Annotated in this window: 44 protein-coding genes (1 of these 44 running past the window's edge); 35 read left to right on the forward strand and 9 right to left on the reverse strand. The window is 55.2% G+C overall.

Going from position 1 to position 57,671, the window contains the following annotated elements; all coding sequences use genetic code 11:
- The first annotated feature begins 766 nt into the window (after nucleotides 1–766).
- The 9 genes from AC3Y2E_RS23010 (at nucleotide 767) to AC3Y2E_RS23050 (ending at nucleotide 12,052) form a co-directional block, all read left to right on the forward strand.
- A complete protein-coding gene (locus AC3Y2E_RS23010; RefSeq protein ID WP_379214527.1) occupies nucleotides 767–1,906 on the forward strand; it encodes an ROK family protein in 1,140 nt (379 codons plus the stop codon).
- 271 nt (nucleotides 1,907–2,177) lie between these two features.
- Nucleotides 2,178–3,173 (forward strand): aldose epimerase family protein, encoded by a 996-nt coding sequence (locus AC3Y2E_RS23015; protein WP_190925559.1) that lies wholly within the window; start codon nucleotides 2,178–2,180, stop codon nucleotides 3,171–3,173.
- Between the two features lie 50 nt (nucleotides 3,174–3,223).
- Nucleotides 3,224–5,308, forward strand: a complete 2,085-nt coding sequence (locus AC3Y2E_RS23020; protein WP_379214530.1) for a GSU2086 family protein — start codon at nucleotides 3,224–3,226, stop codon at nucleotides 5,306–5,308.
- Between the two features lie 36 nt (nucleotides 5,309–5,344).
- The gene (locus tag AC3Y2E_RS23025) at nucleotides 5,345–6,163 is read left to right on the forward strand and encodes an HAD family hydrolase (RefSeq protein WP_379214532.1); all 819 of its coding nucleotides are present in this window, start codon (nucleotides 5,345–5,347) and stop codon (nucleotides 6,161–6,163) included.
- 23 nt (nucleotides 6,164–6,186) lie between these two features.
- Nucleotides 6,187–8,595, forward strand: coding sequence for an alpha-glucuronidase family glycosyl hydrolase (locus AC3Y2E_RS23030; RefSeq protein WP_379214534.1), 2,409 nt, complete (start codon nucleotides 6,187–6,189; stop codon nucleotides 8,593–8,595).
- An 18-nt stretch (nucleotides 8,596–8,613) separates the two neighbouring features.
- Nucleotides 8,614–9,642 (forward strand): sialidase family protein, encoded by a 1,029-nt coding sequence (locus AC3Y2E_RS23035; protein WP_379214536.1) that lies wholly within the window; start codon nucleotides 8,614–8,616, stop codon nucleotides 9,640–9,642.
- 45 nt (nucleotides 9,643–9,687) lie between these two features.
- Nucleotides 9,688–10,440, forward strand: a complete 753-nt coding sequence (locus tag AC3Y2E_RS23040) for a ThuA domain-containing protein (RefSeq protein ID WP_190925549.1) — start codon at nucleotides 9,688–9,690, stop codon at nucleotides 10,438–10,440.
- Between the two features lie 20 nt (nucleotides 10,441–10,460).
- Nucleotides 10,461–11,522, forward strand: a complete 1,062-nt coding sequence (locus tag AC3Y2E_RS23045; RefSeq protein WP_379214539.1) for a Gfo/Idh/MocA family protein — start codon at nucleotides 10,461–10,463, stop codon at nucleotides 11,520–11,522.
- A 44-nt stretch (nucleotides 11,523–11,566) separates the two neighbouring features.
- Nucleotides 11,567–12,052 (forward strand): NanQ anomerase/TabA/YiaL family protein, encoded by a 486-nt coding sequence (locus AC3Y2E_RS23050; protein WP_379214541.1) that lies wholly within the window; start codon nucleotides 11,567–11,569, stop codon nucleotides 12,050–12,052.
- Nucleotides 12,053–12,172: 120 nt separating this feature from the next.
- On the opposite strand, the gene AC3Y2E_RS23055 is transcribed toward AC3Y2E_RS23050, so the two are convergent.
- Together AC3Y2E_RS23055 and AC3Y2E_RS23060 are read right to left on the reverse strand one after the other, a co-directional pair.
- Nucleotides 12,173–12,901 carry an SGNH/GDSL hydrolase family protein gene (locus AC3Y2E_RS23055; RefSeq protein ID WP_379214543.1) on the reverse strand — a complete coding sequence of 243 codons (729 nt, stop codon included), beginning with the start codon at nucleotides 12,899–12,901 and terminating at the stop codon, nucleotides 12,173–12,175.
- A 182-nt stretch (nucleotides 12,902–13,083) separates the two neighbouring features.
- A complete protein-coding gene (locus tag AC3Y2E_RS23060) occupies nucleotides 13,084–13,965 on the reverse strand; it encodes an AraC family transcriptional regulator (protein WP_379214545.1) in 882 nt (293 codons plus the stop codon).
- A gap of 215 nt (nucleotides 13,966–14,180) precedes the next feature.
- Between AC3Y2E_RS23060 and AC3Y2E_RS23065 the strand changes: the two genes are divergently transcribed.
- Nucleotides 14,181–15,428 carry a DegT/DnrJ/EryC1/StrS family aminotransferase gene (locus AC3Y2E_RS23065; protein WP_379214547.1) on the forward strand — a complete coding sequence of 416 codons (1,248 nt, stop codon included), beginning with the start codon at nucleotides 14,181–14,183 and terminating at the stop codon, nucleotides 15,426–15,428.
- A 620-nt stretch (nucleotides 15,429–16,048) separates the two neighbouring features.
- Here AC3Y2E_RS23065 and AC3Y2E_RS23070 read toward each other — a convergent pair.
- The gene (locus AC3Y2E_RS23070) at nucleotides 16,049–17,425 is read right to left on the reverse strand and encodes an extracellular solute-binding protein (protein ID WP_379214549.1); all 1,377 of its coding nucleotides are present in this window, start codon (nucleotides 17,423–17,425) and stop codon (nucleotides 16,049–16,051) included.
- 170 nt (nucleotides 17,426–17,595) lie between these two features.
- Here AC3Y2E_RS23070 and AC3Y2E_RS23075 point away from each other — a divergent pair, with 170 nt between their 5' ends.
- Nucleotides 17,596–18,627: a zinc-dependent alcohol dehydrogenase gene (locus AC3Y2E_RS23075; protein ID WP_379214552.1), complete on the forward strand. Its 1,032-nt coding sequence runs from the start codon at nucleotides 17,596–17,598 to the stop codon at nucleotides 18,625–18,627.
- Between the two features lie 223 nt (nucleotides 18,628–18,850).
- Here the strand turns inward: AC3Y2E_RS23075 and gerQ are convergent, their stop codons facing one another.
- Nucleotides 18,851–19,306, reverse strand: a complete 456-nt coding sequence (gene gerQ, locus AC3Y2E_RS23080) for a spore coat protein GerQ (RefSeq protein ID WP_379214672.1) — start codon at nucleotides 19,304–19,306, stop codon at nucleotides 18,851–18,853.
- Nucleotides 19,307–19,564: 258 nt separating this feature from the next.
- On the opposite strand from gerQ, the gene cyoE reads away from it, so the two are divergent.
- The 3 genes from cyoE to AC3Y2E_RS23095 all read left to right on the forward strand — a co-directional run bounded on the left by cyoE (nucleotide 19,565) and on the right by AC3Y2E_RS23095 (nucleotide 22,222).
- Nucleotides 19,565–20,512, forward strand: coding sequence for a heme o synthase (gene cyoE, locus AC3Y2E_RS23085; RefSeq protein WP_379214554.1), 948 nt, complete (start codon nucleotides 19,565–19,567; stop codon nucleotides 20,510–20,512).
- 158 nt (nucleotides 20,513–20,670) lie between these two features.
- Nucleotides 20,671–21,276 (forward strand): SCO family protein, encoded by a 606-nt coding sequence (locus AC3Y2E_RS23090; protein WP_190925533.1) that lies wholly within the window; start codon nucleotides 20,671–20,673, stop codon nucleotides 21,274–21,276.
- A gap of 22 nt (nucleotides 21,277–21,298) precedes the next feature.
- Nucleotides 21,299–22,222 carry an AEC family transporter gene (locus tag AC3Y2E_RS23095; protein WP_190925531.1) on the forward strand — a complete coding sequence of 308 codons (924 nt, stop codon included), beginning with the start codon at nucleotides 21,299–21,301 and terminating at the stop codon, nucleotides 22,220–22,222.
- A 171-nt stretch (nucleotides 22,223–22,393) separates the two neighbouring features.
- On the opposite strand, the gene AC3Y2E_RS23100 is transcribed toward AC3Y2E_RS23095, so the two are convergent.
- From AC3Y2E_RS23100 to AC3Y2E_RS23110, 3 genes are all read right to left on the reverse strand, one after another.
- Nucleotides 22,394–22,744 carry a ribonuclease M5 gene (locus AC3Y2E_RS23100; RefSeq protein ID WP_379214557.1) on the reverse strand — a complete coding sequence of 117 codons (351 nt, stop codon included), beginning with the start codon at nucleotides 22,742–22,744 and terminating at the stop codon, nucleotides 22,394–22,396.
- Between the two features lie 230 nt (nucleotides 22,745–22,974).
- Nucleotides 22,975–23,079 carry a YjcZ family sporulation protein gene (locus AC3Y2E_RS23105; protein WP_332071997.1) on the reverse strand — a complete coding sequence of 35 codons (105 nt, stop codon included), beginning with the start codon at nucleotides 23,077–23,079 and terminating at the stop codon, nucleotides 22,975–22,977.
- Between the two features lie 141 nt (nucleotides 23,080–23,220).
- On the reverse strand, nucleotides 23,221–24,411 hold the full coding sequence (locus AC3Y2E_RS23110; protein WP_379214559.1) for an MFS transporter: 1,191 nt from the start codon (nucleotides 24,409–24,411) through the stop codon (nucleotides 23,221–23,223).
- Nucleotides 24,412–24,619: 208 nt separating this feature from the next.
- Here AC3Y2E_RS23110 and AC3Y2E_RS23115 point away from each other — a divergent pair, with 208 nt between their 5' ends.
- The 15 genes from AC3Y2E_RS23115 to AC3Y2E_RS23185 all read left to right on the forward strand — a co-directional run bounded on the left by AC3Y2E_RS23115 (nucleotide 24,620) and on the right by AC3Y2E_RS23185 (nucleotide 45,314).
- Nucleotides 24,620–25,051: a hypothetical protein gene (locus AC3Y2E_RS23115; RefSeq protein WP_379214562.1), complete on the forward strand. Its 432-nt coding sequence runs from the start codon at nucleotides 24,620–24,622 to the stop codon at nucleotides 25,049–25,051.
- 44 nt (nucleotides 25,052–25,095) lie between these two features.
- Nucleotides 25,096–26,250 (forward strand): transglutaminase domain-containing protein, encoded by a 1,155-nt coding sequence (locus tag AC3Y2E_RS23120; protein ID WP_379214564.1) that lies wholly within the window; start codon nucleotides 25,096–25,098, stop codon nucleotides 26,248–26,250.
- Nucleotides 26,251–26,432: 182 nt separating this feature from the next.
- Nucleotides 26,433–27,146 carry an HAD-IA family hydrolase gene (locus AC3Y2E_RS23125; protein WP_332072001.1) on the forward strand — a complete coding sequence of 238 codons (714 nt, stop codon included), beginning with the start codon at nucleotides 26,433–26,435 and terminating at the stop codon, nucleotides 27,144–27,146.
- Nucleotides 27,147–27,162: 16 nt separating this feature from the next.
- Complete coding sequence (locus tag AC3Y2E_RS23130; protein WP_379214567.1) at nucleotides 27,163–29,178, forward strand: peptidoglycan D,D-transpeptidase FtsI family protein; 2,016 nt, start codon at nucleotides 27,163–27,165, stop codon at nucleotides 29,176–29,178.
- 200 nt (nucleotides 29,179–29,378) lie between these two features.
- Complete coding sequence (locus AC3Y2E_RS23135) at nucleotides 29,379–31,373, forward strand: peptidoglycan D,D-transpeptidase FtsI family protein (RefSeq protein ID WP_379214674.1); 1,995 nt, start codon at nucleotides 29,379–29,381, stop codon at nucleotides 31,371–31,373.
- A gap of 844 nt (nucleotides 31,374–32,217) precedes the next feature.
- Entirely contained in the window at nucleotides 32,218–36,765 is a 4,548-nt protein-coding gene (locus AC3Y2E_RS23140) for an S-layer homology domain-containing protein (protein ID WP_379214569.1), read from the forward strand.
- A gap of 128 nt (nucleotides 36,766–36,893) precedes the next feature.
- Nucleotides 36,894–37,115, forward strand: a complete 222-nt coding sequence (locus AC3Y2E_RS23145; RefSeq protein ID WP_379214571.1) for a hypothetical protein — start codon at nucleotides 36,894–36,896, stop codon at nucleotides 37,113–37,115.
- A 193-nt stretch (nucleotides 37,116–37,308) separates the two neighbouring features.
- On the forward strand, nucleotides 37,309–37,902 hold the full coding sequence (locus AC3Y2E_RS23150) for a class I SAM-dependent methyltransferase (RefSeq protein ID WP_379214573.1): 594 nt from the start codon (nucleotides 37,309–37,311) through the stop codon (nucleotides 37,900–37,902).
- 189 nt (nucleotides 37,903–38,091) lie between these two features.
- Nucleotides 38,092–39,153 carry a Gfo/Idh/MocA family protein gene (locus AC3Y2E_RS23155; RefSeq protein WP_379214575.1) on the forward strand — a complete coding sequence of 354 codons (1,062 nt, stop codon included), beginning with the start codon at nucleotides 38,092–38,094 and terminating at the stop codon, nucleotides 39,151–39,153.
- 209 nt (nucleotides 39,154–39,362) lie between these two features.
- A complete protein-coding gene (gene asnB, locus AC3Y2E_RS23160) occupies nucleotides 39,363–41,249 on the forward strand; it encodes an asparagine synthase (glutamine-hydrolyzing) (RefSeq protein ID WP_379214577.1) in 1,887 nt (628 codons plus the stop codon).
- A 46-nt stretch (nucleotides 41,250–41,295) separates the two neighbouring features.
- Nucleotides 41,296–42,042 carry a Cof-type HAD-IIB family hydrolase gene (locus AC3Y2E_RS23165; RefSeq protein ID WP_379214579.1) on the forward strand — a complete coding sequence of 249 codons (747 nt, stop codon included), beginning with the start codon at nucleotides 41,296–41,298 and terminating at the stop codon, nucleotides 42,040–42,042.
- A 36-nt stretch (nucleotides 42,043–42,078) separates the two neighbouring features.
- A complete protein-coding gene (locus AC3Y2E_RS23170) occupies nucleotides 42,079–42,564 on the forward strand; it encodes a DUF456 domain-containing protein (protein WP_190925497.1) in 486 nt (161 codons plus the stop codon).
- 25 nt (nucleotides 42,565–42,589) lie between these two features.
- Nucleotides 42,590–43,315: a ThuA domain-containing protein gene (locus AC3Y2E_RS23175; protein WP_379214582.1), complete on the forward strand. Its 726-nt coding sequence runs from the start codon at nucleotides 42,590–42,592 to the stop codon at nucleotides 43,313–43,315.
- Between the two features lie 87 nt (nucleotides 43,316–43,402).
- Nucleotides 43,403–44,239 (forward strand): sugar phosphate isomerase/epimerase family protein, encoded by an 837-nt coding sequence (locus AC3Y2E_RS23180; RefSeq protein WP_379214584.1) that lies wholly within the window; start codon nucleotides 43,403–43,405, stop codon nucleotides 44,237–44,239.
- Between the two features lies 1 nt (nucleotide 44,240).
- Entirely contained in the window at nucleotides 44,241–45,314 is a 1,074-nt protein-coding gene (locus tag AC3Y2E_RS23185) for a sialate O-acetylesterase (RefSeq protein WP_379214586.1), read from the forward strand.
- 166 nt (nucleotides 45,315–45,480) lie between these two features.
- On the opposite strand, the gene AC3Y2E_RS23190 is transcribed toward AC3Y2E_RS23185, so the two are convergent.
- Nucleotides 45,481–46,932 (reverse strand): RNA polymerase sigma factor, encoded by a 1,452-nt coding sequence (locus AC3Y2E_RS23190; RefSeq protein ID WP_379214588.1) that lies wholly within the window; start codon nucleotides 46,930–46,932, stop codon nucleotides 45,481–45,483.
- Between the two features lie 142 nt (nucleotides 46,933–47,074).
- On the opposite strand from AC3Y2E_RS23190, the gene AC3Y2E_RS23195 reads away from it, so the two are divergent.
- Nucleotides 47,075–48,526, forward strand: a complete 1,452-nt coding sequence (locus tag AC3Y2E_RS23195) for a N,N-dimethylformamidase beta subunit family domain-containing protein (RefSeq protein ID WP_379214590.1) — start codon at nucleotides 47,075–47,077, stop codon at nucleotides 48,524–48,526.
- Nucleotides 48,527–48,691: 165 nt separating this feature from the next.
- Here the strand turns inward: AC3Y2E_RS23195 and AC3Y2E_RS23200 are convergent, their stop codons facing one another.
- Entirely contained in the window at nucleotides 48,692–49,939 is a 1,248-nt protein-coding gene (locus tag AC3Y2E_RS23200) for a DUF6183 family protein (RefSeq protein ID WP_379214592.1), read from the reverse strand.
- A gap of 198 nt (nucleotides 49,940–50,137) precedes the next feature.
- Between AC3Y2E_RS23200 and AC3Y2E_RS23205 the strand changes: the two genes are divergently transcribed.
- From AC3Y2E_RS23205 to AC3Y2E_RS23225, 5 genes are all read left to right on the forward strand, one after another.
- Nucleotides 50,138–50,686 carry a class I SAM-dependent methyltransferase gene (locus tag AC3Y2E_RS23205; protein WP_379214594.1) on the forward strand — a complete coding sequence of 183 codons (549 nt, stop codon included), beginning with the start codon at nucleotides 50,138–50,140 and terminating at the stop codon, nucleotides 50,684–50,686.
- Between the two features lie 334 nt (nucleotides 50,687–51,020).
- Nucleotides 51,021–51,863: an AraC family transcriptional regulator gene (locus tag AC3Y2E_RS23210; RefSeq protein ID WP_379214596.1), complete on the forward strand. Its 843-nt coding sequence runs from the start codon at nucleotides 51,021–51,023 to the stop codon at nucleotides 51,861–51,863.
- Between the two features lie 154 nt (nucleotides 51,864–52,017).
- Nucleotides 52,018–54,156, forward strand: coding sequence for a right-handed parallel beta-helix repeat-containing protein (locus tag AC3Y2E_RS23215; protein ID WP_379214598.1), 2,139 nt, complete (start codon nucleotides 52,018–52,020; stop codon nucleotides 54,154–54,156).
- A 32-nt stretch (nucleotides 54,157–54,188) separates the two neighbouring features.
- Nucleotides 54,189–55,502: an ABC transporter substrate-binding protein gene (locus AC3Y2E_RS23220; protein ID WP_379214600.1), complete on the forward strand. Its 1,314-nt coding sequence runs from the start codon at nucleotides 54,189–54,191 to the stop codon at nucleotides 55,500–55,502.
- Between the two features lie 664 nt (nucleotides 55,503–56,166).
- On the forward strand, nucleotides 56,167–57,671 hold the beginning of the coding sequence (locus tag AC3Y2E_RS23225; protein WP_379214603.1) for a heparinase II/III domain-containing protein. 2,431 nt of this gene lie beyond the right edge of the window; 1,505 of the gene's 3,936 nt are visible here — the first part of the coding sequence; its start codon is at nucleotides 56,167–56,169; its stop codon lies off the right edge, out of view.

Consider the following 57,671-nt stretch of genomic DNA (forward strand, 5'->3'; position numbering starts at 1 on the left):
CAAAGCCAAAGCCAAAGCCAAAGCCAAAGCCAAAGCCAAAGCCAAAGCCAAAGCCAAAGCCAAAGCCAAAGCCAAAGCCAAAGCCAAAGCCAAAGCCAAAGCCAAAGCCAAAGCCAAAGCCAAAGCCAAAGCCAATGCCAATGCCAAAGCAATCCGCAGGATATCGCGTACCCGAATACCGACGTGAAGCTGTTCGAAGCTTCGGGGCCGTGCAATTGGAAGCGAACAATCGTAGGGCCCAGGTAAAGCTCGCAGTTGAACCTTAATATTACCTAGCCAAATGAGCCACCGCGCCGATCGGACCGCCACATGAGCTTGCGAGCGACGAAGACCACTAATTACCGCCCACCGCCAAAACCACGGCTTGTTGTTGGGAGGTTACGGGTGCGTGAGTCGTATGGGTAGGCGCATGGGTAGATACGCGGTGCGTAGGCTGCGTGGGCTCCGGTAGCCACTCCCATCCCCACTTCCGCACCCCGGCTCCCGCTCAGCATCCACTCCGATTCTATTCTCGCTCCATTCCCACACTCGCCCGACACTTACCTCAGCACCATTCCCGCATCCAATCGAGCACCCACCCCGGCTCCCGGTCGCTTTCATCCCAGCACTTTCCCGGCACCAAGAAGGTCCTAATCAAAGAATGTCATTTACAACTGCAGATGCCGTTGATTATAATATGAATTAATTAAATAATTAAGAAAATAGGAGGAGACCTGCAATACAGCAAAATAAAATCGCCTATTTGAAACAGGTGAAGCAAAGTAACATGTCCGAAGTTCTCGAGCGGATCTGGCAATTTCAGCAGATTTCGCGGGTGGAACTTGTTGAGCATACGGGGTTGACCTCGGGAACGATTACGAATTTGACGCACGAGCTGATCGGGTTGAAGATCATTCGCGAATTCGAAGCCGTATCGGGGAACGTCGGCCGCAGGAGGGTGATGCTCGGCCTCGACTCTAGCCTGTACCGGATTATCGGGCTGGATATCGGCCGGGCCACGCTGGAGGTTGTAGTCGTCGACCTGAACGGTAAAATCATCAAATCGATCGAACGCGACATGAGCGAGCGGAGAGGTCCCGACGAGTATTTTGACGTAATCGGACCGCTGCTTACCGAAACGAAACGGGAGATCGAGAACGCCGGCTACACGGTACTCGGCCTGGGAACAAGCGTGCCGGGACCGATGGACTACAGCACGGGAGAACTGCTGAATCCGCCGAACTTCCCGGGCTGGAGCGGGTTTCCGCTGCAGCGGACGCTGGAAGAACGGTTCGGCATGGTCACCCTGATCGAGGACGACGCGCGTACGTCCGCGATGGCGGAGCGCTGGTACGGCCTGGGCCGGAACGTGCAGGATCTCGTCTTCATCACGATGGGCATCGGCATCGGCGGCGGCGTCGTATCCGGAGGCAAGATCGTCCGGGGAACGAACGGGCTGTGCGGGCAAGTGGGCCATATGACGATCGTCATCGACGGCAAAATATGCGACTGCGGCAACCGCGGCTGCTGGGAAACGGTAGGCTCGATCCCGGGCATACTGGGGCGGTGGTCCGGCGGCGGCTCAATGGAGCAGCTGCGTGAAGCGATCCGGCAAGGAGACGCGGAGGCGCTGCGCTGCCTGGAAGATACGCTCGGTTATCTCGAAACGGCGCTTATCAATGTGTACAACTTGTACGATCCGGAATTAGTCGTGCTGGGAGGGAGATTATATCCTTATTTGGCGGATTACCTGCTTCCGGTCCGGAACCATCTGCGTTCGAGGCTGTACGCCTTTGCCAAGGACCGGCTGCGGATCGAACCTTCCACCTTCGGTACTTCTCAGAGCGCGGTAGGCGCTGCGGCGCTGTTGTTCGGATTTTTGCTGTCCGAGCCGGTGCGGCTGCTGTCGCTGGCCGAAGGCGGATAAGAGCCCGTGTTGTCCGTCTAGCTCGCCTGAATCGGGCTGCCCCGTGTTTGACTGCAATCACGTTCACATTGCAGAGCTTCAACGGCCTTCACGGCATTCTGCACGAATCGTCCGCCTCCGGGTTAGACGGGATGATCCCGCCGGTCCGGACGGGCGGTTCCTGGCAGAGCAGCAGGCCAGGCACTGCGCATTCGCTCTACATCGCACTACATCTTTTTTTTGTCACATAAACTTAAAGATTAAGTAAATTAAAATCAGGAGGAAGAACCATATGGGAGAAGGAGAATGGTATCGTCCGCATCGCAACGCCGGCTGCAGAATAACCGACGGTCTTACGTTCAAAGGCTACCGGTCGCTGCTGCTCGAAAACGAAAAGGTGCTTATTCATCTGCTGCTCGATAAAGGCGGCGAGCCGATCCGCTGGCTGCACAAGCCGACCGACACCGACTTTATCTGGATAGCCGGCAAAGGGCTGGGTCCGAGCCATCCGTTATATTCCGAATATGAAATCAGCTATATCGGCGGATGGCAGGAGATGTTCCCGGAGGTCAGCTATACGTCGACCTACCGCGGCGCGACGGTGCATCGCGGCGAGTCGGCCGTAACGCCGTGGGATTACCGGATTATCCGTGACGATCCGGACGAAATCCGGGTGCTGCTGATCAACCAGATCCGCTCGCTGCCGCTGCGGACGGAGAAGCAGATCGTTTTGACGGCGGGAAGCGAGACGGTCCGGATCGAGGAGACGATTTTCAATCTGTCTCCGGCGACCCCGCTCGAAGCGAACTGGGGGCATCATCTGGCGTACGGCCGGCCTTTTCTGGGTCCGGACTCGTTTATTACGCTTGGCGAAGGGGCGACCGTTCATCACCCGGTAACCGGGGAAAGCTGGGCATGGCCTCTGATGAGCGGCGGCGGAACTGATACCGATCTGTCGATCATGCCGGCACCGGGGACAAAACGCGATCTGCTCTACATCTCTGCGCCGGACAGCAAGTACCGGCTGCACAGCCCGCGCCGGGGCGTATCGCTCGAGGTGCGTTGGGACGGCAGCGTATGGCCGTATTTGTGGTATTGGCAAAACTTCCAATCCGACTTCGCCGCGCCGTTCTTCGGATGCGACTACAACATCGGTCTGGAAATGTTCAACGTGCCGCCGAAGCTGACGCTGGGCGAAGCGGTCGAGCGCAAGCTGGCGCTGGCCGTGCCGCCGTCGGGGCGCCTGTCGTCATGGCTGGAATTCGAAGCGATTCCCGGAGGGGAATAGCGGCGTAGACTTCATCTAATCCAACGCTTGACAGAGGGAGGAGCTAATCTATGACTGCCGGGAAACGATTGTTTTTGGCAGCGATACGCACCAATTCGGTGTACGACCGGACCAATCTCGTCACGATCCGCAATATGGCCCGCCCTTACGACGATGAGGCGGAGCCTTGGAGGGGAGCGGAGACGCCGGAGTTCAGCCGTCTGCTCGATACGATTATAGCGAGAAGGCTCGAGGGGAAACCGGTCGTCTGGTCGATGGGAGCGCATGTGATCAAAAACGGGCAGTCCCGCTACGTGATCGAGATGGTGCGTAACGGTTTTCTTACGCATGTATCGGGAAACGGCGCGACGAGCATCCACGACTTCGAGCTCGCCTTTCTCGGGGAAACGTCGGAGGATGTGGCCCGTTCGATCGAGGACGGTTCGTTTGGGATGTGGGAGGAAACCGGCCGGTACATGAACGAGGCGGTCCGTGAGGGAGCGGCGCAAGGCTTGGGCTACGGGGCGAGCCTGTATCAGTATTTGTCGGCTCATCCCGAGAAGTTCCCGCATTATGACGACTGCGTCTTCGTTCAGTGCCAGCGTTTCGGCGTTCCGTATACGTGCCATATCTCGATCGGCACCGATATTATTCATCAGCATCCGATTGTCGACTATGAAGCGCTGGGCCGAACGTCCGGGGAAGATTTCCGGCACATGTGCCGATCCGTCGCCGCTATGAAGGACGGGGGAGTCTTTCTCAACTTTGGTTCGGCGATCTCCGGACCGGAAATTTTTCTGCGCGGCTTATCGCTTGCGCGTAACCGGGGGCTGCCGATGCAAGACATCGTCGCCGCGAATTTCGATATCGTTCCCGTAACCGCCGATTCGCGCCCTCCGGAAACGGACCCCGACTACCATTACCGGCCCCGCCGGGTACTGATCGACAGACTCGGCGAGATCGGCGGGGAAGGTTACTTGTTCCACGGGCTGCACCAGCAGACGATTCCCGCGCTGTTCCACGGTCTGATGCGCCGCAAGGAGAAGCTGGACGCCCCATTCGCACCGCCTAAGGATGCGGGCGCCGAAGCGGCGCAAAGCTTGAAGCTGTACCCGGTCGGCGCCAGGCGCAGCAAATTTCGTCTCGACCAGGACACGCCGCCGGGCGTTGACGCTGCGGCTGGTCCGGCAGGCGCGCCGCACCACCGGGTGGAAGCGGCACACGCCGGAGGTCCCGCCGGCGGCGGCGCATCCGAGCCGAGGCCGGGAACGTGGACCGATCCGCAGCTAGGCGATCTGATCGCCCGGCTGCAGGAAGCGAAGGAGCGCAGCTGCCGTGTCCTCGTCTCGCTGGGCAGCAACGTGGCCGGCAGCGGAGTTCAGCCTTACTTGATCGATCTGATCCGCCGCGGCTACGTGACGCATCTGGCGCTGACCGGGGCCGCCTGCTTCCAGGATATCGAGCTGGCCGCTTTCGGCCATACGGAAGCGGTGGAGGAAGGGACGCTGAAGGAAGGGAAGCTGGCGATGTGGAAGGAAACCGGGGATATCGTGCACGGGGCCCTTCTCGAAGGCAGCGCAAACGAAACCGAAACCGAAACCGAAACCGAAACTGGATGCGGTTACGGGGAGAGCATCATCCAATACGCCCGCAAACATCCCGCTCTTTTCCCGCATATTGAGGACAGCCTGCTCGGAGCTTGCTCCCGGTACGGCATCCCCTATACGTGCCATATTACGATCGGCACGGACGATATCCAGCTGCACCCGATGTCCGACTTCGCGGCCCAGGGGAAGGCGAGCGGCATCGATTTTCAAATGTACTGCCATACCGTAGCTCATCTGGAGGGCGGACTGTTCCTTAACTTCGGCTCCACTGTCACCGGTCCCGAAGTGTTCCTGAAGGCGCTGTCGATCGCGCGCAACCTGCACTATCCCGTTCATCATATCACTACCGCGAACTTCGACATCGTCCGGCTGGGCGACTACCACAAGAAGGTCGGCTACGAAGATTGGGACTACTACTACCGGCCGCGCAAAAATATCGTCCACCGCCCGACCAGCCTCGGCGGCAAAGGGTTTCATTTTGAAGGGCTGCATGAGGAAACGATTCCCGCGATCTGGGAAGCTCTGGTCGAAGCGGGGCAAGCAACGTAAAGAACGGATGTACGATATGGGGGAGGCATAAAGCACATGGAATCTAGCAGCGGAACTACACTGAAGAAGCCGGTCAAGGCGGTTTTGTTCGATTTCGACGGCACGCTGTCGACGCTTCGGGCGGGCTGGGAAGAGACGATGGCCCCGATGATGAAAGAAGCGATCGCGGGAAGCCGGCAGCTGACGCAGGAGGAATCCGAGGCGCTGGACCGGGAAATCGCCGATTATATCGATCAGTCGACCGGAATCCAGACGATATTTCAGATGAGATGGCTGGCCGATCAAGTGGCGAAGAAAGGATGGAACGAGCAGGTGCTCGGGGAGTGGGAGTACAAGGCGGAATACAACCGCCGGCTGCTCGAGACGGTGCAAAGACGGATAGCGGACCTGGAGGAAGGGAAGCTCCGGGCGTCGGACTATTTAATGAAAGGGTCCGAGGCGTTTCTCGAGCTGCTGCACGCTAGAGGGATCGAGATGTTCGTCGCGAGCGGCACCGATCATCCGGACGTCGTGAATGAAGCGAAGGTGCTCGGTGTCCATGCGTATTTTAAGGAAATTGCGGGAGCGCCGGTAGGCCGTGCCGATTGCTCGAAGGAAAAGGTAATGCGCGATCTGCTGGAGCAAAAAGGATTTCGCAGCGAGGAACTCGCGATTATCGGCGACGGCAAGGTCGAAATCCGGATCGCCCGCGAGAACGGAGCGCTGGCGCTGGGACTGGCGAGCGACGAGAACGAGCGGGAAGGCATCAATCCGGTCAAGCTGGAACGGCTGAAGACGGCGGGAGCGAACCGGATCGCCGGAGATTTTACGAATACGGCGGAGTGGCTAGAATGGCTCGGGCTGGATTCCAAATAAACGAACGGGAGGCGGGACCAATCATGAAAGGGATCGACTTCACAGGGGCGCTGGTACTAAGCGCGCCTGAGGTTTGCGGACCTGAGGCGAAAGCCGTCGACGTACTCATCGAGGAGATAGCCGATCGGACCGGCGTCGTCCTGGAAAGGACGCAGGTCTATGCCCGGCAGCCGGTACCAATTATCGTTGCCGGAACGGCAGAGTCGCTGCGCCGCATCGCCGGGCTGGAATGGCCGGAGGCGGTGACCGGGGGACTCGCGGAGCTGAAGCCGGAAGGGTATATGCTGCGAACGGAGGAATGTGAAGGCGCAGCGCCGGTCGTATGGATCGTCGGAGCGGACGCGAGAGGCGTCCTGTACGGCGCCGGCAAGCTGCTGCGATTGCTGCGCTGGGGAGCGGGCTCGTGCCGGCTGGAGGAACCGCTTCATACGATAACCGCCCCATATTCGCCGATACGCGGCCATCAGCTCGGCTACCGGCCGAAAAACAATGCGCTGGACGCCTGGAGTCCGGAGCAGTTCGACGGGTACATCCGCGAGCTTGCGCTGTTCGGGGCGAATAGCATCGAGATTTTGCCGCCGCGCACCGATGATCATCCGACCGGCCGGCTGATGAAGGTCGAGCCGCTGGAGATGATGGTGCGGATTGCGGAATCGATCGACAGCTACGGGCTCGATACATGGATCTGGTATCCGAATATGGGCGACGATTATGACGATCCGGTTACGATCGCGGCCGAGCTGGCCGAGCGCGAAGACATTTTCCGCAAGCTCCCGCGCATCCGGGCGTTGTTCGTCCCGGGCAGCGATCCGGGCAAGATGGAGCCCGATCCGCTGTTCGTATGGACGGAGCGGGTAGCCCGGCTGCTCAGGCAATACCACCCGGAGGCGAAAATCTGGCTGTCTCCGCAAATTATGAGGCATGATTCGGCGGCTTGGATGGAAGCGTTTTACCGGCAGGTCGACCGGGAACCGGAATGGCTCGGCGGCATCGTCTTCGGCCCGCATGTCGACGTTCCGCTGCCCGAGCTGAGGCGGCGGATTCCGGCCCGGTACCCGATTCGGCGTTACGAGGATATTACCCACAACTACCATTGTCAATACCCGGTCGCAGACTGGGATATGGCTTATGCGCTTACGCTCGGCCGGGAAAGCTGCAATCCGCGTCCCGTCGCCCAGAAGCATATTCATAACGTGCTTGCGCCTTACGCAGACGGCACGATTGCCTACTCGGAAGGGATCAACGACGATGTGAACAAATTCGTCTGGTCCGATCAGGAGTGGGACCCGGCGACGCCGGTCGTGCAGACGCTGAGAGAGTACGCCGGATTGTTTATCGACGACGAGCGTGCGGAAGCGGTCGCTCAGGGACTGCTCGCTCTGGAGCGCAACTGGGAAGGGCCGCTGGCCGTGAACGACGGAGTCGAAGTGACGCTGCAGCAGTGGAAACGGATGGAGGCGGATGCGCCGCCCCGGATGCGCGGCAGCTACCGGTTCCAGATGCATCTGCTGCGCGCTTATTTCGATGCGTACACGAAGCGGCGGCTCGCTTACGAGACGGAGCTGGAGTATAAGGTCAGAGAAGCGCTGCAAATGGCGCCTGTCAGCGGAAGTCTGGCTGCGCTGGAGCGGGCCGGGCATATTCTCGGGCAGGCGAGGACGGAGCCGGTGGCGGCTCCTTACAAGGAGCGGTGCGAGCAGCTCGCCGACGAGCTGTTCGCGAATATCGGCTACCAACTGACGGTAACGCGCCATTTTGCCAGATCGCAAGGCAGGGGCGCCTTCATGGACGCGATCGACGCTCCGCTGAACGACATCCGCTGGCTGCGCACGCAGTGCGAGCTGATTCGCGAGGCGGAGGACGAAGGCGAGCGGCTTGCGCTGATCGAACGGGTCCTGAACCGGACGAATCCGGGGCCGGGCGGCTTTTACGACAACTTGGGGTCTTGCCGGGGCTTCCGCCGCGTCGATCCGGGGGCAGGCTGGCAGGCGGACCCCGGGTATTTGGCAACGCCGCGAATCGCCTATGCGATGCATCTGCTGTCGATGCCGCCGGACCGCCAAAAGGAGCTCGGGGGCATACCGCTTGCCTGGGTCGCCCATGCGAACGCGATGCTGGATACGCCGATCGTCGTCCGGTACGATTCGCTCGATCCGCAGACGAAGTACAAGGTGAAGGCGGTGTTCGTAGGCGAGACGAGCGGCCGGACGCCAAGGGATTGCTGGGCGAGTCTGACCGCAGGCGACAGCTTCGTGCTGGACGAAGAGGTGCATATCGCGGCAGGAGGCGTGACGATTCGGGAATGCGCGGTTCCGCCGGAAGCGGTGCAGGACGGCCGGCTGAGCCTGACGTTCCGGCGTACGCGCGGTTTCAAGCGGTTGAATGTCGCGGAAGTATGGCTGCTGCCGGAACGGAACCGTTCCGAAATTTGAAGCGGGGGATGATGGGGAATGCGGGTGGAATCCGCCAGTAAAGAGTATATTTTCGAGGACGAGCGGCCTTTTCAGTCCTGTCATGCTTCTACGATCGTAGCGCTGGATCACGGACGGCTGCTGGCCGCCTGGTTCGGCGGGACGAAGGAAGGGGCGCACGATGTCGACATCTGGGGTTCGCTTCGAACGGAGGACGGCTGGAGCGAGCCGGCGCGTTTGGCAGGAGCCGACGTTCCTCTGTGGAATCCGGTGCTCGACCGGGACGAGAGGGGCATCCTCACGTTGTATTACAAATCCGGCGTTAAAATCCCTTCGTGGCGGACGATGGTGACGACCTCTTCCGACGACGGCATGACCTGGTCGGCTCCCCGCGAGCTGATCGAGGGTGACGAAGGGGGACGCGGCCCGGTCAAAAACAAGCTGATCCGGCTACGCGACGGCACGATGGCCGCCCCCGCATCGCTAGAGACGAAGGAGCGTTGGGACGCTTTCGTCGACTTGTCCGCGGACGGCGGCGCTTCCTGGAACCGGACCGGGTTCGTCCCGCTCCGGCGCGTCCCGAAACAGGAAGGAGAAGCGGCGCCGGACATCCGGCCCGCCGAGGAGGCCGACGGCGTGATGAACAAAGGCGTTATCCAGCCTACGCTGTGGGAATCGGAGCCGGGCCGTGTGCACATGCTGCTGCGCACAACCGAAGATACGATCTTCCGCAGCGATTCCGCAGACGGCGGACGTTCGTGGTGCCAGGCCTATTCGATCGGCTTGCTGAATAACAACAGCGGCATCGATCTGGCACAGATGAATGACGGAACGCTCGCGCTTGTTTATAACCCGGTAAGCGGGAGATGGGGGCCGAGAACGCCTCTGGTCGTCCGCTTCTCCTCCGACAACGGAATGAGCTGGGGCGGCGAGTTCGTGCTCGAGAAAGAGCCGGGCGAATATTCGTACCCCGCTATCGTGGCGGACGGCGAAACGCTTCATATTACGTACACCTGGAACCGGGAACGGATCGCGTATTGGAAGCTGACAGTATCCGGAAACGGATAAGGATACGGTACATTTGTGCGATAGGGAAAAGGAGGATGGCGGACGATGATTCGCGTTACGATCTGGAACGAGTATTCTCACGAGCTGCGTAAGGAAAAGGTGGCGGCGATTTACCCGAGAGGCATCCACGGGGCGATCGCCGAAGGGATCGCATCAAGCGATTTTATGATCCGCACCGCGACACTGGCTGAGCCGGAGCACGGACTGACGGACGATGTGCTGCAAAATACCGATGTGCTGATCTGGTGGGGACACCGCGCCCATGAGGAAGTGGACGACGCGATTGTAGACAAAGTGCATGCCCGCGTCTTGAACGGGATGGGGTTCATCGCGCTTCATTCGTCGCATTACTCGAAAGTATTCCGCAAGCTGATGGGCACGACCTGCTCGCTCATCTGGAGAGTGGCGGACGAGAAGGAACGGTTGTGGGTCGTCAATCCCGGTCATCCGATTACGCAGGGCATCGACCGTTATTTCGAGCTGGAGCAGGAGGAAATGTACGGCGAGTTTTTCGACATTCCCGAGCCGGATGAGCTTGTGTTTATGAGCTGGTTCCAGGGCGGGGAAGTGTTCCGCAGCGGCTGTACGTTCCGGCGGGGCAGAGGGAAAATCTTTTATTTCCGCCCGGGCCACGAGACGTATCCGACGTTCCATAACGAATCGGTGCTGAAGGTTATCTCGAACGGAGTCCGCTGGGCGGCACCGGAGCCGGAGCAGGCTCCGCGCAGCGTGCCGCCTAGTCCGCATCCCGCGCTCGAACCGGTGCCCAGCGAGAAGCCGGTCAAATCATCCAACTAATAGCGAGGAGAGAAAATCGAATGGCAACTTTAAAAGTAGGGGCAGTAGGAACGGGCGGGATGTTCAAAGGCGCGCATCTGGCCGCCTGGCTGGCCAATCCGGACACCGAGCTCGTCGCCTTATGCGATGCGAATAAGGAGGCGGCTCAGAAAATCGCCGACGAGCACGGCATCGAGGACGTGTACGAGGACTACCGCGAGCTGATCGCGAGAGACGACATCGATATTATTAACGTCTGCACCCCGAATCTGTATCATTCTGAAGTGTCGATCGCCGCGCTGAAGGCGGGCAAGCATGTGTTCTGCGAAAAGCCGGACGCCGTCAGTCCCGAGGAAGCGGTCAAGATGGCGGAAGCGGCGAAGGAGAGCGGCAAGGTGCTGATGGTCATGCGCAACAACCGGTTCCGCTCCGTAGCGCAGTTTCTGAAAACGTATGCGGACAAAGGGCATATGGGCGACTGCTACACGGGCCGGTGCGGATGGATCAGGCGAAGAGGCATACCCGGCAAAGGCGGCTGGTTTACGACCAAAGAGTTGTCGGGAGGTGGTCCGCTCATCGATCTGGGCGTCCATATGATCGACCTGGCTGTCTGGATTATGGGCAATCCGAAGCCGGTTGCGGTTAGCGGTTCGGCATATACGAAGTTTGCCGAGACGGATCTCGCCGATTCGGAGCACAGCGCGTTCGGGGAGAAGAAAAGCGGCGGCGTATTCGACGTTGAGGATCTGGTCTCCGGCTTCATCCGGTTCGAGAACGGGGCGACGCTGCAAATCGAATTCAGCTGGGCGTCCAATATCGAGCAGGAAACCCGGTTCGTCGAGTTGCGCGGGACGAAGGCGGGCTTCAACCTGAGGAACGACGATTTGAAGCTGTTTACGGAGATCGAAGGGACCCTGTGCAACGTGGAGCCGCAAATCGTGAAAAACGGACACGGGCATGGCTCCAACATCCACCATTTTGTAGAGGTGGTACAAGGCCGGGAGAAGCCGATTTTCACGCCCGAACAGGGCGTCGATATGATCAGGATTTTAAGCGCGATCTACGAATCGGCGCGGCTTGGCCGCGAAATCCGGCTCGACTGAGGACAGTTCCTATTTAGGCTTGGCCGGCGGGAGGTTGGATTTATTTGTTCTGGGGGCATATCGACAATTGGGAAGCGGAGAAAGCCATTTGGCCGGCAGCTCTGCAAAAAGCGATGGAACATATCCGCTCGCTTGACTTCGATCAAGTACCGGACGGAAAATACGAGCTGGACGGCAGGCGGATGCACGCTTCAATCAAGACGACAACGACGAGAGCCGCGGCGGATCAAAAGGCGGAATCGCACCGCACTTATATCGATATTCAATACGTAATCAGCGGCGAGGAGAAGATCGGAGTCGTGCCGTGGAGCTCTTCACTGCAAGTCGCCAGGGATGATCTGGATACGAGGGACGTCGCTTTCTACGACAAGGTGGAGCAGGAGCTCTGGCTGCACCAGAAGCCGGGGATGTACGCCGTCTTTTTCCCGACGGATGTTCACCGCCCTTGCTGCAGTGTGGACCGGGAAGGGCCGGTACGCCGGATGGTGATCAAAATCGAAAGGCGGCTGCTGGTTGGCGAAGAGCAATAAAACACCCCTGATGGCCCGAAAGAGCGGTTAAGCTTCCCGGGTCATCGGGGGTTTCGTCAGATAAGGGCATATAAGTTCATTTGCCTGTTTCGGTTTCGGGCGAGGAAGTGATACCGGTATCTAGGATTGCGCCGGCACCGGCGCGTCCGCAAACAGCTTCTGCTCGAGCGCTTCCGCCATCCGCTCGTGAAAGTCGGCGGTTGGATGGTTGATCCCGTTCGACAGCATCTCGTGAATATCGATTCCCTGCTTCTCCATCTCTTCCCACATCGCGTAAATGTCGAGCAGCGCTACGTCTTCCTCCTGCGCCATCGCGCGAAGAGCCTGCACGTACCGGTACAGATTTCCGTTCTCGTACACCCGGGTAAAATTCGCCACGTGGTGGCGGTGCACGTCGGCGATCCGCGGGTTGTCGTGCTTCATCATCATCGGAGGGGTGAACAGCAGCACTTCCGCTTCCGTCTGTTCCTTCACTTGACGGATCAGATCGCGGATCGACCCGATATAGTTGTCCAGCCCGGCGTCTCCGGCGTGGGCGTCGTTCAGTCCGAAGCAGATCGTAACCAGATCCGGCTTGTAGATGAGCACGTCATGCTGCCAGCGTGCCCTGGACCGGTGAGCCGTGTCTCCCGATACGCCGGAGTTGATCACGTTCAGGATGCTGATCGGATAACGCTTGGCTACCCGTTTGCGAAGCAATTGATGATAGACACGCTCATGCTCGACCACGCCTTCCTCCATGCACCCTTGCGTTACGCTGTCGCCTATCGCGACATATATAGCAGGCCTCGCCGCAGGATTTGTTGCCTTCTCCTGCAGTTTGGCTTGCAGTCTTGTAAAGTCGTCCATGAACCGTAAACCTCCTGAGTAAATTGATGACCCCATCATAGCAAATCGGCGGGAACACCGTCTTTGTACAAAATTGATTTATCCGTACATTGGCTGCTATTGTTGTTGGCCTAAGCTGGCAGGGTGTGTATAGCGGGCGGGCAGACCAAGGCCCTTGCCCCTTGATGAGGACTCGAACGGCTCTACTCATCCATACGCGAATGCTTTTTCCTGTAATCGGTTGCGCTCATGCCGGTCGCTTCCTTAAAGACGCGGGTAAATGAACGCAGGGAAGAGAAGCCGACGTCGTAGGCGATCTCCGATACCGACATGTCCGTAGCGCTGAGCAGACCGGATGCCCGGCGAATCCGCAGCTGATGCAAATATTCGAGAAAGTTTTTGCCGAGCAGCCGCTTGAAGGCGTTGCGTACGACAAATACGCTCACCCCGAACTTGCCCGCCACTTCCTCAAGAGAAATATTTTCCTCCAGAAAATGCGTGTTAACGTATTTGACGAAATCCCATTCCTCGGGCTGGGCGGAGGACGGCTGCTCGAGTGAGGCGAAGCCGGGATGGTGGCGGAAAAACAAATAGATCGCCTCCAGCAGCTTAATCCGCATAAAGCCCTGTTTGCCAAGCGTCTCTGGCACGGTCCTGTATTCGTTCTCCAAGGCGAAGAGAACCGATTGCAACGCTTCGAACGGCTGAGGAGGGAGATCGTAAAAAGGCGTCATCTCGTCCGATAGCCGGACCAGCCATCGCCCGACCTCGGCGAAGTCGGGCTGGAACAGCAGGTTAATATCGAACATGCAGCAAAATTTGACGAGCTTCCGGTCCCCGTGCAGCTTCAGCGCATGCAGATGGTAAGGAAGCAGCAGGCAGATGCTGCCCGGTCCCAGCTGGTGCTCCGCGCCGTTGACGACTTCCGTTCCCTCGCCGCCGGTAACAAGCGATATTTCGACGAACTCGTGATGGTGGTTCGGGTACCCGTTATTAACGGTGTAATGATTGATGAACAGCGGCAGCTCGCCCTTTTTGAACGTGTTGAGACGGAGGCTGTCCTGAAAAATAGGAAAAGTCGTCATCCGTTTTCCTCGCCTGTCACGATGGGATATCGTTCATATGGATTTATTGTATCAATTATTGGCTTACTTTCCTACACAAATTGGCGCGTAAGCGTTTGCCCGGACTTTTATAATAGCAACTGAGAGCAACAGTTACGTCCGGCGCCCGATCAGGCAAGCAGGCAGCCGCTTCGCCTGTGCGGAGCCGGACAATATAAGGATAAGGGGATAGAGCCATGAGTCAAGAAACGTTAGCCATCCACGGCGGTCTGAAAACGAAAACGACTCCGTTCGGCACCGGAAAGCGATTCGGCCTGGACGAAGCGAAGGAGCTTCTGGAGGCGCTTGAGCAAAATACACTGTTTTACCATTTCGGCAAAAAGGTAAAACAATTTCTGAGCGATTTTAACGAGATGTACGGCGTCAAGTACAGCGTCGCGACAACCTCGGGGACGGCGTCGATTCACGTAGCGCTCGGTGCGGCCGGCGTAACGGTAGGCGACGAAGTCATCACAAGCCCGATTACCGACCAGGGCACCCTCATCGGCATTTTGTATCAAAATGCGATTCCGGTGTTCGCCGACCTCGATCCGAATACGTACAACATGGACCCGAAATCGATCGAAGCCCGCATTACGCCGCGTACGAAAGCGATTCTCGTCGTGCATCTGGCGGGCAACCCGGCCGATATGGACGCAATTATGGCGATCGCCCGCAAACATAACGTCAAAGTCATTGAAGATTGCGCGCAAAGCTATTTGACCAAATACAAAGGCCGTCTGGCCGGCACGATCGGCGATTACGGCTGCTTCAGCACCAATGACTTCAAACATATCTCGACGGGCGACGGCGGGATTGTTACGGTAAACTCCGGAGACGAGCAGGATTTCCTGACGACGCACGCATTTGCGGACAAAAACTTTAAACGTTTCGGCGATACGGTCCAGAAAGATCTTCACTACGTGGCGCCGAACTACCGGATGACCGAGCTTCAAGGAGCGGTAGGGATCGCGCAGCTTAAGAAGCTGCCGTGGATTTGCGAGCGCCGTCACAAATTCGGCGACCGGATAACGGCCGGAATCTCCGGCTTGCCGGGCATCGAGCCGCATAAAGTCGAGGAAGGCAACGAAAGCACGTACTGGTTCTATATGCTGCGCATTGACGAATCGAAGCTGACCTGCACGCGCAAGGAGTTCAGCGAGGCGCTTGCGGCGGAAGGCATTCCGAACACGGCGGGTTATATTGCATCCGTCATGTACATGCAGCCGTTGTTCCAAAAACGTCAGGCGTACCTCGGCAGCCACTTCCCGTTTGATATTACGGGAATCACTTATAAGGAAGGCGACTGTCCGGAAGCGGAACGGATTTTGGAGACGGCGGTCCGCCTGAGCGTGAATGAGTTTTTCTCCGAGCAGGATATCGACGACATGATCCGGGCGATCCGCAAGGTCGCGAATCATTTTGCGAAAGTACCGGCGGTATAAGCGAAGCGAATACAGCGTATAGATTGAAAACGAGGCGGGGCCGTTCCTCTAAGTCTGATGAGACTTGGAGGACGGCCTTTCTCCGTCTCCTTTCTCCGTCTTCGTTTGGCCTTCAGGCGAAGCAAACTTGCATCGTGTAAATAAGCAAACTTACATCGGGTAACGAACTGTATGGCGCTTATAATCGCAAAGTACGTTTTTCTGTGATCTAACGAACGTCATCGACCTTATTAGGCGAAGAACAGTTGGAGATACGATCTTGTTGAGGAAGTAACGTGCCTGAGGTTCGCAACAGCTTTCAATCGCAACATTTTGGCCGAATAAGGGGTGTGGGGTTCGTTACCCGTGCTGGTACCCGTGCTCGTAACAGTGTCAGTACCAGTACCAGTATCTGAGCCTGTGCTAGTGTCTGCACCCAGCGCCTGTGCCAGTACCCGTGCCCCTGCGGTCCTGATCGCGGTGTCCGCGACCGCAAACGGGAGTCGTTTCATTGCCCTACTCTTGGTTCCGGAGCTACCGCACAGTCTCCATGATTGTTTAACGGTACTCTTGCTTCTTCATGCAAAAAGGACGAGCGCCAGCATGCAACGCTCAACCTCTTTTTTGAAAATTCCCCGGGCCTATACCGTCTCCTCAATCCTCCGACTGACGGTGTCCATATCGTCGAGCCCGGCCCAATAGAGCTTCAGCTCGGCGCAGATCCGCACCAGCTCGGCATAGCGGATGTTCATGTCGGCATACAGCCGGTAAGTCGGCACAAGATCCCGGTACACCTCATGGCGGGAGGGACGGTTCAAGCCGTCCGGACCGCCCCATTCGGCGGCTTCCTTGCGGGAAGGCAGACTCAGCGTCGTCTTCCGGATGAACAGCTGGGCTTCTTCCCCCGTGCAATAATCGACGAACGTTTTGGCCGCCTGTTTTTTGCCGCTCTGCTTGTTGACGGCCAGTCCGATCGCCAGCATCAGCGTAGCGGGCTCCCCCGAGTGGGGAAGCGGCGCAATATCGTAATCGAGGTCGGTTTCGCGCAGCGAATTTATACTGAAATAACTCGTGACGATCATCGATACTTTCTGCTGGGCGAATAACGCCTCCGCATCGGCATCCCGCTCGGACAAATAAGCGGAAGCGACGTTTTGCGCGGCGAGCAGGGAGGAGCCGGTTGCAGCCGCCGTGCGGAGCAAGTCCCGGTCGAACGCCAGCCGGCCTTCCGGGCTTCGGCCGAAACGAATTCCGCTTTGCAGCAGAAACAGCGGCCACCGGTTGATCGATAAATAATGCATATAAAAACCGAGATGTCCGCGGCTGGCGGACAGCCGCTTCGACGCTGCCGCCACATCGTCCCACGTCCAGCTGTCGTCCGGCGCATTCAGCTCCGTTTCGCGGAAATGAACCTTGTTGTATGCAAGCACAAACGGGGAAAAAACGAACGGCTGTACATACAGCGCCCCCGCTTCGGTAAACGGCCTGTTCAGGAACGGGTACAGCGAACCGGACGGCTCCAGCGGCTCCAGTTGACTCGAAGCGGGACCGTTCTCCAACAGGGTCTCGAACATCTCGTTGTTTACGGTGACGACATCGATCGGCTCCGCATTAAGAAAATCGGCGAGCTCGGAAGCGGACCGGGTAGACGGAAGCGGTACCGGTTGTACGACTATGCCCGGATACGTCCGGTGAAACCGGTTCAGCAGCGTCATCAGGTTGACATGCTCGAGCAATGTCGAGAAATACCCGAGCCTGATCGTAACCGTCGCTGCGGCTGCGTTCTGGACGACCCGGGTGCCGATCCGCGGCACCTTCTCCACAAGCCCTTGCTCCACCAGCTGCTCCAGTCCTTTGCGGACGGAGTTTTTGCTTAAGGAAAACTGCTCGATCAATCGATGCTCAGACGGCAAAAAGTCGCCGGGTGCGTACCGGCCCATGCCGATATCGTTGCGCAGCGAGACAAGCATTTCTTCCAGGCGGATGCGAAATGTAGTGCGTTTCGGTTTTGCGGACATGCAGAAACCTCCGAAGATAGTCCGGCCAAACGTACATGGCTTGATCGGTTGTACTCATTATAACGGTAAATGTGCGTGTTGAGAAGTTGACGGTAATGGTTAACCCTCTTTATAATATACAATAAGAACAAGATATGAACCAAAGATCAGCGGAATCGAGGACAGCAATCATGAGAATTGTAACGACCCATAAGGGCGTCATTCGGACGCAAACGGCGCAGGCTCCTTTGTGCGCGGACGGTCACGTTGTTGTAGATACCGTCTACTCGGCGATCAGTCCGGGAACGGAAATTAGCGCGATTAACCGGAGCAGGGAAGTGGAAGATTCGATCGTGCTAGGCTACAGCGCGGCAGGGATCGTGAGAGAAGTCGGGGCGGGCGTAGAGCATGTGCGCCCCGGACAGCGGGTTGCTTGCTACGGCGGTCCTTACGTCAGGCATGCCGAGCAAATCGTCGTTCCGAGAAATCTAGTCGTACCGGTGCCGGACCATGTCGACTTGCGCGACGCTTCGTTCGTGGCGCATGGAGCGATTGCGATTCATGCTTTACGCCAATCCGATCTGCGGTTCGGTGAGACGGCCGTCGTCGTTGGGCTCGGCATCCTCGGACAGCTGCTGTGCCAGCTCGCGAGCGCGGCCGGCTTCCGCGTTATCGGGTTCGATCTGATGGAGGAAAGGTGCGAGCAATTGCGAGCCGGCGGAGCCGGCACCGCATGCGTGAATGGAGCGGAACTGGCGGAAGCGATTCGCGACCGTTCCGATGGAGCCGGAGCGGACGCCGTGTTCATCTGTGCGGGCGGCAAGGCGGGGGGCTTGATCGATCAGGCGCTTGAGTGGCTGCGGGATCGGGGGAAGATCGTCATCGTCGGCGACGTCAAAACCGAGTTCAGCCGCAATAAGCTGTTCAGCAAGGAAGCCCAGGTGGTCATCTCCCGGGCGGGCGGTCCGGGCCGCTACGATGCCGTCTACGAGCGGGGCGGAGTCGATTACCCGATCGGTTATGTACGGTGGACGGAAGGACGCAACATGGGCGAATATATCCGGATGCTGTCCGAAGGGCGCGTTGCCGTCGGTTCGTTGATTACGTCGTGCGTGTCTGTAGACGATGCGGCCGGCGTGTACGAGCAGTTGATGCTCGATCCCGGCAGCCAGCTCGGCGTCGTATTCAGCTACGATAAAGTGCCGGCCTCGTCGGCCGTCTGACGGTTAGGTCCAATCGGTCGTCCTATATTAAGGAAGAAAAGCGATACGGTCCGAGGCCGGTTTCCCCCGATTCGTTCGGAAGGCCTCCAGGAGCGTATCGCTTTTTGGTATAGGAAATGTGGAGCGGCCCATGCCCGCTTAGAACGGGGGGCCCTCCGGTTGCGGCGGAAAAAGCCGCTAAATGGATCTGTACATCCGAAGGCATGCTTCCGTCCGGACGTGATTACCGGAACGGATATGTGTAGTTGAGCTCTTCGTTAAACGTTACATAGTCCAGATTGACCATCAACAGCAAGTAACGCATGCCTGTTTTCGGATCGCTGATGATGATATGATCGCGTCCGGCCGCTTCGATGACGCCGCGGAATATTTTGGCGTTCCACTCGCTGTTGTTCTCATACGTCATGTAAAATGTGCCTGTTTTGCCCAGATTGAGCCGGAGAATATTCTCGACGAACGACTCCTCGGCCGGCAGCATCGGAGACGGACCCGGCATTCCGGGAATTGTGCCTCCTGTCGTAACCGGCGGCATCGGACTCGGTCCATAGGACGGGAAGCCCGTGCCGGGTTGCGGCATCATTCCGCTTCCGTACGAAGGCATGCCGGAGCCGGATTGCGGCATGGACGGGAAAGACATTTTCGGCGCGCCTGCGCCCGTTTGGTAAGGATTCATGTTCATCATGATCGCATTCCTCCTTGAACGAATTCGTTCAATTTTTTTGTAATGCTTGAAGCGCGATTTGGGGAATAATGTAACGAATCGGGTATGGGCTAAAACCTACTCTATAGTGTATGGGCGGATGCCGGAAAGGTGACATTAGAATCGACAAAATTATGAAAACCAAACTGCGTTTGTTGTCAAATCCGGCACGTGTTGCTATGATAAGGTGAGTACGGCGCCGAGGGCGCTGAAGGAATCGTTCAGGAGGCTTACATTGTGGACAAACAAAGCCGTATAGATTCGGCCACAGCAGCAGCCGCAGATACTGAGGAAGAGCAGTCGGCAGCCCGGATTCCGACTTGGAAAATTTTCGTGGAGCTCACCAAGCCCGGCATCCTGTTCTCGAATACAATCACGGTATTCGGCGGATATTGGGTCGCGTTGGGCAGCTCGGGAGAATCTTTCCGTCTGTCGCTGCTTCTCTACGCGGTACTTGGAGCGCTGCTCGTTATGGCTTCCGGCTGTGTGCTTAATAACTACTGGGATCGGGATCTGGATCAGAAGATGACCCGTACACGCAAGCGTGCGCTGCCGACGGGCATCATTTCCCCGAATATCGTATTAGGGTACGGCATTTTTCTCGGAGCAGCCGGACTGGCGGTCCTGTATTTCGGTACCAACCCGCTTACAGCGCTGCTTGGAGCGGTCGGCCTGATCGTATACGTCTTTATATATACGATGTGGCTGAAGCGGACTTCGACGCTTAGCACGACGATCGGCGCGATCTCCGGATCGATGCCTCCCGTTATCGGATATTGTGCGATTACCGGTGTTATGGATATGGGCGCGTGGATTTTGTTCGGCATTTTGTTTTTCTGGCAGCCGCCGCACTTCTGGGCGCTGGGCATTCGCCGCAAGGAAGAATACCGGGCTGCGGGATTCCCGCTGCTGCCGGTTGTGCACGGCAACGAGCTGACCAAGATGCATATGCTTCGTTTCCTTGTTATGCTCGTACCCGTATCTTTGCTTTTGTACGCATACGGATACGTCGGTGAGATTTATTTGGTCGCGGCGATCGTGCTCGGTCTTGTCTGGACGTTTATCGGACTGGCCGGATTCAAGACGAATGAAGACGACAATTGGGCGAAGAAGATGTTTGTGTTCTCGATCAACTACTTGCCGATTTTGTTCATCGTGATGATCATCGATACGATCCACGCCTAAGCCCAAGCCCGGCCCGGCCGAATTGTAGATACGATCCGCTATTACGGCATACGGCGCGGATAACCGGAACAAGTCTTCATGGCTTGTTCTTTTTTTGGGAATGAAGCAAATCGCATTTCAACGATTCTTGTTTGGCAGGACAAAGGAGGGCCTAATTCATGGCATTTGTACAAAAACATTGGTTTAAGCTGCTCGTGATCGCAGTGATAGCGGCAGCGGGAGCGGGCTGGGCGTACAATTCGCAAAAGGGGGACAAGCTGCCGGTTATTAAGCAAGCGGCCGACTTTCAACTGGAACATACGAGCGGGCAAATGACCGGTTTGAAGGACGATGACGGCAAAGTGCGGCTTGTTTACTTTTTCTGGTCTTCGTGTCCGGACGTCTGCCAGCCGACCACCTATGAGCTGTCGAAAGTGCAGCAGGAGCTGCAGAAGAGCAGTCTGCTCGGATCGGATGCGGTCATCTATTCGATCAGCTTCGATCCGGACAAAGATACGGTCGAGCAGTTGAAAACGTATTCGGCCCGATTCGAGGCGGACCCGAACGGCTGGAAGTTTTTGCGGGGAGATACGAAGAAGATCACCGACCTGGCCAAACAATACGGAGTCAGCGTATTAGCCGGCAAGGACGGAACGTTCGCGCATACGAACTCAGTCGCTCTGGTCGACCGGGCCGGCAATATCCGTAAATATTTTGTTGCGACAAACGGTGATTTGAGCTATCGGCTCGTAGCCGAAGAAGTGAAGAAGCTGGCCAAAGAATAGCGGAGAGAAGGTACCGAAGGCCGTGTCATACTTCGTATATATTCTGCTGAACAACGTTGTGCCGCTGAGCTTGCTCATCGCACTCGGGGTTATTTTGCAGAAATCGTTTCAGCTCGACATCAAGACGTTGTCCAAGCTTAACTTTTACTTGTTTTCTCCGGCAATCATGTTCCAGATGCTATACGAATCGCAGCTTTCCTTTAAAGTGATGTCGCAGGTGCTGCTGTTCTTTTTCGTGTTTTTCTTCGCGTCGTTCGGCCTGGTGGAGATTGTTATGCGTATTCGCGGCTACAAGGGCGGCATGCGCAGCGCGATGCGCAACAGCGTTATTTTCTATAACAGCGCCAATTATGCAATCCCGCTTAATCAGCTCGTATTCGTAGGCGATCCGTTCACGCTCTCCATCCAGATCATCATTATGATGATGCAGAGCCTGATTCCGAATACGTACGGAGTATATGCGGTCAACGCGCATAGACAGAAGCTGAAGGATACGCTGAAGACGATTTTGTCGATGCCGGTTATTTATGTGATTCCGATCGCGCTGATTATGCGCGGTTTTCACATTCCGGTGCCGCAGCCGCTGTATATCTCGATTGATTATATTGCCAAAGGATTTATTGCTACCGCTCTCACGACGCTGGGCGTGCAGCTGGGCAGCATGAAGTGGCAGCTGAAGCTGAAGGATGTGGCGATCTCGAATTTCCTGCGGCTCTGCGCCGGGCCGCTGCTCGGTTTCCTGATTGTCTGGGCGTTCGGATTCGAGGGCGATATGGCGAAAGCGCTGATCTTGTCATGCGCGGTTCCGACCTCACTCAGCAGCGTACTGCTTGCGGTGGAGTTCGACAACGAGCCGGAGTTTTCGTCCCAAGCCGTATTTTCTTCGACCGTCTTCAGTATTTTCACTGTGACGTTTGTCATTTATTTGCTGCAGTTTGTAGGTTGACCCAAGGCTACACAAGCCGATATGATCTGTAACAGACCCATTCGTCCGTCAGGGCGGAGAGGGTCTGTTTTAGTTAGTACAGAATGGTTCAAATGCGGGGAGAGGAGCACCGGATAAGAACGGTTTTGCACATCAAAGCACTGTCCGGATGTTTTACCGGACAGATTTTCTTTACGGCGCTGCAGGGAGATCCGGATAGCGGATATATTCGTCCAACCCGGCTTTCTCGAGCTGCTGGATAATGTACTCGTCAGGCGTGCCCTCGACGCCGGCATACCCTTTGCGAGTATAGATCTGCTCGGCATCGGGGAAGGCGTCACGCAATAAGCCGCGTATTCGTTTGCCCGAGGAGTCGTTGTCTGTAAACAGGTATACGTCGCGCGTTCCGATCGTTTTTTTGATCCGCTCGAGTTTGTCGCTGCTTAGCGTGCCGTTGGTGCATACGATCCGGATTTCGTCGGAAAGCAGTCTGCGCAAGCGGCTTTTGTCGTTTTTACCTTCTACGATGATCGCGACGGTCATTAGGCACCTCCGGTTTCGACGTTGGGAAGAGATGTCGTTTCCACCAGTATAGCCAATCCGTGATCCGACAAACAAGTCGGAGCAGGCGCGGATTTCCCGGGAAATGTCGAAGGGATACCGGTAGGAGGTGATATTGGTTAATGGTGTTAAAGGTTATCGCCCGGTGCTGCGGTTCGCCTGAATAAATGAAAGCCGCCGCGATATCGCGGCGGCTTCAGGGTTCGCAGCGGTCAGATCCAGCTGGAACAAAGGATGATTACCAGCAAAATATACAGTACCAGAATGATTCCCGTAGAGGTAAACACGCCGCCAACACCAGGGCCGCAATTAGACATCTATCATTCACTCCTTCTCGGTAACTAATGATTTGTCATTTGACAATACATCGTATTACCAAGGCGGGCCAATCGCCTGTGCAAACACCCAGCCCGGATAAAATGGGCATCGGCCTTGCGCGGTTACCCAAGGCTTGCGTTTCAATCCGCTACGGGAGGTGCATCCGGCGTAGAGCGGAATTTCCCCGGAGTGAGAAGGACCAGAGCGAGCATCAGGCCGAGAAAGGCGATAAAATAGGGGGATACGGCGTGCCGGAACTGTCCCGCTGTGATCGGGCCGATAAAGGCGCCGATCGACGAGGAGATCGACAACAGGGAGAACACCCGGCCGTAACGGCTGGCGCTCGACAAGCTGGCCAGCAGCGCGGCCGTCGCCGGGAAGATGACGCCTTTCGCCATGCCGATCATAAAAAGCGACACCGTCAGCGGCAGCGGCCATTCGACGGCAAGCCCGAAAAACGTTAAAGCCAGCGCGAACGAGCCCGCCGCCGCCCGGACGAAGGGGGAATACCGGTGAAGGAACATCAGGCTGAGCGTCAATAAAGCGCCCAGGCTGACCATCGAAAACAGCAGTCCGGACGTTAACAGCGATTGCTGGGAAGATTGCAGCAGCGGCAGCTCGAAAAACAGGATGCCTTGGGAGCAAGCCAGCGCGAGTGGCACTCCGTAGAACAGCCACGGAATCCGTTTGACCGAATCGGGCACGGGCGGCAGGGAGGCTTCCGGCGCCGGGACCGCGCCATGGTGATGATGCACCGGGGAGCCGTCTGAGAGCGCTGCGGCCGTCTTCGGTTCGCGAATAAAAAACGCCGCCACGCCGCCGACAGCGATCAGCGCCCAGCCAAGCACGGAGAATGCCGTCGTAAAGCCGACCTCTGCGACAAGAAAGGCGCCGGCGGCGGGCGAGACGACCGAGGCCAGCGTGTGCACCAGACCGTTGCCCGCCATCAGCTTCCCCTGGTGCGTTCTGGAGCGCCCCAGCTTGGCGAGCATCGCCAGACAGGCCGGGGACAGAAAGGCGAGGACGAACCCGCTGACCGAACGGATCGCCAGCAGCTGCCACGGATCGGCGACATAAGACTGCACGAGCAGCAGCATTCCGGCACAGACCAGGCTGATGGCGATAAACCATTTGCTGCCGTACCGGTCCACCCAGTAACCGGCGAGCAGGTTGCCGGGGAGGTGGGTTAGTGAATACATGCCCATCATCCAGCCGATGAAAGTCGGAGCGGCTCCGAGCGATATGGCGAACGGTGTCAGGATCGGATACTGGGCATGCAGATCAAAAAAAGCGACGAACATGAACAGGTACAGCCATAAAGCGGTTTTCATCTCAATCCTCCTCTTCGCTTGTCTCTTATCCATAACTTGTACGTCTTAGGGCCGCCGGTTATGCCTAAAGGGGGAAGATTAGGCGAAATCGGCCTGTCCGGGCTTGAATTTCGCGTTATGTTGCAGTTTGATTCAAGCTTGTTGTGTGATAATCTAAATATCGTATATATGGATCAGATTATCCCGTTGTCGAAAGGATGAACTTAGGATGGAGCAGCTTGTTGCATTTTTGCAGGATCGGTGGCTCGTTGTCGTTATCGCCCTGGTCGTACTGTTCGTCGTGATTAAAATTGTTAAAACGCTGATCAAATGGGTCATCGTGGCTGCGATCGTGGCCGGTCTGTTTTACTATGGCGTCACCTATACGGACGAGCTGAAAGATCTGGGGCAAAACGTCGCGACGGCCGCCAAAGAGGCGGTCGGGGAATTAAAGGAGAAGGCCGTCCAGGGGCTGGCCGGCAAGGACGCCACTTACAAGGATAACGGGGACGGCACGTATACGATTACATCAGGCAGCATCAAGCTTGAAGGAAAGACGGGAGCGGACAAAGTGAAAATCACAGTAGCCGGAGTGTCCGCCGAAGTTTCGCTTGACGAAACGTTGAAAAAAGTAATTGAAACCGCGAAGAAGAACGGTTAAACGGTTCCGTTTCCGTTCATGCTGGAACGGAGGGGGGATCACGAATGGGCGGTATCGAATGGCTTCAGCCAATGTTTCCCGTTAACCTGGTTACGGTTGTCCTTATCATTATTGTACTAGTATCGGTTCTGCAAGGAGCGACACGCGGAGCAACCGGCTCCGCTCAGCGGTTCATGCAATTCGCGGCCGAGGGAGCGGCTACGGTCGTCAGCGTGATCGTGGCATGGAAGCTTGCGGCCGCGTTGTCGCCGGTTGTGGAAGAGTGGCTCAAGTCGAGGCAGATCGTTTATCCGGATGAAGAGCTCGGCCTGTTCCGCCAGATGTACTACACGTTCGTTACGGGAATTCGCGATTTCCCGCTGCTGCGGGTCGGCACGGTGTTCGTGCTTGCCTATACGGTGTGCAAAGCGATCCTGCTCCGGCTCTGGCTGTTTATCGCCTATGGTACGGGGCTGATGGGCAAATCTCCCGCGGGCGGGACCGGACGGTCATGGATGAGCAGCGGAGTAGGCGGAGCGATCGGCACGTTAATCGGCTGCGGACGGGCGCTGCTGGTTATCGCGTGCCTGTTCGTCTATACGGCGCTGTTTCCGGAGTCGCCCTTTACCCGATACGTACAAGCCTCGACGTTGTACGCCGAAGGAGCGGCCCGGGTAGTCGAGCCGGCGGGCGGGGAGCTGCTGCAGCAGCGGCTTCCGGTATTCGCCAAGGCGGTCGAGCAGGAATTCAGCCAAATTTTGCAGCGCAAATACGAGGTCATCGACGCCCGGATTCCAAGCGACATCGCCGAAGCGGCCAAGCAGATCACCGCGGGCAAGGAAACCGACGAAGCGAAGGCGAGAGCGCTCTACCAGTGGGTGGGCACCCGGGTCCAGTACGACTACGACAAGGTCGAGCAGTACGAACAGAAGCGGATCTGGAAAGAGCAGACGCCGGAGGATACGTTCGCAACAAAGCTGGGCGTATGTATCGATTATTCGCGGTTGTATGCGGTCATGGCCCGGGCGGTCGGATTGGACGTCAAGGTGGTGACCGGGCTCGGATCCGACGGGCGGGGCGGCTACGGTCCGCATGCCTGGAACGAGGTGTTTCTGGCCGAGAACAACGAATGGGTTCCGCTGGATTCGACCTGGGTGTCGAGCGGCGGCAACTGGTTCAATCCGCAGGGGTTCGACAAAACGCATATACGCGACGCTTGACGCGGAAGCCGGTGCCTGAGGGTGCCGTTTTTTTGTTTGGCGATCCCCGGTTTTATCCGAAAGGATTTGACAGAAATTTATCCCGTTCGCGGCTGTAACTCTTTGGCATTGAAGCTCCGGATTATGGTACACTATGGAGGTGATCAAACCCTTATTTCACCTTATTCAGCAAGGAGACCAGCATGACGACAACTCTTACTCTAAACGGCTTCAAGGCTGTTTTTTTTGATGTAGGCGACACGCTTATCACGATTCCCGGCGCGCAGGAGACGATGCACCGCTATTTGGCCGAGAGAGACTTTCACCGGGAGAAGGAACAGATCGGAGAACTGTTTGACGAAGCGTTCCGGACGTTTTATTACGGGAAAGTATCGGACGGCACAGAGGTGTGCTCCCCGGAATCGGACCGGGCGTTCTGGGTCGGCATCTACACGCATATATTGAACCGGCTTGGAGCAACAAGCGAGCCGGGCGAGGAAGAGATCATTCACGGCTGGAGCCACGAGCTGTACGATCTGTTTACTTCCCCCGAGCAATACGAGCTGTTCGACGATGTGACGGAGACGATGGAGCGTCTTCGCGCCTCGGGTTTCCGGCTGGGCATTATTTCGAACTTCGCTCCCACGCTTACTTCCATTTTGCGTCATAAAGGGATTTTGCATTATTTCGATCCGGTTATCGTGTCCACTGAGGTGGGTCTGGAGAAACCGAATCCGGCTATTTTCCGTCTGGCTCTCGAACAGTCCGGCCTCCTTCCGGAGGATGTGCTGTACGTCGGGGACCACGACAAAAACGATATATGGGCGCCGAACCAAGTCGGCATCCGCGCAGTCAAGATCAAACGTTACGGCTACATGACCGGAGACGGAATTCTCTCGCTGCGCGAACTCGTGTAAGGAGTGAACGACCTCCATGGATATGGAAGATCCCGCCAAAAAAGAGCTGATCAAGCGCCGGCACTTTTCGCTCCGGCTGAATTTATTGTTTTTTTGTACGTTTTTGTTGTTCTCGATCTTGATCGTTCGGCTGGCGCTGCTTCAATTTGTGGAGGGGAAGCGGTATTCCGAGGAGGAATTGAATCGGACGATTACGTCCCATGCGATCCCGCCGATCCGCGGCAATATTTTTACAAGAGACAGCCATCCGATCGCTACGTCGGTATCGACGCAATCGCTGTATTACACGGTCGATTCCAGCAACCGGAATAAAGATGCGGTTATCGAGCTGGCCCGAAATCTGGAGCAGGCTTTCGCTTTAAACGGGGACACGACGCTGAAGGCCGAAGAGATTATTAAGCTGATGGATGTCGGCTATGATTTGAACAAAAACAAAACGAAGGATGCAAGCTTTTACTCCGTACCAAGAAAAATCAAAGGTGATCTTTCGCAACAAGAGGTTGCGTTTTTCTCCTGGCACCGGGACGATTTTAAAGGAATCGACATTCAGGAGGAAAGCATCCGTCAATATGAAGACAAGCGGCGGATTGCCGTCCAGCTGACCGGGTATTTGAAGCAGTTTTCCGGGGCGCGCAATACGAACGGGCTGAAGTTTTATCAGGAGAAAGCGAAGTCGACCGACCCGACCGAGAAATATCTCGACAACGAATACGTCGGCTTCGACGGCATCGAGTACATGTACCAGGAGGAGCTGCGCGGCAAAAACGGGGTGAAAACGTACCCGGTGAACGCCGAAGGGAAAATCGTCGGACCGGTCAAGCTGACGCGGCCGGAAAAAGGGCTAAACTTGTATTTGACGATCGACAAGGATGTGCAGTTGACGGCCCAAGAGGCGATCCTCTCCCATATTGACTACATTAAAAGTCCGGGCAGGGACCGCTACACCTACGCCCCATATGCAACGACCGGTTATGCAGTGGCGATGGAGGTCGATACCGGCAATGTCGTCGCGATGGCCAGCATGCCCGATTACGATCCGAGCCTTTGGTACGGCGGGTTGACGGATGAAGAATGGAACAGCATTTTGCTGTACTACCGCAACGGGACGATCTCCGACGTTCCGGCTAATTGGCCGAATCCGAAGGACCGCGCGAAGCATCCTTCCTCGCTCGTTTATCTCGGCTCCACGATCAAGCCCTTAACCGTGCTGTTGGGTTTGCAGGAGAAGCTAATCACCGCAGGCGAAATTTACAACGACAGAGGATCCACCTCGTTCGGCAAGGACAAGACGACGATCAGCAACTCCGACGGAAGAGCTTGGGGGCCGCTGAATGCCGTGACCGCTATCGCCCGTTCGTCGAATACGTACATGATCGATATGATCGGCCTCCGTTTATACTCGCGCCCTGGCGGATTGGACGTCTGGGACAGCTATATGAAGCAGTTCGGTCTCGGCGTCTTGACCGGAAGCGGGCTGCTCGGGGAGACGGCCGGCGTGGCCGAATACAAAACCGAGGCTCAAAAAGCGAGCTCGCAATCTGCGCTCGCCCGTGCCGCGTGGGGGCAGATGGGGAAATATACGACGCTCCAGCTCGCTCAATTTACGGCGATGCTCGCTAATCGCGGGAAGCGGATGAAGCCGCAATTTGTCGATAAGTTCGAAACGTTCGACGGCCAGCTTGTCAGAAAACCGGAACCCGAGGTGCTGAACGAGGTTCAATATCCGATAGAATATTGGAATACGATCCAGAGGGGAATGGAGCAGGTCAATAAGCAGGGCTTCGACGGGTTTCCGCACACGGTGGCCACCAAAACCGGAACGTCCACCCAAAGCGTCGCCGGCAAGGACGTCGATAACGCGGTGTTTATCGCTTATGCTCCAGCCGAGAAGCCCAAGCTGGCGATTGCGGTCGTCGTACCGGAAGGCGGCTTCGGTTCTTATGGAGCGGCGCCGATTGCAAGGAAAATATTCGATGCCTACGACCATTCCATCGGCCTGACCGGAACGCCTAACCCGAATGCCGGCCAGTAGGCCGAAATAACCGTAATCCGTAATCGCAATTCCCGATGCCGATGTGCGGGGATTGCTTTTTTTTGGCTAGCGCCGCCGATCGAACCGAATCGGCCTGTCATTCGTCCAATTCATATACAAGAAATCTGTCAAGGAGCTCTGCAATTACCGTGAATAGCGAAGATCTGGATAAGAAGCAGTTGACGATACGCCGCCACTTTATGTTTCGCACTAACTTTTTTTTCTTTTGCATCTTTCTATTGTTTTCCGTCTTAATTTTCCGCTTAGCGCTGCTGCAGGTTGTGGAGGGCGAGAAATACGCGGAGGAGAAGGAACGTCACACGAATACGCCTCATGCGATCCCGCCGATCCGCGGCAATATTTTCGACCGGAACAACTATCCGCTCGCCGTATCGATATCGACACAATCGCTGTATTATACGGTCGAGCCCGGTAATAAAAACCGCGAAGAGGTTGTGGCGCTGGCCAGGCACCTGGCCGAAGCGTTCCAGCTGTACGGCTCCAAAACGGTCGTGCAGCCCACCGCCGAAGAAATCATCACGATGATGGATGTCGGATACGACCTCAACCTGAACAAAACGAAGGACCCGAGTTATTACTCCGTCCCGCGGAAAATCAAAGACGGGCTGACGGAGGAGGAGATCGCCTACTTCTCCTGGAACCGGGACAACTTCAAGGGCATCGACATTCAGGAGGAGAGCATCCGGCAATATAACGATAAGCGGATTGCGGTCCAATTGGTCGGGTATTTGAAGAAGTTTTCCGCGGCGCGCAATCCGACGAACGGGTTGAGTTTTTACCGGGAAAAGGCGAAATCGACCGATCCGACGGAAAAATATTTGGATAACGAGTATGTCGGGTTCGACGGGATCGAGCTGATGTACCAGGAGGAGCTGCGTGGCAAAAACGGGGTGAAAAGCTATCCGGTCGACGCGATGGGCAAAATCGTCGGACCGGTATCGCTGACGAAGCCGGATAAAGGGCATAACCTGTTTTTGACGATCGACAGTGAGGTCCAGCTCGCTACGCAGCAAGCGATCCAGGATCATTTGAAATACATTCGCAGTCCCGCGCGGGATTCGTGGACCTATGCGCCCAATGCGATTACAGGGTATGCGGTGGCGATGGAGGTCGATACGGGTAAGGTCGTCGCGATGGCGAGTTACCCGGATTACGATCCGAACCAGTGGTATGGGGGCATGAAGCCGGACTACTATGAAGCGAACCATTTTTTTGTACGGAACGGCACGATCAGCGAAGTGCGCCCGCCTTACGCGGACCAGAAAGAGCTGAACAAGCATCCGACCTCGCTCGTGTATCTGGGTTCGACGATTAAGCCGCTTACCGTATTGATGGGGCTGAATGAAGGACTCGTGACAGCCAATGAAATTTACGAGGATACCGGCGTGTTTTATTTCGGCAAAGACAATAAAGAACGGCTGACCAACTCCGACTCCAAGCGGTTCGGACCGATCACCGCGTACCAGGCGATTCAGCATTCCTCCAATACGTACATGGCGATGATCGGGAACCGTCTCTATTTCCGCCCGAATACCGATGCGGTCAAGGTGTGGGATACGTATATGGAGAAGTTCGGGCTGGGTGTCTCCACCGGCAGCGGGTTGCCGGGCGAGTCGGTCGGGTTGAAGGACTACCTGGACACCGCCAAAAAATATAGCCCGCAAGCGGCGCTCGTCCGCGCCACCTGGGGACAGCTGGGGAAATATACGACCTTGCAGCTGGCGCAGTTCACCTCAATGCTGGCCAACCGGGGGACCCGGTTGAAGCCGCAGTTTGTCGAGAAGATCACCACCTTTGACGATCAGACCGTTCAGGAGTTTCAGAAAGAAGTGCTGAACCAGGAAACGTTCGCGAAGGAGCATTGGGACGTCATCCAGCGAGGTATGGAACTCGTCAAAGCCGAAGGCTTCAGCGACTTCCCGTACCGGGTGGCGATCAAAACCGGGACGTCGACCCAATCGGTCGGCGGCGACACCGTCGACAATGCGGTCTTTATCGCTTACGCGCCAGCAGACAAGCCGAAGCTGGCCGTCGCTGTCGTCGTCCCCGAAGGCCGCTTCGGCGGACGCGGCGCCGCCCCGATCGCGCGCAAAATGTTCGACGCCTACGACAGCGCCATCGGCTTGACCGGCGTGCCGGTGGGCGATCCGAACGAAGCGGCGGCGGGACGGTAGGGAGTTGGCATTGCGGTAATGGCGCGGCGTATGCAATGCTGAGCGCGGATAGTTTGTAAATCGGAAACGCCTGTTTATAGCAGGCGTTTTTTTGTGTCCTGCGTGCTGCGCGGCTAGCTAAGCTAGATATAACCATCGGTGGAAGTCGCCAGAGTGTTCGCATGACATGGGTGAGAACTTCCTATTTCTATATGGAGGACCTCAAATTCCACAGTAGAGTGGAGGCTGGGGTTCTTTTTGTTGATTGCGGAAAACCGGTTTCTCAGTAGGCTCAAAAATAGTAGCAAGGTAACTTTTGAGAGCGCCCCTTTGTTTTGGGGGGGCTGGAGTGTTCGAGTCGGCGGTCTGGTCTGGCCGGTTCGGGGAAGGGCGGCGAGTTTGGCGCTGGTTGTTAGCGGAAGAAACAGTTCCGCTATTCGTCTAACAGGGCGATGAAACGGTGTTTACCGGAAGTTTTACTGCCGTTATTCACGTAAAATGGGACTTTGGCAGAGGATTTTCTGGCAATAGCGGAAATAATGCTTCCGGTATCTTGCTCCGGGAGCGGGTGCGGCTGGATTAGAGGAAGTGGGACTTCCGGATGGAAAGAAGGGACGGAAGGAATTGCGGGATGTAGAAGCCGTAGGTAGGTCAAGGGAACGATGTTGGTCGGTTTTTATCCAATATTTGATACTTTTTCCTTAGGAACAGATATTAATCTACTAAATTCGACATTATTTGCGAAAATCATGAGTTATACTAATTGAGGTAAATATATCCATAAATAAAGATAGGAGGACATAGTGTAAGTGCTATCAATTTAAATACACTTTATGCCATTACCTGAGAAAGTTTGGAGGATAACATGAGATCACATTCGTACTTTGAACGATCCGTTAAGCGAAAATGCTCTGTGCTGCTTGTTATTTGCTATCTATTGTCTGTTTTTACAGTCCCACTGTGGAGTACGGCTGTATATGCCGACGGTTCTACGGGCGGATCGCCAACCGGGACAAGCCTTGATTTTCAGGATGAAATTACAGGATGGCTTCCCAGCGCGGACGGGAAATATATTTATGCGATTTCCAAGCCGAATAACCAGTTCTACTCCATCGACACGACTGTTTTATCCGTAGTGTACTCATTTGATATCGGCTTGGCGCCGAGCGATATAAGTTACGATAATGGAAAAGTATACGTGGCTCTGGAGGGCTCGAACAAAATCGCAGCTGTCGATACGAACGCCGGAACGGTTACCGGAGCGGTATACGAATATAATCTGTCCCACTCTCCGGCTGCATTAGAAACCGTGAACGGCAAAATCTATTATGCGAGTCCGGACACGCCGGAGCTGCGAGTTGTCGACATGGTAACCGCTCATGACGAGGCATTTGCGATCAGTGGATGGACGGGGCCAGCCGTTGACCTGGCATTAGATAAGACCGGTAAGACGCTTTATATTGGGACGTCGCGTGATATAACAAGGGTGGACTTAGAAAGAAGTGAAACTACTGCTACTGGGACTTGGAACCTCGGTAGTTCAAATTCGAAACTGATTATTGATGATCTTTTGGTTTATTTCGGACAACTTAAATTTGCCGAATCCGATCTTCTTCTGTATGGCGGTTTTGATAGTAACGTTGTTCACGCGAATTCGGAACATGTATTTACTAACAACCTAATCTATAACACCTTTAGCGGAAAGATAGCAGCGGCATTACCTTCAAGAGCGGGGCAAGTTTGCATCATCCAAGGGAGCGTATTCATTTATTACACGGATGAGCAAAAATTGGTAAAATACGCATCTGTTGATCCCCTATTGCAGGAAGTAGTGGCCGACCAAGTTCCGCAGCATCCGGTACCGAACTTGAAATTTTACGATGTTGACAGTCGGGAAGGCTTTATCTCGGGATCGGTAAGCTGGGTATTTCCCGAAGATATTTATTATGTAACTAATTACGTCATTTATTATACGGATGATCAAGGTGTAAAAATCGGCACGGCGCTGGCTGAGCTAGACAAGTACACGGCGATGTATAATATTATCTATCGTACTGTTATTCCCGATGGAGCTACGAGAATAGCGGTATATACTAAAAATGCATTAGGTGAAAGCGCAGTTGCGGCGAGTGTACCGATTAACGATAGTGCGCTTACCAGTCAACTTTATATTATGGGTATTTCACTCACTGACACAAATCCAATGAGAGGGAAAACAGACTTTGTATTATCCTGGCATGAGAATGAACCGAACCCTGCACACTCGGTTATGGAGCTTTATCCCGCTGATATAAACGGAAATGTAATTGGCAACAAAATTGCAGATGTACCGCTCAATAAGTCGATGGAAGTGCAAAAATTTTCATTAGGTGAACTGCCAGAAGGTGCGGCGCTTCTTCAAATTAAATATAAGAGGAAGAACGGCACATATGACGAAGATGTGTCTTGGGGCAAGCCCAGATACCTTCTTGTCGCTGATAACATCCTATCAGAGAATGTGTCTGATCAGATTGGAGGAAGTGGAACACCGGAGCGTATTCCCCTCAATGGACCAATTACTTTTGTGGATGAGGATTTGGATTCGTCCGAAATCGGGGGAAGGCTTCAATGGTTTGAACTCTGGGTAAGTAGTAACGCCTCCAAATATGTCGTGTACTTCCTTAATGAAAATGATGAACGTATCAAGCCGATTCTCGAAGTAAATCGAATATATCCGGGAGGACTTACTGACTTCACAGTTAGCATCAACTACGATACACCGGTGCCTGATGGAGCCAATAAGTTGGGAATATTCGCCAAAAACGATCAAGGGGAAAGCGAGACCGGGGAAGTCAAGCCGTTGTGGGATTCTCCTTTCGCAAAAGCAGATCGAATCTGGTTTACCGATACGAATCCGACAGGGGGGCTTATATCTCCAAAGCTTTCTTGGGTCCCGAGTTACGATGAAACGTCCATAGCCGGTTATGAAGTGTTGTTTCTCGATATGAATATGGAGAAGATCGAATCCACTAAGAAGTTCTATAAAAGCAAAGAAAATAAGTACTTCTATGAGATGGCAATCCCGTATGGGGACATTCCGCCGTCAACACGATATATGACTATAGTGTCTGTAAATTTATATGAAGAGCAATCATGGATCGACATGAACGGTAATTTTATGGCTCCTATTTCGGATAATAATTCAGCTGATTCGATACGGAGCAACGACACCAACCGAAATATAACTACACCATATGTTACCTTTCTTGATTTAGACGGCGATCTTGGAGAAATCGGAGGACGTCTATACGTTAGTCCGGGAACAAATAATAATTCGCATAATGCTTACTTTTTAGATGAGAATCTCAATAAAATACAGAATATAGTGACCGCAAAGTCGTTTGGACGATATTATACACCGGTCGCCCATATACCGATGAATACTCGAATCCCTGCAAATGCAAAGTATATTGGGGTTTATACATGGGACGGTACTCATGAAAGCGAGCCATATACAATGCCCATAACGGGTACGGATCGAAATTATTCAGCCATGCTGAGCGATTCACAAATAACGGTAATCAACAATCCGCAGGGAACCGAGGATACGATAACGATTACAGGACTTATTCCAGGGAACGAGATTAAAGTATATCGCGACAGAACCGTTCCCTATCCGATAGCTTCGGTCATAGCTTTCCAGAATGCAGTAACGATTCCTGTAAAACAGCTCGGAGTCACTGAAGGATCTATTTTCTTTACGGTGAGTAACCAGTTGTATGTCGAAAGCGACCGTTTGGAGAAAACGTACGCCGCCGAGCCGGTTAACCTAATCAGAACTCCGGCCCTGACGGCCGATCAAATCTCGGTGGTCAACAACCGGGCGGGTACGGATGACAAAGTAACGGTGACCGAGGTTGTATACGGAGATGTAGTGAAGGTGTACCGAGACACAACTGTCTCCGAACCGCTAGTTTCCAAGTCGGCAGCGGGGACATCCGCCGAGTTAAGCATTGCTCAGCTCGGAACCGGCTCCGGCAGCGTATTCGTTACCGTTACAAGATCCGGGCACCTCGAAAGCTTGCGCACCGAGAAAGCATATGCAGCCGAGCAAAGCGGCAGCGGTCCTGGAGGTGGTAGCCCCGGCGGTCCGATGGGCAGTCCGGCAACCGCTGACAATAGCAAAGTAGACAAAGGCAGCTACACGCCGCAAACGAAAACCGAAACCATTGGCGGTAAAGCGTATACGGTCGCCGAGCTGGACGGAGCGAAGCTTGCGGAGGTATTTAAGCAAGCCCAAAGCGGCCATTCGAACAAGGCGGTTATCAACTTGAGAGAGTCTGTCGATGCGAAGGTAGTTGTACCTGTCGAAGCACTGGTGAGCGCCGCGAGTGGTACGGAAAACGCCGTTTTATCGATTGCCTACAAAAATGTAAGTTATGATTTGCCGGTTCAATTGTTTGACGTACAAGCTCTAGCCAAGCAGTTGGGCGTCGACCCGAAAGACGTCCGCTTGACGATTACCGTCGAGAATGTGGGCGAACCGTTGGCTACAGAGCTGGAGACAAAAGCGAAGCAAGCGGGGGTAACGCTGCTTACGCTTCCAGTGGAGTTCTCCATTACCATTTCAACGAAGGACGGCGGCAAGCAGCAGACTATCGACGATTTTGGCAGTACGTTCGTGTCGCGGACCTTTACTCTTGGGCAGCCGGTGAACAGTTCTGAAGCGACCGCAGTTCGGATCGATCCGGTGACGAATGAGCTTCACTTTGTTCCGGCGGTATTTACAGTGGCCAACGGTCAATCCGTGGTGCGGATGATGCGGCAGGGCAACAGCCTGTACTCCGTCGTACAAACGCCTAAGATGACGTTTGCCGATTTGGAAGGACACTGGGCTCAAGCGGACATTGAGCTGCTCGCTTCCAAGCTGATCGTCAAAGGTGCGGCAGCGGGCCAGTACATTCCGGATCAGCAAATTACGCGTGCGGAATTCGCCGCGCTGCTCGTACGTTCGCTGGGAATCGCCCAACCGTTACGCGGAGAGTCGACCTTCGAGGACGTTCAACGGAGTGATTGGTTCTCGGGAGCCGTAGCGGCAGCCGTTGACAAAGGACTGGTGACGGGTGTAGAAAATAACCGATTCGCCCCCAACGAGCCGGTTACGCGCGAACAGATGGCCCTCATGATCTCCCGTGCCTTAAAGATGACAGGACAACCGGAAGGCGGTAGCGCCAACACCGATCCGTTATCGGCATTCGCGGACCGCGAGACGGTATCCGTATGGGCACAAGCAGCTGTCGCCGACGTGCTTCGTGCGGGTCTCATGAACGGAGTAGGCGAAGATACTTTCGCACCGGCCGATTCTGCATCGCGGGCTCAGGTGGCGGTTATGGTCAAAAGGATGTTGCAGCATGTCGGATTTATGAATAAGTAGGCAGAAGTAAGGAGCTGTCTCTTCCGTCCGTTTAGACGGGAGGGCAGCTTTTTTTCATACCTGCACTTCAATTAATATTAAGATAACTTTGTTGAAGGCTAATTCCCTCGGGATTCAGGGTGTTTAAAATGAAAATTGTGTATGGTACTAGAGAGGAAAGAGAATACATATTACATTGGTTTATTAATCCTAAGATGGGAATTCACATTAAATATTTCAGCCGAAAATTTGGAATATTAGTTGATTTTCCGTGGTGGGATCATGCAGACAAAGACATTCGGCAATATAATGAGGAGAATATTCCTTTAGGGACTTTAGACAGCCCTTATATTGATTTTGAAGAAAGTTAGCAGATTGTATCCTTCACAAAGGAAAATTTTATTTATATATTAGTTGGATCGGCCCCATCCTTTACGAGAACATTCCATACTGCATTAAAAGTGGAGCGTCGGGAATATACTGCGCAATGGTTGAAGCTAGTAAGATTTTTCAAAACAAATGGAGATAAACAATAAGTACTATCCCCCAGAAAGCCGTGATCCCATGAGCCCACTATTCAATCGGTACTACGACACCATCATGAAGCCGCTGGAAACGAAAAGCTTCCACCCCATACGCGAATCGCTGCTTGCCCGAGCCCGGGGAACGGTGCTGGAGATCGGTTCCGGCACGGGCATTAACTTCCCCCTCTACCGGAGCCCAGACAAAGTCGTTGCGATCGAGCCGGATTCGGTGATGCTGACCCGATCGCTGCAACGCGCCGAGCAATCGGCGGTGCCGGTTGAAGTTGTACAAGCCGGAGCCGAGCGGCTGCCGTTTGAAGCGAATCGGTTCGATTCGGTCGTATGCACGCTGGTGCTGTGCACGATCCCCGATCCGTTGGCGGCGCTCGCGGAGATCCGCCGGGTTTGCAAGCCGGGAGGTACCCTGCTGCTGTTCGAACACGTCCTGCTTGAGCATCCGATATGGAACGCGGTGCAGCAAGGGCTGACGCCAGCGTGGAAGAAAATGTGCGGAGGCTGCCACCTGAATCGCAACTCGCTCGCTTTTGTTCAACAGGCAGGCTTTCAAATCGTGCACCTCGAGTGGAAGTACAAGAAGCTTTTTTTAGTTGCCGAAGCCCGGAACGGGAAATAGCAGGCGGCTGTGACGCTTCGAAAGTTAACATAATAATTCTCTTACCATACTGAAGGACGGACTCGCCAAGCCTCGCCTGTCCCTGAACCTGCTCCCCCGCCAATCACTTTAAATTTTGTCTTGTCATCGATGGTGCAACCGTTGATAATGGAAGGCGAGGAAAACTATGGACAAGGGAAGGTGCCCGAATTGTCGAAATTGCGGATAGGTGTGGTAGGGGTAGGCAATATTTTTAAACATGCGCATTTGCCGTCATGGCTCTCTCATCCCGATGCGGAAATCGTCGCCGTCTGCGACGCGAATCAGGAAGCGGCTCAGAAGCTTGCCGACGACCATGGAATTGCCAAAGTCTATTCCGATTACAACGATTTGATCGCCAGCGACGAAGTCGATGTCGTCAACGTCTGTACGCCGAACTTGTACCATTCGGTCGTATCGGTGGCAGCGCTTCAAGCCGGCAAGCACGTATTCTGCGAAAAGCCGGATGCGATCAATCCGGATGAAGCGGTCAAGATGGCGGAGGCGGCCAAAGCGAGCGGGAAAGTGCTTATGGTGATGCGCAACAACCGTTTCCGCCCGGTGTCGGATTTCTTGCGTACGTATGTGGAAAAAGGGCATATGGGCGAAATCTATACGGGCCGCTGTGGATGGGTGCGACGCAGAGGCATTCCCGGCAAAGGCGGCTGGTTCACGACGAAGGAACTGTCCGGCGGTGGTCCGCTGATCGATCTCGGCGTTCATATGATCGACCTGGCGATCTGGATTATGGGCAATCCGAAACCGGTTGCAGTAAGCGGTTCCGTGTATACGAAGTTTGCGGGCAACGATCTGAACGATTCCGTGCATGGAGCGTTCGGCGAGAAAAAGGCGGGCGGTACGTTCGACGTCGAGGATTTGGCGACCGGGTTTATCCGCTTCGATAACGGAGCTACACTGCAGCTCGAATGCAGTTGGGCGTCCAATATCGAGAACGAAGGGCGTTTTATCGAGCTTCGCGGCACGAAGTCGGGCTTCAGCCTGTTTAACGACGACCTGAAGCTGTTCACGGAGATCGAGGGCACGCTGTGCAACGTCATACCGCAGCTGCCAAAAGATTCCGGCGGCCATAAATCGAACATTCACCATTTTATTGATGTCGTGCAAGGGAAAGCTGACCCTATTTTCCTGCCGGAGCAGGGCGTGGATATGATTAAAATTTTGTGCGCGATCTATGAATCGGCCAAGCTCGGCCGTGAGATCCGTCTCGATTAAAACTTGCTCTTGAGCAAGTCTATCTTTTTACGAAAACCGCCTAAGGTATGGTATACTCTATAGTTGTTGCGGAAAACGCTTGTCCGGTCAAGCCGACGGAGGAGCGAGTCTGCAAAACGAGAAAGCGGGCAAAGCTGGAGAGGAGTAGCGCCTCCGGCCTAAGCTGCGTTCCGCTGGCTTGAATCGCGATAGAGAAAGGATTGTACCTAATGTGCGGCATAACCGGCATGATGTACTTCGATCATAGAGAAATAAAAGCTTCTTCCTTGCAGGCGATGATGGACGTGATCCACCATCGGGGACCCGACGATATGGGAACCTGGACCGACCCGGGCATCGGGCTCGGCTTCCGGCGGCTGTCGATCATCGACTTGAAGGAAGGGCACCAGCCGCTTTGCAATGAGGACGAGTCCGTATGGATCGTATTTAACGGCGAGATTTACAATTACCAGCCGCTGCGGGAGCAGCTTCTCGCCCGCGGGCACAGCTTCCGGACGCAGACCGACACGGAAGTAATCGTCCATCTGTACGAGGAGTACGGCGAAGATTGCGTCCAGCACCTGCGCGGCATGTTCGGCTTCGTCATCTGGGACCGCAGGCGCAAGAAGCTGTTCGGCGCACGGGATCATTTCGGAATCAAGCCGTTTTATTACATCCATGACGGCAAAAGCTTCCTGTTCGCGTCGGAGATCAAAAGTCTGCTTGAAGCGGAAGGCGTCAATCGCCGTCTCCGGGACGAAAGCCTGCTGCAATATTTGACGTTCCAGTACGTGCCCGAGCCGAATACGATGTTTGAAGGCATCTTGAAGCTGCCTCCTGCGCATACGGTGACGGTGACGCCGGACGGGCGGATGGAGATTAAGCGGTACTGGGACCCGATGTTCGCGCCGGTCGAGCGGCCGTTCGACGAGATGGTCGAAGAGCTGCGCGCGCGGTTGAAAGATTCGGTCATCCATCATATGCACAGCGATGTAGAACGGGGCTGCTTCTTGTCCAGCGGCATTGACTCGACGGCCATCGCAACGCATATGCGGGCGATCGAACCGATTCGTACGTTCTCCGTAGGATTCGAAGGACCGAACAACGAGACGGTGATTGCCAAAGAAACGGCTGCGGCGCTCGGAACCCGTCACCATGCGAAAATTATTACAGAACGCGACTTCTTCGACTCCGTGCCGAGAGCGGTCTGGCATCAGGATGAGCCGGTTGCCGATCCTTCCGCGATCGCGCTGTACCATGTGGCGCAGCTGGCGCGGGAGCATGTGACCGTCGTCCTGTCGGGCGAAGGCGCCGACGAGCTGTTCGGCGGTTACCGGATCTACCGCGAGCCGCTCTCGCTTCGTCCGCTGGCCTGGCTGCCGCTGCCGCTTAAGCGGATGCTGCATGCCGCTGCCCGGCTGCTGCCGAACGGATTGACCGGGCGCAACTATTTGCTGCGCGCCACGACCCCGCTGGAGGAGCGGTTTCTCGGCAACGCCAAGCTGTACAGCGAAGAAGCGAAGGCGAGGCTCGTCCGGTATGACCGGAGCTTGCTCGACTCGTACAGGAATCCTTGGCAGGTCGCCGGACAATATTACGACAAGACGAAACATCTCGATCCGGTTTCCCGGATGCAATATATCGATATGAACCTGTGGATGCCCGGCGATATTTTGATGAAAGCCGACAAAATGACGATGGCGCATTCGCTGGAGCTGCGGGTTCCGTTTCTCGACAAGGAGCTGTTCGAGTTCGCGCGGACGGTTCCGCAATCGTACCGGCTCGGCGGCGGAACGACGAAGTACATATTCCGCAAAGCGATGGAGGGGATTATCCCCGACTTCATCCTGAACCGTCCGAAGCTCGGTTTTCCGGTGCCGCTCCGCGACTGGCTGAAAGGCGCCCGCGGCTCGGAGCTGCTGGAGAGCATTCGCGGCTCGGGCATCGATCACGTGCTTCAGATGTCCGAAGTGGAGCGGATGATGAAGCTTCACCAGAGCGGTCAAGGGGATTACGCCCGCCTGCTGTGGGCCGTATACATTTTCGGCATGTGGCACTCGACATATTTGCAGGAAGGGACGAACTTCGGCCGCGAAAGAAGCGCAACGGTTTCGTAACCGGCTCGATCGCTATCGTTATAGAACAGAGGGAGTGGACGTACAGATGGGTATCGGTCGTTACAAATTGCTTGCGCTCGACATGGACGGCACGCTGCTGAACAGTCAGCACGAGGTGTCGGACGAGAATCGCGAATGGATGTTCAAGGCGCTTGAGGAAGGCGTTATGGTTATGCTGTCTACGGGCCGCGGCGTTCAGAACGTGTATCCGTATTGCGACAAACTGAACCTGAACAGCCCGATCGTAGCCGTCAACGGCAGCGAAGTGTGGAAAGCGCCGCGGGAGCTGCTGAAGCGTACGCTGATGGACGTCGATCAGATCCGGGCGATGCACGCGTTGGCTCAGCGGTACGACAGCTGGTATTGGGCATACGCGGTGGAAGGGCTGTTCAACAAGGAAACGTGGACCGGGGAAAGCCTCGATTCGCTGCAGTGGCTGAAATTCGGCTTTTTCACCGAAAACGACGACAGCCGGGCACGCATCCTCGAATGGCTGCACGAGCAGGGGATATACGAGATTACGAATTCGCATCCGCACAATCTGGAGATCAATCCGATCGGAGTCAGCAAGGCGAGCGGGCTTCGCCAAGTATGCGATATGCTCGGCATCGACATGTCCGAAGTGGTGGCGATGGGCGACAGTATGAACGACATGTCCATGATCCGTGAGGCGGGACTGGGCGTAGCGATGGGCAACGCCCAGGACGCGCTCAAAGCCGCCGCCAAGCTCGTTACGGTAACCAACAACGAGCACGCCGTAGCCAAAATCATTAAAGAGCATGTGCTCGTCTAATCTGGAGCGTTTACGGTAACGGGAGGCCTTGGATTCGTGGATATTTTGGGCTGGGTTTTGGTCGTTGTGTTGTTCGTTGTCGGGATGGCCGGAGCGATATTTCCGATATTGCCCGGCGTGCTTGCGGTATATGCGGCATTTTTCGTCTACGGCTTGTTTTTCGGCTTCACAGAATTCGGAGTATGGTTTTGGCTGCTGCAAACGTCCGTCGTCATCGCGATCCTGGTCGCGGACTATGTCGTAAGCGCCTGGGGAGTCAAGAAGTTCGGCGGAACCCGGGCGTCGGTGATCGGGAGCACGATCGGCATTATTGTCGGTCCGTTCGTCATACCAGGTATCGGCTTGCTCGCAGGCCCGTTTATCGGGGCATGGATCGGCGAACTGCTGACCGGGGCTGATATGAAGCAGGCGACGAAGGCCGGACTCGGCGCATTAGTCGGTTTTCTTTCAAGCACGATCGTTAAGCTGATTTTGCAGACGCTCATGATTGTGCTGTTTATTATATGGATCATATCCAATTAGATGAATTTCGGGGAGCTGAGTGAACATGATTCGAGTCACGATCTGGAATGAGTATGAGCACGAGAAAGTAAACGAGAAAATTGCCGGCATTTATCCAAAAGGCATCCACGGCGCCATCGCCGACGGAATCGCTGCGGAAGGCTTGCAAATCCGTACGGCGACGCTGGAAGAGCCGGAGCACGGGCTGACCGAAGAAGTGCTGAACGAAACCGACGTCCTCATCTGGTGGGGTCACCGCGCACACGGCAAAGTGTCCGACGAGATCGTCAACCGTGTACATAGCCGCGTCCTGCAAGGCATGGGCATTATCGTGCTTCACTCCGGCCACTTCTCGAAAATTTTCAAAAAGCTGATGGGCACGAGCTGCGACCTGAAATGGCGCGAGCAGGGCGACAAGGAGCGGATCTGGGTCGTCGATCCGGCGCATCCGATCGCGGAAGGGCTTGGCCAATATTTCGAGATCGAGCATGAGGAAATGTACGGCGAGCATTTTGACATCCCGGCGCCGGACGAGCTGGTCTTTATCAGCTGGTTCGAGGGCGGAGAAGTGTTCCGCAGCGGCTGCACGTACCACCGGGGCAACGGCAAAGTTTTTTACTTCCGCCCGGGCCACGAGACGTATCCGACCTATTACAACAAAGACGTCCTGAAAGTCATCTCCAATGCGGTGAATTGGGCCGCTCCGAGACACGGCGTTCGTCAGACGTACGGCAATGCCAAACCGCTTGAGCCGATCAAAGGCGTTCAGTAAGCACAAGCAACCCGCCTGATCCGGCTGAAGGACCAGGCGGGTTTTTCTAAATTCGCACATCCAGATCGGAATAGGGGAGGAACTGGGATGAAGCTGTCTTTTACGACGCTGGGCTGCCCGCAATGGGACTTGGAGACAATTATCGCCAGCGCGGTACGGTATGGATTCGACGGAGTCGATTTCCGCGGGCTGCAGGACCAGATGAATGTGTATGAGGCGCGTCCGTTCTCAGACGATTGCGCGGAGACGATCAGCCGTTTGGAGGAGGCGGGGCTTGCCGTCACCTGCTTCTCCAGCTCGATTACGCTGGTGTCCAAGGAACGCGAGGAGCAAAATTTCAAGGAGCTGGAACGGTACGTCGAGTTATGCCGGCGGTTCGGCACCCCTTACATCCGGGCATTTGGCGGCAAGCTTGGCGGGACGGGCAGGCAGGAAGCTTTGGACATCGCCGCTGGCCAATTGTCGCGGATGGAGCCGGTGCTGCGTCAGGCGGGCGTGAAGCTGATCATCGAGACGCATGACGATTGGACGAGCTGCGAAGACATGCTGCTCCTGCTGGAGGGGACGTCGCCCGATGCAGTCGGCGTATTGTGGGATGTTCATCACCCTTACCGGATGCTTGGCGAACGGCCGGAGAAGACGTGGCAGGCGCTCGGGTCCCGCATCGCATACACGCACTGGAAAGATTCGCTGCCGGACTTGAGCGAACCGGGGAAATTCCGTTACCGGTTTATGGGCGAGGGTGACATTCCGTTCCGCGACATTTATTCGGTATTGAAAGAAAGCGGTTACGACGGGTGGTATACGTTCGAATGGGAGAAAAGGTGGCACCGGGACCTGGAGGAGCCGGAGCTTGCTTTCCTGCAGTATGTGCAGTTTATGCGTGCTCTGCCATCCGCGGATCGGGAGTCGGGAGGCGTGTGAGATGAGCAGTCCCGGAGTAACGATCACAGCCGGTCCGTCGGATTGGCAGATCATCCAGCGCAATCGGGAAGGACTCGGCGAAATCGTCGTTTCGGGAACTTTTGTGACGAATGCGGCCGACTTTACGATCCAGGTCCGGGTAGTCGATGAAAACATGAATACAACCGTTTTGCCCAGGCTCGATTGGCAGGATGCGGAGACGGACCCGGCCGCCGGCAAACGGCTGCTCGCGCGTACCGGCATCCCGGTCGGCCTCATTCCGACCGCTCTCGGGGGAAGCCGGATCGAGCAATGGGTGCGGGAGGACGGCAGCTACGGCTCGCTGCTGCTCAATATGGAAGAGATGATCCGCAAAGCGGGAGGCGAAATCGCCGGCATCTTATGGTACCAGGGAGAGTCGGACGCGCTGGGCCCGACTGCCGACGACCGCATCGGCCGATATCCGCATCGGTTTCGTTCTCTGCTGGAGGCATTTCGTACCGCTGCCGGTAAGTCCGGAACGGAGCTCCTGGTATTCACGGCTCAGCTTGGCGCTTATACGGCGCCGGACGCCCCCGATCCGCAGTGGAGCCGGATGCGGGAGATTCAGCGGCGTATCGCCCATGAGGAGCAGGTGGAGCTGATCGTAACGGTCGATTGCCCGCTGTCGGACGAAATTCATATTTCCTCCTCCGGCAACGTCTTGGTGGGGGAACGGTTCGCCGATGCGGCTCTGGAACGTATCCACGGAACGCCGACCGCTTACCGGTATCCGGAGCCGGTCAGCTTTACCGCGGAGGGCGAAGCGAACGACGCTTTGCTGCTTCGATTCGCTAACGTCCATGGGGACTGGACGGCTACTCGCCATCCCTCGGATATTACGGTTCAAGATGCGGCGGGCTCCGTGCCGATCGAACAGTATGAATGGCCCGGCGGGACCGATATCCTCCTTCGGCTTGGCCGAAGCCTGAGCGGGGAAGTCACGGTGCACGGCTTATATGGCGCCTCGCCTCGTCCTACCCTGTTCGACGACGACGGAAGGTGTCTGACGCCGTTTTCATGGACCATCGGGGCTGTCAGCGAACAATCCGTGTAGCTCCATGTACATGGCGATCGTGCTGCTTGATAGGGGATCGGGGATGGTAATCCGGTTATGCTTCAAGGCATAACGCAATCCGGTCATCCGGAAGTCGGACAGATAGGAACCTGAAACATATTTCAACTGATTGACGAGTCGGTCGGGCACATGCTGCCCGATCTTATTATAAATATAGTCGTAATGCTCTTCCATGATGGTGTATAGCTCGTCGTAGAAACATTCGCTTTTTGAGAATATTCACCCATTGATGAAGTTGTTCCCGGGTCCATACGGGGAATGTCGGCATGACCGGTCCGCTGCCCTTTTTCACAAATCCCCTCTCCATGAGATCGCGAATGACTTCTTTTTCTGAATCCCCGAGCAGCTCCGGAGGTTTGCCCGACTGAATCGCATTGGCCAATATATGGACTTCATGAGAGAATAGTTCTCCGGCACGGTTCCAAAGGTTCTCCATCCTGATTTTGTAGGCCCACATGACCGCAGTTTTTGACCCGTTCCCGTTATGGCCGACAAAGGTGCTATAGGGCAATTGACAATCCTCGTACCCGACGATGTCCCACCTTCCTTGATGCGGTCTTGCCGTATATTGATTGGGAACTTGCTTCGCTTGCTCCGCCTGGTTGGACAATAAATCGATGACCCGGGGGATCAACGTCCAATATAATTCGTCTGTATCCAGATGACAGCCGATAAAACCGACGGCTCTTATTCGTTCGAGAGCGGAATCGAGTAGCTCCAGAAGCACCGGGCTGAATCGTTCGCCGGACTCCGCCAGCTTGTGGAATATGTCCGACTGCATCGTTTTATCTACAATAATGAAGTCTGTCTCGTACCGGCCTTTTTCGACTTCCTTCAGAAGTGTTCCGTCAGCCAGAAGTTGAACTTCTTCCTCCATATACGGCATGGAAATGCCCATCTCCAGACACAGCTCTTCCAGTGTTAGCGGATTCCGGTAGGCTGCGATCAATATGTTTTTAGGAATTTTTCTTTGGATTAACGGCCAAGGTCCGCCGCCTTTTCCGTCTGACCCGCTTTTAGTAAACGTAATATTTTCCGCTTGAAAGCTCCTTTGCCCGATTTCCCGCGCCATTTGCATGCCCTCCCTAATATTTTTCCTGGATTCGTACAGCTTTCGTTTGATCGTACCTGCGGGCAGTTGCAGATTAGAGGCGATGTCTTGAACTCGCTCCCCCCGAATGTAGTAGGCTATGGTGATCTCTCGATAGTAGAAGGACAGGAGAGAGAGTTCCCGTTTCAATAGAGAGATGTTTTCTTTTAGAATCAAACGATCTTCGACGGAGGGGCCGCCGTCTTCAAATTCAGCCAGTTGCTCGTCATCAATGATTGCTGTAACTAGACGACCGCGATGCTTGCGTTCCGCCCATCTCGCATACCGGTTTCTGGCAAGTTTCCACAGCCAATGTGCGAACTCGGACGGCTCACTTCCATTGGATAAGCTGATGACCGCCTGAACGGCAATATCTTGGGCAAGTTCTTCGGCTTCGTGTTTATTCCCTGTTTTCTTCAAGGCGTAATAGACCAGCTTCTCTAAATATTCCTGTTGGAGCAGCGCAAAATAATATTCCTTCGCATCGGCATAACCGTTTGAATTCACAGCATCACCTGCCTTTCATTTCTATAGTGGCTTTGTAGAAGAAACGGTTCAGATTTTTTAAGAGTTTTCGAAAGAATTGTGAAGGAGTTTCCGCCCCACAGTTGAACTAACTAAGTGAGAAGAAGATTCCAGAGCTATTCGAATGAGTTGTATACGGTTAAATTTGTCGCCGGTCAATCCGGCTGAGATTGAAGGAGTGAGCGGCATGCCGAATCCGACACAGCGAGAAAATGCACAGCCAGGCACCCTGGACTGGCAAATCACGAAATTTAAGTTCGATTATACGCCTACGCAGCAAGGAACGCTAATCCGCGGCCTTCGCTCCTCGGCGATCGAAGGGTATGCCTCGCGTACGAGCGTATACCCCGGAGACAGCATCGAGCTGAAGGTGAGCGTGCACCCGGAGTGTCCGTTTACGGTGGACATGTACCGGATGGGGTATTACGACGGCAAAGGTGGACGGCATCAATTGCACTTGGGGCCGTTTGAGGGAGAGGAGCAGCCGATGCCGATGGAGACGGTGGAGCGGCTCCGGGAGTGCGACTGGTCGTCGTGCACGACGATCGTCATTCCGGACGACTGGGCGAGCGGGGTGTATTTGGCCAAGCTGACCCGGCAAGCTCCTCCCTATGCGCAGAGCTATATCATTTTCGTCGTCAAGCAGCGGAGAGCGACGGAGGTTCTCGTTCAAGTAAGCGATCTGACGTGGCAAGCGTATAACAAGTGGCCGGGAGTAAACTCGATCTACGACGACGGCACGCCGGAATTGTGGTACCAGGGGCCGAACGTAAGGGTCGGCTTCGACCGTCCGTACTCGAGATACTGTCAAATCGTCGATGCGCCGTTGTCGAGCGGCTCGGGCGAGTTTCTGCTATGGGAATTCCCGCTCGCTTATTGGCTGGAAGCGGAAGGCTACGACGTGACGTATTGCTCGAACCTCGATCTGCATGCCGATCCTTCTCTGCTGGACAACTGCCGGGTGTTCATCTCGGTCGGTCACGACGAGTATTGGACAAGGGAGATGTACGACCATGCGACGGCTGCGCGGGACAAGGGGGTCAGCCTGCTGTTCTTGTCCGGGAACGCGCTGTATCATGAAATAATTCCTTATTCGTCTCCCGGCTCGGCGGAGTCTTTCCGGTCCTTTGCCCGGAAGATCCGATTTACCGACGAACACGAGCTGATGGGCGCCCGTTCCTACGGGCCGGGTTACGGGGACTGGACGGTGGCGAAGCCCGACCATTGGGTGTTCGAAGGGACGGGCATGAAAGCCGGTGACCGCATCCCGGGGCTGATCGGCTGGGAATATCACGGCATTCCGCTAAAAGAAATCGAGGGGATGGAGCTGCTCGCCCATAGCGAGCTGATCGGAACCGGCGCCGTCACCGAAGGGGACGGAAAACACGCGGCCGTCATCTATCCGGGTCCGCACGGCAACTGGGTGTTCAACGCCGGTACGATCTGGTGGGCGGAAGGGCTCAGCAGCCCGCCAGGGCATATCCCGGCCGTAGGTACGTTCGGCCGCGTCCAGGGCCCCGATCCGCGAGTGCAGCGGATCACCCGGAACTTGCTGAATCGCTGCATCGGGCGGTAGTAGCTGGAATGAAGACAGGCTGGCGACCCGAATAGGTCTCCAGCCTTTAGGTTTAATAACATGGACTCGTGTGCATTTGTAGTGGACAAAACGTCACGGGTTGATTCGTTCCATTCATTTGCCCCGCTTATACGCTATGGCCATTTACAGGTGGGCAGCCGGGACCTAATCGGTATCGGTCGAGGCGAGCACGGCAAGCGTGCGGCCGTCAGGCCGGAGGCAGGCGATGCCCATATCCCACGCGACCTGCCGGAACCATGGAGTCGGGGCGTCGAAATACCACCACGAGCAATTTCCGGCGAGCTGTAGGACCGTATTGGCATCTGCGGTTACCGGAGCTCCACATAAAGCGGCAAACGACTTCCATGCCTCCAGCCGGCCGTAGGCATTGCAGTTCCCGTCATTGTAAGCTCCGCCATTCGCCGCTGAGGAATACAGCAGATTGAACGCGCGAGTGGCAAAAATCGACCTCAGTATCACATGGGAAGCGGTTGAGCCGTGCAAGCATAACAGGCCGAGCGATGCCAGCAGTTCCTCGGTAATATGAACAGGTGAGTGAAGCTTCTCCAGGTCAAAAACTGCCGCTTCCGATCTGCCATTTGAATGTTCGCGCCAATTCGTTACGGCGGTCTGAAGCCGCTCGACTTCCTCCGGTGTATGAACCGATCGGTAGGCTGCCGAAGCGGAAGGAGCCGACCGTGCTGCAGCTTGTTCCACCGTTCGCCGTGTCTCTTTGTCTGCACGCCGCTTTGGACCGAAGGACGAGCCGTATCCCCCTCCGCCGCCTTTGTTGTAATGACGGAGCATCAAATCCTGCTCCAGCTCGGTTCGATGAAGCGGCAGCCACGCCAGAGGATGGCCGTGTTCCTTAATCCGGCTGTACACCTGCTGTACGACCGGATTCCGGCGATCCACGTTGTGCCGGACGACCGCTTCATACAACAGCAGAGCAAGCGGCTCCAGCGAATGGTTGTCTTCCCGGGCTGCGTGCTCCAGGATCGTCATCAGTTCCTGCAGCGGCCGGGCCTCCGCCAGTACGGCTATGTAGTAACGGAGATGGTGCTGCTTTGTATTTCTCGGAAATGCGGATTCCGTGCCGCGCCGTTCCGTCAGCAGTTGCTGAAGCGAGGCGAGGAGGCTTGCGGACGGGGATACCTGGACCATCACCGTTTCCAAAACATTCAGCATCGTCCCGACCAAGTTCCAGTTTTGCTCCTCGGCCCGGATCCGAAGCTCGGTAAGTTCGACCGCCCGGAGCAGCACATCGTCTCGGCCTTGCTCGGCCCACCGGTCGATTTGATCCTTTAGCCGGGAGGATAGCGATTCCTCGTAACCGTATAACGCATATTGCTCCATCCTTGCTATAAATGGTTCCAGCTCCGGCTCATGCTCGTAAGAAGTTTCGTGAATCAACGATACACCGTCCCGCTTGTTTTATGAGAAGGTACCTCTTGTTTACATACGCTGAGCTTCAATGATAAGTTGCAGTTATTAATTTGGCGTTGCGCTTGAAACCGTTAAATGATGCCATCTGCCGCAACTTACCAACCCGGATCGGCGTATGATTCCAAATACAGGCGGCACAAGCATTTTCTATATCTAGGGGGCATTATGGAACAAAGAGTGGTAATCGGTGCCGGGCAGCAAAACAACAACCCCGGCTGGACGCATACTCAGGAGGCCGATTTGAATCTGCTGGCGCGTGATCAGTGGAGCAGGCTTTTCACGCCGGGCAGCTTGTCGGCGGTTTTGGCCGAGCATGTATGGGAGCATCTGTCTTATGAAGAAGGGATCGAAGCGGCGAGAACTTGTCTAGAGTTTTTAAAGCCGGGCGGGTATATCCGTTGTGCGGTGCCGGACGGCTATTTTCCGGATGAAACGTACCAGAAGCTGGTGCAGGTAGGCGGACCCGGCCCGCTGGACCATCCGGCGGCGAGTCATAAGATCGTACATACTTACAAATCGTTAAGCACGATGTTCGAGAGTGCCGGTTATGAGGTCGTTCTACTGGAATATTGCGATGAGAGCGGAGAGTTCCACTATGAAGAATGGGACGAGAGAAAAGGGTTCATCTACCGGTCCAAGCGGTTCGATCACCGGAACCGGGACGGGAAATTAGGCTTCGTATCGCTTATAATCGACGCGATAAAACCTCTTTAAAAGACGGTTACAAGCTGCAAACTCGGCGCATCGTGAGCGATATAGCGGGAAGTCCCCAAGCCACTGTCAAGTGAGCGCGAGGACTTTTCTTACTATCAGCACGCTTGAGTTTATCACCGTGATAAAGTGAGAGAGGTGATGTGGCTTGAAGTAGAAGATAGCTCGTAAGAGATCAAAGGGAATGGGGATGAGCGTAACGTTTGGATGTGAATTTGGCGCGCGGCGCGGCAGAAATGCCAACACGCGAGCGGTTTTCTTGTGGTACGATGAGGTTGTTTCTATATCAGTGTCAGAGCTGACCCATGACCGATCTTACACCAAAGGTGGAAAGCGAATGAGCCAAACCTACCCTTTAATCGATGTATTCAGTTACCGAAATGAAAGCTTTCTGTCTTCTTTTTTTCACACCCATTCCGAATATGAAATTTTATATGTACACGCCGGTCAATGCCGATATTTATTAGGGACCACTGTTGTTGATCTGACACCCGGAGATATGGTCGTGTTGAACGGGATCAGCTCGCATGGACCTCTAATGGAAAGGCAAATTAAATGTACCCGCACGATGGTCCGCTTTGACGAAACGGTTTTGAAGCCGCATCTTAACCAGCCTAGACTTGTGGATGTATTAAAGCCGTTCCGGGACTTGCTTCATTACCGATGCCGCTTGTCGGAGAGGACCCAAAAGGAAGTGGAAATGGTATTTTCGCAAATGCACCGTTATTACAACCAGCCAAGCTCAATCGAATTCAATCGGCTGAGAGCCTCGTTTATCGATTTGCTGCTCATTATTTATGAGCATAGCGAACAATTGCTGCGGGAAAGAGTCGCCATTCCGGTAGAGAAGGAACAAATTGTCCGGAAGCTGCTGAACTACATCGAGCTGCATTACGCCAATGACTTGACGCTTGACGAGCTGTCCGACTACGTGCATCTAAGCAAATACTACATGGTGAAGCTGTTTAAGGAATTGACCGGTACGACGGTTTTTGAACATTTGAATAAACGCAGAATCCATCAGGCGAAGCTGCTATTTCTGGTCGACTACAAAATGTCGGTGACGGATGCTTGCTACGAAGTCGGCTTCAAGCAGCCGACTCATTTCTCGCGGAATTTCAAGAAGATGGTCGGGATGACTCCCGAACATTTCAAAAAGTTGTGCCGAGAGCGCAATTAGAGATATATTCGGCGAAATTATCACCAAGCAATGATGAGAGAACAACAATCGGCTATGCTATCTTATATTCGTAAGCGCTTACCGACAATAAATCCGTTAAACAGGCCCGGTGGTCATCGGAGTCTGCTGCGGGATCGGCAAAGGGGAAACGCGTATGAATGATGAAGAAAGCAAGCCGTTTTTGCATGCCGGGGAACGGAAAGGGGAACGGGAAGCAGGGACAGAAAACAAAGTCAGCCGCAGGGAGATGCTGACGGCGATCGGTGCGGGCGGGATGGCTCTGATGGCGGGAGGACTATGGAACGGAAGCTTGGCGTCGGCCGCAAACGGGCATTCGGTACGGAGTGCGGTTTATGGCGGCGGGAGTTGTCCGGACGGGATCGGCTCGAATTGCGTGACGTACAAGTATGACGGCAATCAGCCGGAGCGGACGGCGTGGGATAAGCTGCGGGAGCAAATCAGCGTCAAAGATTTCGGCGCCGCAGGAGACGGGGTGACGGACGACTCGGCTGCCTTTCAGGCGGCTATCGACGCCTTATCGTTAAACGGGGGAGGGCGGTTGCTAATACCGGAAGGAACCTATGTGTTCCCGGCTGTCAGCCCGACGATTCAAGCGCCCACGCGAACGCTCATCACGTCGGATCATATCCACATCGAAGGGATCGGCTTGCCGACGATCCATATGATCGGCATAACGAAGTCGTATCTCGATTCGATCGACGATCTGAATTCGTCGGGAAGAGACGTGTTTACGGTATTCAGCTTTATGGGAGTGGCGAACGGTTCGGTCCGGGGCATCCGCTTCACGGGGGATTGGGACGGAGGCGGGACGTTCCGCTATCAGTCGCCGCGGGCCAAAGCTGTCGGATTTACGGGCTGCACGGACTGCGTGGCGGAACAATTGTACGGTTCCTATTTGCTGGGCAATCTGGTCAACGCGACTCCGGCGAACTTCGCTCATAACGGGTTTTATAAAAGATGCAGCGGAATACGGATTTCGAACTGTTATGCGGAGTACTGTCTGGAAAACGGATTTAATTATATGGGCGACACCTACAATAGCTCCATCACCGATTCCACGGCAAAATTTTGCGGCTCAGCCGGTTTTGAAGGAGCAACCGTCAATCTGACCGTTACGGGGAACTTGTTCGCGAACAATAAGTATGCCGGGCTGTCGATCTCAGGCAAGCAGGTGGTAGCTTCCTCCAACATATGTACCGGAAATGGCGACGGCGGGGTTCCAACCAGCTCGACGATGGGCAACGGCATTTCGATTACGTATTTCGGCAATCTGCCTACCGGAGACATTGTACTTGCCAATAATATCATTAAGGATAACGGAGGCTTTGGCATTTACGTGTATCCCGGCGTAACAAAAGTTACGATTGACGGGAACATCCTGTCCAACAACAGCCAGGGCAATACGTACAAAGCGGGCATAAACCTTGTCGGCAGCGCAGCGAGCCGCATCAGCGACATCGAAATCAGCAATAACCAGCTGCGGGACGATATCGGCAATACCACTTATTTTATTAACATCAGTTATACATACCTGGTTAAAGTAACGAATAATCGCTGTGTGATGACGGGGAACAGTATGGCCTATGCCCAGGGGACGGCGTCGGACTGCGTGTTTTACGGCAACCGCTCGAATCGTCCGATTATCGTGTCTCCGAGTGCGGTGGACTGCTACCAGTATGACAATTTCGGAATTAACCCGAAGACGCTTGTCCAGTCAACGGTACCTTCAACCGGCACTTGGACTATCGGGGATCGTGTGCAGAATACCGGAACGTCGGGTGCAAATGCATCAATCGGATGGGTATGCACGGCGGCAGGAACGTTTACGCCCAGCACAGCTTGGACCGCCAATCAATCCTACCCGGCAGGTGTTTATACAAATGCCAATGCCAAAGTATACCGGGCTGTCAAAAGCGGTGTTTCGGGGACGGCATCGCCGGGTCACAGCAGCGGGATCGCCGCCGACGGAACGGTTTTATGGGAGTATGTATCCGTTCATAGCACTCCCGTGTTCAAGCCATACGGGCTTCTGAGTGAAATCCAAACCGGCAAAGCGGCTTACAGCGGGGATGGCGTGACGATGGTTTATCCGATCCCGCACGGACTTTCGGGGACCCCGTCGAGCTACCAGGTCACGCCGGCCTCCGCTGATTCCGGAACAGCGGGTATCGCTTATGTGGAGGCCGATGCAGCGCATTTGAACGTTCATTTCCTGTCCCCTCCCGCTGCAGGGGGAAATAATGTACTTCTGGTGTGGAGTGCAGAATGCTGAACCGGAAATTAGATAATGGGGGAATCGTTGCTATGAAGATACGTAAAAGGATCAGATCCGTTGTTTTGCTTGCAGCCTTGAGCACCGCCGCTGCCTGCGGCAATCCGGACGAAGGAGGGAAGGCTCCAGGAGCCGGGACAAAGACACCGGATCAAAAAGAGCCTGTGACATTAGCGTTTTACTGGCCTTACGGGAACGAAGAAACGTTTATGAAGGATTACGGGGATCAGATCCGCAAAAAATTTCCCCATATCACGGCCAAGTTGATTCCGTACAAAGATACAAAACAAATCGACGAACTGGTCATGACCGGGGAGCAGCTGGATGTTATGGCCATCTCGATCGGCTCCGTCGACGCTTTTCTGCTGAGACTTGGGCTGCAGAGCGATATCATACCTTATATTGCAAAATACAAGACCGATCTGAATCAATACGAACCGGCCAGCATCGAGATATTGAAGCAAATCGGCAATGGGAAAATCTACGGTTTGCCGATATTCGACGTGCCTTCCGGCGTTTATTACAACAAAGATATTTTCGACAAGTTCGGCGTTCCTTACCCGAAAGACGGCATGACCTGGGACACGATGTACGAGACCGCCAAAAGGCTCACCGTTAAAGACGGAGGCACGCAGTATTACGGCGCATTAATTTCCGCCTCCCACTTGGCGCTGCGCAATCCGCAGTCGATGAACATGATCGACCCGGTCACAAATAAAGCGGCATTGGCCACGGATGGATGGAAAAGCTTCCTGGACAATGTAACGCGATTTTACCAGCTCCCCGGGATGGAATGGGATAAAACGAAGCTTCAGGTGGCCAATCAGGGGAATATGTTCATGAAAGATCGGACTGTCGCCATGTGGCTGCCCGTAAGCGCTTTGTATACGGAGAAGGAACTGGAGGGTATGAACTGGGATCTCGCGGCATTTCCGACGGATGTGAAAAACCCGGGGGTCGGTCCGCAGGCGTATCCGTTTTATATGTTTGTGTCGCAAACCAGCAAGCATAAGGAACCGGCGTATGAAGTAATTTCGTATTTGGCCTCTCCGGAATTCCAGCTCGAATTATCCAAAAAAGGCCAATATGTCAGCATGTTGAAAAATAAAGAAGTAAGAAGTGCGTTCGGTCAAAATTCTGCGCTTTATAAAGGTAAGAACGCAAAGGCGTTTCTGGCGGAGAAGAACGCTCCCCCGATGCAAATTTCGAAATATAATGCGAGTGCGGGAGGCCAGTTGTTCAATGCATTCATATCGGTCGTTACGGGTGTACAGGATGCGAATACGGCGCTCCGGATCGCTGAGGAGACGGTGAATAAAACGATTGAGGCCGACAGCAAAAAGTAGCCGCAGGCCGTTCGTCACAGATCTCGATCGGGTGTCCCCGCATATGGACAGGAGAACCAAATAAGGGTGGTTGGTAGCTATTATTTGATCTGAAAACTCGCTTGGACACGGAATGTGAGCGGTTTGCGACCGCTAAAATCCGCGAAAAGGGTCCAACCCCGGCAGTTGGGTTGAAATAAGGGGGGCTAATCGCCTCTATTCGACCCTGCCGGATGCCGAAAATAGAACATGCCAAAGACTCTTATCTCGTGACAGAGCTCGCTGTGCACACGCCAAATGACCGTCCGGGCGCCTTGACCGGACGGTTTTTCATAGTAAGCCTGTAAGCTCCTGTCTTCCGACGATCGAAGGGTAAACACTGGTATGTGTCAAAATCCGCGTAACATCCGCGAATTTCCCCAACTGCGCTCCATCTTCGAATCTGCAAAAACTTTCAAAAAAGAAAGAAGAGCCTTTTTTCCCTTTCCAAATGATAGAGTGGCGCTTATACTAAAAAAGAGACATGTATAATACAACTCATTATTTTTTATGCATGTTCCAATACGGTATCCCGGGAAGCGGGTGGTAGCGGAGAAGGATTGGAAGCGTTGTCATGAAGCTGTACGTCGACATCCAAGAACCGGCCTCATGAACCATTCGTGTATAGGAAACGGGAGGGACCCAGATGAGTGTATCGATTCGCCGGCCGATATCGGTCGTGCTTTGTTTGCTGATGTTAGTTTCTGCAGTATCATTTACAGCTTCCCGGCCGGCGTTGGCTGCGGGAAGCGGAGTAGCGGAGTTTATTATGCCGGATACGACGGTTTACCGATTTGGAAGCGCTGTCCCCGGACAGCCTTCGGTCACGCTGGCGGGCGATCCGAACGCCGCACCCAAAGTGACGAACGCTACATATGGAGTGAAGATTGAATCGACGCTGACGGCGCCGTCCCGCACGTTCGAATTTCAGGTCGCCCAGGCCGGAAATTACATTGTGAAGCTCGGCGGCATGACCGGACAAGACGGCGGCACGGCCGACGTCAGCATCGACGGAGTCAAGGCGTCGCAGTACGGCTTCTACAGCGTGACGGGCAAATATCCGCGGCCCGATCTGTATGTGCAGGAGCTGCCACTGACCGCCGGGACGCATACGATTACGCTGACCGTAACCGGCAAGGGCAACGGAGTCGGCAACGGCACGGGAACGGTCATGTATCCGCATCGCCTCGTGCTGATCAACAGCGATCAGGTGACGAACAGCAAGACGCGAAGGACGTATATGACGGATGCGAAAATGGCAGCGGCGCGGCAAAACGTCCAGCAGTACGACTGGGCGGCGGCATTGCGCGATAGCGTGCTGGCCAAAGCGGACGCCTTCGTCGCGCTCGGGTACAAGGGACTGTGGAACCTGGTGCCGACCCAGGCCATCCCGCGCAGCTATAACACAAATCAGCTTACCGGCAACTTCAGCCCGGTATCCGGCGATCTGAAATCGTACGGCAACTATCCGTGGAAAGCGGACCCGCTGAACGATCCGTGGAAAATTACCGACCCGGCAAGCGGCTACAAGTTTCCGACGAACGACTTCGGGGCGTACTACCGGAGCGGGTTGGACGAGCACGGCAACTTTAATCCGGCATTGGCCGACCGTACGCTTCTGGTGAACACGCTGTATCCGGACAAAGGCCCGACATGGGGCGTCGACGACGGCTACGGCTGGGTAGATCCGCAGACGAACAAGCGGTATACGTTTATCGCTTATTACGCGCACTGGTTCGCCTGGTACGGCAGCCCCGCTAATGTGAACGGCGCGCTCAATTATTTGCAAAGCGCGTACGTCTATACCGGCGACGAGAAATACGCCAAAGCTGGCGCCGTCCTGCTCGACCGGGTGGCCGACGTGTATCCGTCGCTCGACGTAGCCGAATTCAGCAACGCGGTGTACGTCAATTCTCACGGGGGAACCGGGGACGGCAAGACGGTAGGATCGATATGGGAAACGTCGCTCGTGAAAGTATTCGTCGGCGCTTACGACGCCTTTTTCACCGCGTTTGATGCGCCGGACGTCGTGGCGTTTCTCCAGGCCAAGGGCCAGCAGTACAAACTGCCTATGAAATCGAGCGGCACGGAGATCCGCCGGAACATCGAGGACGGCATCCTGCGGCAAGTGCAGCCGGGCATGTACTGGGA

Source organism: Paenibacillus sp. MAH-35, assembly GCF_058135425.1.

What these genes read in the sequence shown, in the direction of transcription:
- AC3Y2E_RS23055 (WP_379214543.1), bottom strand. Translation starts at nt 12,901, where the DNA reads ATGGACGACTTTACAAGACTGCAAGCCAAACTGCAGGAGAAGGCAACA.
- AC3Y2E_RS23015 (WP_190925559.1), top strand. Translation starts at nt 2,178, where the DNA reads ATGGGAGAAGGAGAATGGTATCGTCCGCATCGCAACGCCGGCTGCAGA.
- AC3Y2E_RS23105 (WP_332071997.1), bottom strand. Translation starts at nt 23,079, where the DNA reads ATGTCTAATTGCGGCCCTGGTGTTGGCGGCGTGTTTACCTCTACGGGA.
- AC3Y2E_RS23130 (WP_379214567.1), top strand. Translation starts at nt 27,163, where the DNA reads ATGGATATGGAAGATCCCGCCAAAAAAGAGCTGATCAAGCGCCGGCAC.
- AC3Y2E_RS23210 (WP_379214596.1), top strand. Translation starts at nt 51,021, where the DNA reads ATGAGCCAAACCTACCCTTTAATCGATGTATTCAGTTACCGAAATGAA.
- AC3Y2E_RS23220 (WP_379214600.1), top strand. Translation starts at nt 54,189, where the DNA reads ATGAAGATACGTAAAAGGATCAGATCCGTTGTTTTGCTTGCAGCCTTG.
- AC3Y2E_RS23175 (WP_379214582.1), top strand. Translation starts at nt 42,590, where the DNA reads ATGATTCGAGTCACGATCTGGAATGAGTATGAGCACGAGAAAGTAAAC.
- gerQ (WP_379214672.1), bottom strand. Translation starts at nt 19,306, where the DNA reads ATGAACATGAATCCTTACCAAACGGGCGCAGGCGCGCCGAAAATGTCT.
- AC3Y2E_RS23065 (WP_379214547.1), top strand. Translation starts at nt 14,181, where the DNA reads ATGAGTCAAGAAACGTTAGCCATCCACGGCGGTCTGAAAACGAAAACG.
- AC3Y2E_RS23195 (WP_379214590.1), top strand. Translation starts at nt 47,075, where the DNA reads ATGAGTTGTATACGGTTAAATTTGTCGCCGGTCAATCCGGCTGAGATT.
- AC3Y2E_RS23150 (WP_379214573.1), top strand. Translation starts at nt 37,309, where the DNA reads ATGAGCCCACTATTCAATCGGTACTACGACACCATCATGAAGCCGCTG.
- AC3Y2E_RS23110 (WP_379214559.1), bottom strand. Translation starts at nt 24,411, where the DNA reads ATGAAAACCGCTTTATGGCTGTACCTGTTCATGTTCGTCGCTTTTTTT.
- AC3Y2E_RS23180 (WP_379214584.1), top strand. Translation starts at nt 43,403, where the DNA reads ATGAAGCTGTCTTTTACGACGCTGGGCTGCCCGCAATGGGACTTGGAG.
- AC3Y2E_RS23120 (WP_379214564.1), top strand. Translation starts at nt 25,096, where the DNA reads ATGGGCGGTATCGAATGGCTTCAGCCAATGTTTCCCGTTAACCTGGTT.
- AC3Y2E_RS23040 (WP_190925549.1), top strand. Translation starts at nt 9,688, where the DNA reads ATGATTCGCGTTACGATCTGGAACGAGTATTCTCACGAGCTGCGTAAG.
- AC3Y2E_RS23140 (WP_379214569.1), top strand. Translation starts at nt 32,218, where the DNA reads ATGAGATCACATTCGTACTTTGAACGATCCGTTAAGCGAAAATGCTCT.
- asnB (WP_379214577.1), top strand. Translation starts at nt 39,363, where the DNA reads ATGTGCGGCATAACCGGCATGATGTACTTCGATCATAGAGAAATAAAA.
- AC3Y2E_RS23185 (WP_379214586.1), top strand. Translation starts at nt 44,241, where the DNA reads ATGAGCAGTCCCGGAGTAACGATCACAGCCGGTCCGTCGGATTGGCAG.
- AC3Y2E_RS23135 (WP_379214674.1), top strand. Translation starts at nt 29,379, where the DNA reads ATGTTTCGCACTAACTTTTTTTTCTTTTGCATCTTTCTATTGTTTTCC.
- AC3Y2E_RS23205 (WP_379214594.1), top strand. Translation starts at nt 50,138, where the DNA reads ATGGAACAAAGAGTGGTAATCGGTGCCGGGCAGCAAAACAACAACCCC.
- AC3Y2E_RS23215 (WP_379214598.1), top strand. Translation starts at nt 52,018, where the DNA reads ATGAATGATGAAGAAAGCAAGCCGTTTTTGCATGCCGGGGAACGGAAA.
- AC3Y2E_RS23125 (WP_332072001.1), top strand. Translation starts at nt 26,433, where the DNA reads ATGACGACAACTCTTACTCTAAACGGCTTCAAGGCTGTTTTTTTTGAT.
- AC3Y2E_RS23100 (WP_379214557.1), bottom strand. Translation starts at nt 22,744, where the DNA reads ATGACCGTCGCGATCATCGTAGAAGGTAAAAACGACAAAAGCCGCTTG.
- AC3Y2E_RS23035 (WP_379214536.1), top strand. Translation starts at nt 8,614, where the DNA reads ATGCGGGTGGAATCCGCCAGTAAAGAGTATATTTTCGAGGACGAGCGG.
- AC3Y2E_RS23145 (WP_379214571.1), top strand. Translation starts at nt 36,894, where the DNA reads ATGAAAATTGTGTATGGTACTAGAGAGGAAAGAGAATACATATTACAT.
- AC3Y2E_RS23165 (WP_379214579.1), top strand. Translation starts at nt 41,296, where the DNA reads ATGGGTATCGGTCGTTACAAATTGCTTGCGCTCGACATGGACGGCACG.
- AC3Y2E_RS23075 (WP_379214552.1), top strand. Translation starts at nt 17,596, where the DNA reads ATGAGAATTGTAACGACCCATAAGGGCGTCATTCGGACGCAAACGGCG.
- AC3Y2E_RS23060 (WP_379214545.1), bottom strand. Translation starts at nt 13,965, where the DNA reads ATGACGACTTTTCCTATTTTTCAGGACAGCCTCCGTCTCAACACGTTC.
- AC3Y2E_RS23115 (WP_379214562.1), top strand. Translation starts at nt 24,620, where the DNA reads ATGGAGCAGCTTGTTGCATTTTTGCAGGATCGGTGGCTCGTTGTCGTT.
- AC3Y2E_RS23045 (WP_379214539.1), top strand. Translation starts at nt 10,461, where the DNA reads ATGGCAACTTTAAAAGTAGGGGCAGTAGGAACGGGCGGGATGTTCAAA.
- AC3Y2E_RS23010 (WP_379214527.1), top strand. Translation starts at nt 767, where the DNA reads ATGTCCGAAGTTCTCGAGCGGATCTGGCAATTTCAGCAGATTTCGCGG.
- AC3Y2E_RS23020 (WP_379214530.1), top strand. Translation starts at nt 3,224, where the DNA reads ATGACTGCCGGGAAACGATTGTTTTTGGCAGCGATACGCACCAATTCG.
- AC3Y2E_RS23025 (WP_379214532.1), top strand. Translation starts at nt 5,345, where the DNA reads ATGGAATCTAGCAGCGGAACTACACTGAAGAAGCCGGTCAAGGCGGTT.
- AC3Y2E_RS23030 (WP_379214534.1), top strand. Translation starts at nt 6,187, where the DNA reads ATGAAAGGGATCGACTTCACAGGGGCGCTGGTACTAAGCGCGCCTGAG.
- AC3Y2E_RS23070 (WP_379214549.1), bottom strand. Translation starts at nt 17,425, where the DNA reads ATGTCCGCAAAACCGAAACGCACTACATTTCGCATCCGCCTGGAAGAA.
- AC3Y2E_RS23090 (WP_190925533.1), top strand. Translation starts at nt 20,671, where the DNA reads ATGGCATTTGTACAAAAACATTGGTTTAAGCTGCTCGTGATCGCAGTG.